The 56825-nt window shown below is 72.9% G+C and carries 47 protein-coding genes and 1 riboswitch (2 of these 48 cut by a window edge); of the genes, 18 read left to right on the top strand and 29 right to left on the bottom strand.

Annotated features, from left to right (window positions below):
• From IH00_RS0118010 to IH00_RS0117990, 5 genes are all read right to left on the bottom strand, one after another.
• Nucleotides 1–1917 carry the 5' portion of an acyl-CoA dehydrogenase family protein gene (locus IH00_RS0118010; RefSeq protein ID WP_031074777.1) on the bottom strand. It extends 21 nt beyond the left edge of the window, so the window shows 1917 of its 1938 coding nt (coding positions 1–1917); the start codon lies at nucleotides 1915–1917; its stop codon lies off the left edge, out of view.
• A gap of 282 nt (nucleotides 1918–2199) precedes the next feature.
• Entirely contained in the window at nucleotides 2200–5175 is a 2976-nt protein-coding gene (locus IH00_RS0118005; RefSeq protein WP_031074771.1) for a M48 family metalloprotease, read from the bottom strand.
• A gap of 4 nt (nucleotides 5176–5179) precedes the next feature.
• Nucleotides 5180–5740 carry a hypothetical protein gene (locus IH00_RS38945; RefSeq protein ID WP_052411459.1) on the bottom strand — a complete coding sequence of 187 codons (561 nt, stop codon included), beginning with the start codon at nucleotides 5738–5740 and terminating at the stop codon, nucleotides 5180–5182.
• Nucleotides 5741–5927: 187 nt separating this feature from the next.
• Entirely contained in the window at nucleotides 5928–7370 is a 1443-nt protein-coding gene (locus tag IH00_RS0117995; RefSeq protein WP_031074769.1) for an aldehyde dehydrogenase family protein, read from the bottom strand.
• A 112-nt stretch (nucleotides 7371–7482) separates the two neighbouring features.
• Complete coding sequence (locus IH00_RS0117990; protein WP_031074768.1) at nucleotides 7483–8511, bottom strand: EamA family transporter; 1029 nt, start codon at nucleotides 8509–8511, stop codon at nucleotides 7483–7485.
• A gap of 268 nt (nucleotides 8512–8779) precedes the next feature.
• Between IH00_RS0117990 and IH00_RS42770 the strand changes: the two genes are divergently transcribed.
• Nucleotides 8780–8953 (top strand): hypothetical protein, encoded by a 174-nt coding sequence (locus IH00_RS42770; protein ID WP_158827849.1) that lies wholly within the window; start codon nucleotides 8780–8782, stop codon nucleotides 8951–8953.
• A 4-nt stretch (nucleotides 8954–8957) separates the two neighbouring features.
• Here IH00_RS42770 and IH00_RS0117980 read toward each other — a convergent pair whose 3' ends face one another.
• Nucleotides 8958–10517 (bottom strand): PucR family transcriptional regulator, encoded by a 1560-nt coding sequence (locus IH00_RS0117980; RefSeq protein ID WP_031074767.1) that lies wholly within the window; start codon nucleotides 10515–10517, stop codon nucleotides 8958–8960.
• Nucleotides 10518–10596: 79 nt separating this feature from the next.
• Nucleotides 10597–12657 carry an ATP-binding protein gene (locus IH00_RS0117975; protein ID WP_031074766.1) on the bottom strand — a complete coding sequence of 687 codons (2061 nt, stop codon included), beginning with the start codon at nucleotides 12655–12657 and terminating at the stop codon, nucleotides 10597–10599.
• 378 nt (nucleotides 12658–13035) lie between these two features.
• Here IH00_RS0117975 and gabT point away from each other — a divergent pair, with 378 nt between their 5' ends.
• Both gabT and IH00_RS0117965 read left to right on the top strand, forming a co-directional pair.
• Nucleotides 13036–14370, top strand: coding sequence for a 4-aminobutyrate--2-oxoglutarate transaminase (gabT, locus tag IH00_RS0117970; RefSeq protein WP_031074765.1), 1335 nt, complete (start codon nucleotides 13036–13038; stop codon nucleotides 14368–14370).
• A gap of 384 nt (nucleotides 14371–14754) precedes the next feature.
• Nucleotides 14755–15312, top strand: a complete 558-nt coding sequence (locus IH00_RS0117965) for a phosphatase PAP2 family protein (RefSeq protein ID WP_420710884.1) — start codon at nucleotides 14755–14757, stop codon at nucleotides 15310–15312.
• Here the strand turns inward: IH00_RS0117965 and IH00_RS0117960 are convergent.
• The 8 genes from IH00_RS0117960 to IH00_RS0117925 form a co-directional block, all read right to left on the bottom strand.
• Nucleotides 15248–17053, bottom strand: coding sequence for a chitinase (locus IH00_RS0117960; RefSeq protein ID WP_031074762.1), 1806 nt, complete (start codon nucleotides 17051–17053; stop codon nucleotides 15248–15250). The two genes, IH00_RS0117965 and IH00_RS0117960, sit on opposite strands and share 65 nt — an antisense overlap.
• Before the next feature lie 155 nt (nucleotides 17054–17208).
• On the bottom strand, nucleotides 17209–17673 hold the full coding sequence (locus IH00_RS0117955) for a hypothetical protein (protein WP_031074761.1): 465 nt from the start codon (nucleotides 17671–17673) through the stop codon (nucleotides 17209–17211).
• Nucleotides 17674–17856: 183 nt separating this feature from the next.
• Complete coding sequence (locus IH00_RS0117950; protein WP_031074760.1) at nucleotides 17857–19275, bottom strand: NAD(P)/FAD-dependent oxidoreductase; 1419 nt, start codon at nucleotides 19273–19275, stop codon at nucleotides 17857–17859.
• 22 nt (nucleotides 19276–19297) lie between these two features.
• Nucleotides 19298–20092 (bottom strand): ABC transporter permease, encoded by a 795-nt coding sequence (locus IH00_RS0117945; RefSeq protein ID WP_031074759.1) that lies wholly within the window; start codon nucleotides 20090–20092, stop codon nucleotides 19298–19300.
• A complete protein-coding gene (locus IH00_RS0117940) occupies nucleotides 20092–21021 on the bottom strand; it encodes an ABC transporter permease (protein WP_031074758.1) in 930 nt (309 codons plus the stop codon). Before IH00_RS0117940 ends, IH00_RS0117945 begins: the two co-directional genes overlap by 1 nt.
• Complete coding sequence (locus IH00_RS0117935) at nucleotides 21018–22187, bottom strand: ABC transporter ATP-binding protein (protein WP_031074757.1); 1170 nt, start codon at nucleotides 22185–22187, stop codon at nucleotides 21018–21020. Before IH00_RS0117935 ends, IH00_RS0117940 begins: the two co-directional genes overlap by 4 nt.
• 46 nt (nucleotides 22188–22233) lie before the next feature.
• Nucleotides 22234–23481: a polyamine ABC transporter substrate-binding protein gene (locus tag IH00_RS0117930; RefSeq protein WP_031074756.1), complete on the bottom strand. Its 1248-nt coding sequence runs from the start codon at nucleotides 23479–23481 to the stop codon at nucleotides 22234–22236.
• 59 nt (nucleotides 23482–23540) lie between these two features.
• Nucleotides 23541–25055 (bottom strand): gamma-aminobutyraldehyde dehydrogenase, encoded by a 1515-nt coding sequence (locus IH00_RS0117925; RefSeq protein ID WP_031074755.1) that lies wholly within the window; start codon nucleotides 25053–25055, stop codon nucleotides 23541–23543.
• Between the two features lie 175 nt (nucleotides 25056–25230).
• Here IH00_RS0117925 and IH00_RS0117920 point away from each other — a divergent pair, with 175 nt between their 5' ends.
• Nucleotides 25231–25785 carry an NADAR family protein gene (locus tag IH00_RS0117920; RefSeq protein ID WP_031074754.1) on the top strand — a complete coding sequence of 185 codons (555 nt, stop codon included), beginning with the start codon at nucleotides 25231–25233 and terminating at the stop codon, nucleotides 25783–25785.
• A gap of 52 nt (nucleotides 25786–25837) precedes the next feature.
• Here the strand turns inward: IH00_RS0117920 and IH00_RS0117915 are convergent, their stop codons facing one another.
• Entirely contained in the window at nucleotides 25838–26458 is a 621-nt protein-coding gene (locus tag IH00_RS0117915) for a DUF4190 domain-containing protein (RefSeq protein ID WP_031074753.1), read from the bottom strand.
• Nucleotides 26459–26544: 86 nt separating this feature from the next.
• Between IH00_RS0117915 and IH00_RS0117910 the strand changes: the two genes are divergently transcribed.
• Genes IH00_RS0117910 through IH00_RS0117890 form a run of 5 tightly spaced genes read left to right on the top strand, consistent with a single transcriptional unit; the run spans nucleotide 26545 to nucleotide 31280 of the window.
• Nucleotides 26545–27570, top strand: coding sequence for an adenosine deaminase (locus IH00_RS0117910; RefSeq protein ID WP_031074752.1), 1026 nt, complete (start codon nucleotides 26545–26547; stop codon nucleotides 27568–27570).
• The gene (locus IH00_RS0117905; RefSeq protein ID WP_031074751.1) at nucleotides 27570–28259 is read left to right on the top strand and encodes a glycerophosphodiester phosphodiesterase; all 690 of its coding nucleotides are present in this window, start codon (nucleotides 27570–27572) and stop codon (nucleotides 28257–28259) included. The genes IH00_RS0117910 and IH00_RS0117905 overlap by 1 nt, the downstream gene beginning before the upstream one ends.
• On the top strand, nucleotides 28256–29365 hold the full coding sequence (locus tag IH00_RS0117900; RefSeq protein WP_039947147.1) for a sensor histidine kinase: 1110 nt from the start codon (nucleotides 28256–28258) through the stop codon (nucleotides 29363–29365). Before IH00_RS0117905 ends, IH00_RS0117900 begins: the two co-directional genes overlap by 4 nt.
• Nucleotides 29366–29415: 50 nt before the next feature.
• Nucleotides 29416–30081: a response regulator gene (locus tag IH00_RS0117895; RefSeq protein ID WP_052411467.1), complete on the top strand. Its 666-nt coding sequence runs from the start codon at nucleotides 29416–29418 to the stop codon at nucleotides 30079–30081.
• Nucleotides 30082–30128: 47 nt separating this feature from the next.
• Nucleotides 30129–31280: a serine hydrolase domain-containing protein gene (locus IH00_RS0117890; protein ID WP_031074746.1), complete on the top strand. Its 1152-nt coding sequence runs from the start codon at nucleotides 30129–30131 to the stop codon at nucleotides 31278–31280.
• Here IH00_RS0117890 and IH00_RS0117885 read toward each other — a convergent pair.
• Entirely contained in the window at nucleotides 31252–31785 is a 534-nt protein-coding gene (locus IH00_RS0117885; RefSeq protein ID WP_031074744.1) for a hypothetical protein, read from the bottom strand. The two genes, IH00_RS0117890 and IH00_RS0117885, sit on opposite strands and share 29 nt — an antisense overlap.
• A 105-nt stretch (nucleotides 31786–31890) precedes the next feature.
• Between IH00_RS0117885 and IH00_RS41910 the strand changes: the two genes are divergently transcribed.
• Nucleotides 31891–33795 carry a serine/threonine-protein kinase gene (locus tag IH00_RS41910; protein WP_052411458.1) on the top strand — a complete coding sequence of 635 codons (1905 nt, stop codon included), beginning with the start codon at nucleotides 31891–31893 and terminating at the stop codon, nucleotides 33793–33795.
• A 132-nt stretch (nucleotides 33796–33927) separates the two neighbouring features.
• On the opposite strand, the gene IH00_RS0117875 is transcribed toward IH00_RS41910, so the two are convergent.
• On the bottom strand, nucleotides 33928–34134 hold the full coding sequence (locus IH00_RS0117875; RefSeq protein WP_031074739.1) for a hypothetical protein: 207 nt from the start codon (nucleotides 34132–34134) through the stop codon (nucleotides 33928–33930).
• Nucleotides 34135–34235: 101 nt separating this feature from the next.
• The gene (locus IH00_RS0117870) at nucleotides 34236–35672 is read right to left on the bottom strand and encodes a gamma-aminobutyraldehyde dehydrogenase (RefSeq protein WP_031074737.1); all 1437 of its coding nucleotides are present in this window, start codon (nucleotides 35670–35672) and stop codon (nucleotides 34236–34238) included.
• 188 nt (nucleotides 35673–35860) lie between these two features.
• On the opposite strand from IH00_RS0117870, the gene IH00_RS0117865 reads away from it, so the two are divergent.
• From IH00_RS0117865 to IH00_RS0117840, 6 genes are all read left to right on the top strand, one after another.
• Nucleotides 35861–36367, top strand: coding sequence for an Lrp/AsnC family transcriptional regulator (locus IH00_RS0117865; RefSeq protein ID WP_039947143.1), 507 nt, complete (start codon nucleotides 35861–35863; stop codon nucleotides 36365–36367).
• Nucleotides 36352–37731, top strand: coding sequence for an aspartate aminotransferase family protein (locus IH00_RS0117860; protein ID WP_078887812.1), 1380 nt, complete (start codon nucleotides 36352–36354; stop codon nucleotides 37729–37731). The genes IH00_RS0117865 and IH00_RS0117860 overlap by 16 nt, the downstream gene beginning before the upstream one ends.
• 221 nt (nucleotides 37732–37952) lie before the next feature.
• Nucleotides 37953–38681, top strand: a complete 729-nt coding sequence (locus tag IH00_RS0117855; RefSeq protein ID WP_031074733.1) for an ABC transporter ATP-binding protein — start codon at nucleotides 37953–37955, stop codon at nucleotides 38679–38681.
• Complete coding sequence (locus IH00_RS0117850; RefSeq protein ID WP_031074732.1) at nucleotides 38663–39829, top strand: hypothetical protein; 1167 nt, start codon at nucleotides 38663–38665, stop codon at nucleotides 39827–39829. Before IH00_RS0117855 ends, IH00_RS0117850 begins: the two co-directional genes overlap by 19 nt.
• A gap of 376 nt (nucleotides 39830–40205) precedes the next feature.
• Nucleotides 40206–41369, top strand: a complete 1164-nt coding sequence (locus tag IH00_RS0117845; protein WP_031074731.1) for an alpha/beta hydrolase family protein — start codon at nucleotides 40206–40208, stop codon at nucleotides 41367–41369.
• Between the two features lie 55 nt (nucleotides 41370–41424).
• Nucleotides 41425–42546 (top strand): LOG family protein, encoded by a 1122-nt coding sequence (locus IH00_RS0117840; RefSeq protein WP_031074730.1) that lies wholly within the window; start codon nucleotides 41425–41427, stop codon nucleotides 42544–42546.
• A gap of 31 nt (nucleotides 42547–42577) precedes the next feature.
• Here the strand turns inward: IH00_RS0117840 and IH00_RS0117835 are convergent, their stop codons facing one another.
• Nucleotides 42578–44323: a lysyl oxidase family protein gene (locus tag IH00_RS0117835; protein ID WP_031074728.1), complete on the bottom strand. Its 1746-nt coding sequence runs from the start codon at nucleotides 44321–44323 to the stop codon at nucleotides 42578–42580.
• 340 nt (nucleotides 44324–44663) lie between these two features.
• Here IH00_RS0117835 and IH00_RS0117830 point away from each other — a divergent pair, with 340 nt between their 5' ends.
• Nucleotides 44664–46010, top strand: coding sequence for a sensor histidine kinase (locus IH00_RS0117830; RefSeq protein WP_063835399.1), 1347 nt, complete (start codon nucleotides 44664–44666; stop codon nucleotides 46008–46010).
• Nucleotides 46011–46088: 78 nt separating this feature from the next.
• Here IH00_RS0117830 and IH00_RS0117825 read toward each other — a convergent pair whose 3' ends face one another.
• The 9 genes from IH00_RS0117825 to rpsB form a co-directional block, all read right to left on the bottom strand.
• On the bottom strand, nucleotides 46089–47120 hold the full coding sequence (locus tag IH00_RS0117825) for an ABC transporter ATP-binding protein (protein ID WP_031074724.1): 1032 nt from the start codon (nucleotides 47118–47120) through the stop codon (nucleotides 46089–46091).
• 2 nt (nucleotides 47121–47122) lie between these two features.
• Entirely contained in the window at nucleotides 47123–48739 is a 1617-nt protein-coding gene (locus IH00_RS0117820; RefSeq protein WP_031074723.1) for an ABC transporter permease, read from the bottom strand.
• Nucleotides 48740–48774: 35 nt separating this feature from the next.
• The gene (locus tag IH00_RS0117815) at nucleotides 48775–49869 is read right to left on the bottom strand and encodes a thiamine ABC transporter substrate-binding protein (protein WP_031074721.1); all 1095 of its coding nucleotides are present in this window, start codon (nucleotides 49867–49869) and stop codon (nucleotides 48775–48777) included.
• Nucleotides 49870–49946: 77 nt separating this feature from the next.
• Nucleotides 49947–50054: riboswitch (TPP riboswitch) on the bottom strand.
• Between the two features lie 29 nt (nucleotides 50055–50083).
• Nucleotides 50084–51196, bottom strand: a complete 1113-nt coding sequence (gene rlmN, locus IH00_RS0117810) for a dual-specificity RNA methyltransferase RlmN (protein ID WP_031074719.1) — start codon at nucleotides 51194–51196, stop codon at nucleotides 50084–50086.
• Between the two features lie 189 nt (nucleotides 51197–51385).
• Nucleotides 51386–52537: a phosphatidate cytidylyltransferase gene (locus tag IH00_RS0117805; RefSeq protein ID WP_031074717.1), complete on the bottom strand. Its 1152-nt coding sequence runs from the start codon at nucleotides 52535–52537 to the stop codon at nucleotides 51386–51388.
• The gene (gene frr / locus IH00_RS0117800) at nucleotides 52537–53094 is read right to left on the bottom strand and encodes a ribosome recycling factor (RefSeq protein WP_031074715.1); all 558 of its coding nucleotides are present in this window, start codon (nucleotides 53092–53094) and stop codon (nucleotides 52537–52539) included. Before frr ends, IH00_RS0117805 begins: the two co-directional genes overlap by 1 nt.
• 138 nt (nucleotides 53095–53232) lie before the next feature.
• A complete protein-coding gene (gene pyrH, locus IH00_RS0117795) occupies nucleotides 53233–53997 on the bottom strand; it encodes a UMP kinase (RefSeq protein WP_031074713.1) in 765 nt (254 codons plus the stop codon).
• Between the two features lie 160 nt (nucleotides 53998–54157).
• The gene (gene tsf / locus IH00_RS0117790) at nucleotides 54158–54994 is read right to left on the bottom strand and encodes a translation elongation factor Ts (protein ID WP_031074711.1); all 837 of its coding nucleotides are present in this window, start codon (nucleotides 54992–54994) and stop codon (nucleotides 54158–54160) included.
• A gap of 102 nt (nucleotides 54995–55096) precedes the next feature.
• Complete coding sequence (rpsB, locus tag IH00_RS0117785) at nucleotides 55097–55984, bottom strand: 30S ribosomal protein S2 (protein WP_031074709.1); 888 nt, start codon at nucleotides 55982–55984, stop codon at nucleotides 55097–55099.
• Between the two features lie 244 nt (nucleotides 55985–56228).
• Here rpsB and IH00_RS37435 point away from each other — a divergent pair, with 244 nt between their 5' ends.
• A protein-coding gene (locus IH00_RS37435; RefSeq protein ID WP_063835397.1) for a murein hydrolase activator EnvC family protein crosses the window boundary here: on the top strand, nucleotides 56229–56825 show its 5' portion. 111 nt of this gene lie beyond the right edge of the window; 597 of the gene's 708 nt are visible here — the first part of the coding sequence; it begins with the start codon at nucleotides 56229–56231; its stop codon lies beyond the right edge, outside the window.

The following is a 56825-nucleotide window of genomic DNA, read 5'->3' as shown; positions in this document are numbered from 1 at the left end:
GTTCTCGCGGGTGGAGGGTCCCGGGGTGGCGTCGGCGATCCACGGGCCGTCGCCGCTGGGGTCGAGGATGCCTTCCTCGAGCCAGGTGTACGTGCCCGACAGCACGCCCTTGACGACCGTGCGGTCGAGGTCGTCGGTGTTGTGCCAGAGCCGGCCGAAGAGCTCCTCGACCCGGATGCGGGACTGGCGGCAGAAGGCGTCCGCGAGCTGGTACGCCTCACGGCCGTGGTCGCCGGTGGTGCGCAGCAGCTCCGCCCGTACGCAGGCGGCGCTCATGGCGAAGAGCTCGGCCCCGATGTCGACGATCCGCCCGAGGAAGCCCTGCTTGGTCTCCATGCGGCCCTGCCAGCGCGACATGGCGTAGAACGTGGAGCGGGCCAGCTTGCGCGCCGTGCGTTCGACGTAGCGGAGGTGCGCGGCCAGATCCGGGTGGCCCGCCGGGTGGAACTCGGCGTACGCGCGCGGGAGCTGCCCGGGTCCCGCGACGAGCTTCGGCAGCCAGCGGGCGTAGAAGGCGCCGGCCTGGACGCCCGCCCTGGCCTTGTCGCCGAGCGTCTTGTCGGGGTCGATGATGTCGCCGGCGACGGCCAGGTGCGCGTCGACCGCCTCACGGGCGATGAGCAGGTGCATGATCTCGGTCGAGCCCTCGAAGATCCGGTTGATGCGCAGGTCGCGCAGCATCTGCTCGGCCGGGACGGGCCGCTCCCCGCGGGCGGCGAGGGAGTCGGCGGTCTCGAAGCCGCGGCCGCCGCGGATCTGGACGAGTTCGTCGGCCATGAGCCAGGCCATCTCGGAGCCGTACAGCTTGGCGAGGGCGGCCTCGATGCGGATGTCGTTGCGGTCCTCGTCGGCCATCTGGCTCGCCAGGTCCACGACGGCTTCGAGGGCGAAGGTGGTGGCGGCGATGAAGGAGATCTTCGAGCCGACCGCTTCGTGGTGGGCGACCGGCTTGCCCCACTGCTCGCGCACGCCCGCCCATTCGCGGGCGATCTTCAGGCACCACTTGCCGGCGCCGACGCACATCGCGGGCAGCGACAGGCGCCCGGTGTTGAGGGTGGTCAGGGCGATCTTGAGTCCGGCGCCCTCGGGTCCGATGCGGTTGGCGGCCGGGACGCGGACCTGGTGGAAGCGGGTGACGCCGTTCTCCAGGCCGCGCAGGCCCATGAAGGCGTTGCGGTTCTCCACGGTGATGCCGGGCGACTGGGCCTCGACGACGAATGCGGTGATGCCGCCCTTGTGGCCCTCCATCCGCGGTACGCGGGCCATGACCACGAGCAGGTCCGCGACGACGCCGTTGGTGGTCCACAGCTTCACGCCGTCGAGGATGTACTCGTCGCCGTCGGGCACGGCGGTGGTGGCCAGACGGGCGGGGTCGGAGCCGACGTCCGGCTCGGTCAGGAGGAAGGCGGAGATGTCCGTGCGGGCGAGCCGCGGCAGGAAGGTCTCCTTCTGCTCCGGCGTGCCGAACATCTTCAGCGGCTGCGGTACGCCGATCGACTGATGGGCGGAGAGCAGGGCGCCGACGGCGGGGCTCACGGACCCGACGAGGGCCAGGGCCTTGTTGTAGTACACCTGGGTGAGCCCGAGGCCGCCGTACTTGGGGGCGATCTTCATGCCGAGCGCACCCAGTTCCTTGAGGCCGTCGATCACGGCGTCGGGAATGAGGGCGTCCCGCTCGATCTGCGCGCCGTCGATCTTCGTCTCGCAGAAGTCGCGGAGCTTGGCGAGGAACTCCTCGCCCCGCTGCGCGTCCTCGTCGGGCGGCATCGGGTGCGGGTGGATCAGGTCCAGCCGGAAACGGCCGAGGAACAGCTCCTTGGCGAAGCTGGGCTTGCGCCAGTCCTGCTCGCGGGCGGCCTCGGCGACCTGGCGTGCTTCGCGCTCGGAGACCTTGGGCTTGTGGTGGGGGCCGGACATGTGGGCTCACCTCGCCGCTTCAGTCGGGGGCGGACGGCCGGTGTCGTCCGCCGACCGCTGCTACTCGACCGTATTACCCGATTACGCCGGGTACGAAAAGGCGACCGGGACCGTACGGCGGACTGCCGGTGGCTCCCACGATGCCGGTCATGGCGGGTTTCCGGACGACGGGGAGCAGCCGCCCTGGGCGGGGTCTCCCCGGGGCTGAGCCGGGCGGTTGCCGACCGGGCCGAGCGGCGTGTGTCCGGCCGGCGGAGCCGGTCGTCCGGCGGCCCCCGGCCGTCACCGGCCCGCCGGGGTGGGGAGGCCGTCCACGGCACGGTCGCAGATGGCCCGTGCTCCCTTCACGGGCGGACGGATCGTGCCCCGCAGGCCGCCGTCGCGCAGCATGGTGTCGATGCGGGCGTTGGCCGATGACGCACAGCGGCCGGCCGCGATCAGGTCGCGCAGGGCCGTCAGCAGGCGGGGCTGGTCGCGCGCGTCCAGGGCCTGCGCGCAGAGCCGGCCGCCGCGTCCGGCCCGGACGGCCATCGCGTGCCAGTCGGCCTGGGCGCCGCTGTCGGGCACCCGGAACCAGACCACTTCGAGTCTCTCGGCTCCGCTCCAGCGGGTGCAGACCGGCCGTAACCGCTCGTCCAGCCGGTCCCAGGAGAGGGCGGGCCGGGCGTCCTTGGCCTCGCGGACGACCTCGGTCAGCTGGCCGGTGTACGACACGATCAGCTCCAGGGCGTCGTACCCGCCGAGGTGGTACCAGGCATGGACCTGGTCCAGCCGGGTCCCGGGGGACACGGGTCTGTCGGGAACGCTCGCCATCTGCGTCACCTTGCGCTGGCCGTCGGCCAGGTCGTTCACGAGGCCGAGGACGTGGAACTGGTACACGCCGGTCGCGGCGGAGGCTGCGACGGCCGCCGCGCACAGCAGGCCCACGGCAAGGAGCCGCGTACGGGGGCTCGGGACGAGGGTGCCCCGGCGAGGGCCGGCCCGGCGGCTGCCGGAGGGGCGGGACCGGTGTGGGCGTGCGCGGTGCAGGAGCGTGGCGAGCGCGGCCGCGGCGCCGGCGGTGAGGGTCGCGAGGACGACGGCGTTGTCCAGCAGGAAGACGAACGGGAACAGCGGCTGCCGCCAGGCCGGTCGCCAGGCGCAACTGTCGTGCAGGACGGTGAGAGGACCGGCGCAGCCGTCCACGGACACGAGGACGGTCATGGCGACGAGCCCCAGCAGGGTCGCCGTCTGGGCCGCGATCAGGCTGCCCAGCAGGCGGAAGCGGCCCGTCACCGCACTCGCCACGGCGGCGGCCAGCGCCGAGGGCACGACGAGGGCCAGCAGCACCATGCCCGCGTACCGCAGGGCGTACAGCCCGCCGCGACCGTCCGGTGCCGGCTGCCCGGTGTGGACGTACGCCTGGACGCCCGCGACCGCGAGGCACGCCAGCGCCCCGCCCACGAGGCCGGGCAGCATCACCCGGCGCAGGGGCGCCACCGGGTCGCCGGACGGGGGTGGCGGGGCGGCGGTCCAGCGCACGGTGCCCCGGACCGGACCGGCCGCCCACGCGAGCAGCGGGACCACCCACAGTGCGGCGGCCGAGAGGGCGGACAAGGGCGAGAAGGCGACGCTCTGCAGCAGCGGCAGGACGGTCGTGATGCCCGGCTGCCCGCTCAGGTCTCCCGCCGGGGCCGCGGAGGGCAGCCACTCCAGGACCGACCGGGCCATCCCCTCGGCGCTCACCGTGAACCCGCCGGCCCACACCGTCCCCGACGCCATCCACCACAGGAGCCACGACGCCATCGCGAGGAAGGCCGCGACGAGGCCCAGCAGGAGCGCGGGACGCAGGGTCCGCCCGCGCCAGGTGGAGGCCCACAGGTGGGCGCACCGGGTGGTCCACCACCCGAAGGCAGCCCCGGCGACCACGGGTATCAGCAGCACCTGGGGCCGTACCGGCAGCCATGCCCAGCCCGTTCCGTAGCCGTTGAGGACCGTACCGGCCGCCATGCCGGCTCCCAGCCAGGCGCCTGCCCGGATGCCCGAGGGGACCCGGGTGCCGGTCAGCACGGCGTACACCACCGCCCTCCACAGCGCGGTCCCGGCCACTCCGGCCACCAGGGCGGCGGGAATCAGCACGATGGCCTGGAACACGCTGCTGGTGGCGTCGGCGCGGTACGGCGCCAGCTGGTACATCAGGTGCCACGGGGCCAGCACGGCCATGGTCCCGGTGAGGAAGACCGGCAGAGCCGCGGCCCGGAACAGCGGGGCCGGGTCGGCCAGCGCACCCCGGCGCAGACCCCATCGCGGATGGGTGCGCCACAGTTCGAGGAAGGAGTCGAGGGCACGCCGGGCGGTCCCGTCCGGCCGCGTGGCGGTGGCGGCCCAGGCGTGCGGGTCGGCGCCCCAGCGTGCCGCGGTCAGGTCGGCGTAGATCTCACGGCTGCGCAGCGTGTCGGACCGCGCGAGGTACACCAGCGCGACCATGACGGCGGCGAGCAGCGTCACCCGGTCCAGCGGCGGAAGCATGCCTGCCGCGAGGAAGCCGTACATCCAGTGGCCCTGCCAGATCACGTACGGCAGGAGGACGAGGACCAGGAACACCCGCGACAGGGCGACGGTGGCGTAGGTCAGGGTGACATCGCGGTTGGCGATGTGGGCGAGTTCGTGCAGCAGCACCGTCCAGAAGCGTTCGGGGTCGCTGCGCCGGGTGGCGAGCAGACCGCCGTGCAGGCACACCACCGGGCGGCGCGTGCGGCCGAACACCACCGCTCCGGTCGACAGGGCGGCGGGGTCGACGACCACCCGGGGCGCCGGCGTGACGCCCGTCGCGGCGGTCAGCTCGCCGAGCAGGGCGCGCAGTTCGCCGTCCGGGTCGACCGACTCCAGCGGGACGACCCGGGTGCGGCGGGCCTTCCACAGCGGCAGGAGGTGGAAGAGCAGGCCGGCCGAGACGATCAGCAGGAGGGGCCAGCCGACGACCTGCCACCACGGCGGCGCGGGCGCCCAGTACGACACGCACCAGCGGTAGGCGACGGACTGGCCGGTGATGCTGACCGCCCGCGCCCAGAAGCCGCTGTCGTGGGGATCCACTCCCGCGGCGAGGTCGCAGCCGGCGATGTCCCCGTCGGAGACCCCGCGGTACACGGCCAGCGCCATCGATCCGCCGGCGGTCAGCATGAGGAACAGCAGCGTGGCGAACCGTACGCTCGTCCCCGCGCCCAGCACCCGCTCGTCGATCCGCGGCCCGGGAAGCGGGCCGGGTGGCGGCACCGGCATCCGCCTAGTCCCGAACGGTGCTCGCGTCCGGAGGGGTTCCGTCGCCCGGCCCGGCCGGGGTCTCCTCGGCGGGTGGGCCTTCCCCGCCGGACAGGGCCAGCCGGGCGACCAGCGCATCCGCGATCTCCGCGGCCCTCCTGGGCGACAGGCCCCGCTGCTCCGCGGTGGCGAGGACGAGCGCCCGCACCTCGGCGAGCTGCTCGCGGGTCAGCGGCGGGACCTCGACCGGGGCGGCGGGCCGCCGGAAGATCCGCCGCAGCGTGCCGGTCGCCCCCTGCGCGACGCGGTCCGCCGTCGCCGCCGCCATCCGCTGGGCCACCCCGTCGAGCACCAGCCACACCACCGGTGTCACCAGCATCGCGATCTCGCCGGCGCCGAACCCCAGGGGCTCGCGGTGCCCGTGCCGGCCGCTCAGACGCCGCACCACCGTCGCGTCGTCGAAGCGCCGGAGCCCGTCCACGAGCGGCAGTTCCTCCGGCGCCAGAACGGCGACGACCGAACGCACCAGATCGCGTACCGGCTCGTTCGGCCGGCCGATGCCGGGCACGTCAGTTCCAGAACCCATTCGTCCCCCAGACGCCGTGAGCCTCCCCGCACCGGGCAGGCCGCGGGACCACCACTCTGGCAGGGGAAGTGACGGTCCGACATACCGCCGCGGCACGCCGAGCACCGCGCGAGGTTGCAGGAAGGCGGCCGGAGCCCCCGCACAGTGGGCTCCGGCCGCCGGTCTGGGCCGTCCGAGTGACGGGTTGTTACAGGGCCAGGCCCGTGAGGACCAGCACCCGCTCGTACGTGTAGTCGTCCATCGCGTAGCGCACGCCCTCGCGGCCGACGCCCGACTGCTTGACTCCGCCGTACGGCATCTGGTCGGCGCGGTAGGAGGGGACGTCACCGATGATCACGCCGCCGACCTCCAGGGCGCGGTGGGCGCGGAAGGCGGTCTGGAGGTCGCGGGTGAAGACGCCGGTCTGCAGGCCGAACTTGGAGTTGTTGACCTCGGCGAAGACCGCGGCCTCGCCGTCGGCCCGGTGCAGGGTCAGGACCGGGCCGAAGACCTCCTCGCAGGCGAGGGTGGTGTCGGCGGGCAGGTCCGCGAGCACGGTCGGGGCGTACGTCGCGCCCTCGCGCTTGCCGCCGGTGAGCAGCGTGGCGCCGGCCTTGACGGCCTCGTCCACCCAGGACTCGACGCGCTTGGCGGCGTCCTCGCTGACCAGCGGGCCGACGTCGGTGGTGTCGTCGGACGGGTCACCGGTGCCCTGGGCCTCGACCGCGGCGACGACCTTGGGGACGAGCCGGTCGTAGACGGAGGCGTCGGCGATCACGCGCTGCACGGAGATGCAGGACTGACCGCCCTGGTAGTTGGAGAAGGTGGCGATACGGGTCGCCGCCCAGTCCAGGTCCTCGTCGGAGGCCCAGTCGGCGAGGACGACGGCCGCGGCGTTGCCGCCGAGTTCCAGGGTGCAGTGCTTGTGCGGCACCGACTCCTGGATGGCGTAGCCGACCTTGTCCGAGCCGGTGAAGGAGATCACGGGCAGGCGCTCGTCCTTGACCAGGGCGGGCATGCGGTCGTTGGTGACCGGCAGGATCGACCAGGAGCCGGCCGGCAGGTCCGTCTCGGCGAGCAGCTCGCCGAGGATCAGTCCGGAGAGCGGGGTGGCCGGGGCGGGCTTGAGGATGATGGGCGCGCCGACGGCGATGGCCGGGGCGACCTTGTGGGCGCACAGGTTCAGCGGGAAGTTGAACGGCGCGATGCCGAGGACGACGCCCTTGGGGAAGCGGCGGGTCAGGGCGAGACGGCCCTGGCCGCCGGCGTCGGTGTCGAGGCGCTGGGCCTCGCCACCGTTGAAGCGGCGGGCCTCCTCGGCGGCGAAGCGGAAGACGGAGACCGCGCGGCCGACCTCGCCGCGGGCCCACTTGATCGGCTTGCCGTTCTCCGCGGAGATCAGCTGGGCGATCTCCTCGGTGCGCTCGGCGAGCCGCTTCGACACGTGGTCGAGGGCGGCGGCGCGGGCGTGGGCCGGGGTGGCGGCGAACTCGTCGACGACCGCGTGGGCGGCGGCCACGGCCTCCTCGACCTGGGCCTCCGTGGGCACGCTGACCTGGCCGACGAGGCGGCCGTCCCAGGGGGAGGTGACGTCGAAGGTGGTCTCGCCGGTGGCCTGGCGGCCGGCGAGCCAGAAGGCGGTGGCAGTCATTGCGATCCCGGCCCTTTCGAAGCTGTGCGGAGGTGGGTTCTGATGTCTTCCGCTCACACGGTAGGGCCGGGCGGCCGGACGGTGGTTTGTCCGGGGTGGAGTGGTGCGGGCGTCAGTTTCGCCGTTCCGTACGTTCCGGGCGGCGTTCCGTGCTGACGATGAGGCAGACCCCCGCCACGACGACCGCTCCACCGAGGGCGATGGGCCAGGTCAGGGCCTCGTCGAGGAGCAGCGCGCCGAGGGCGACCGCGACGACGGGGTTGACGTACGCGTAGGTGGCGACGAGCGAGAGCGGCGCGCTCTGCAGGAGCCAGGCGTACGCCGTGAACGCGATCAGCGAACCGAACAGGACGAGGTAGGCGAACGCGGTCCAGGAGCGGGCGGAGAAGGCACCGGGGTCGAGGCCCCGCTGTTCGCCGCGGACCAGCCCGAGGGCGAGGCAGCCGAGGCCGCCGGCGACCATCTCGTACGCGCTGGCGGTGAAGGGGTTCTTCGGCATGGGGATGCGGGAGGACGAGAACGAGCCGGCCGACCACATGACGGTGGCGGCGATCACGGTGAGCACGCCGCCGATGCGCACGTCGCCGCTGAGGCCCGGCAGGGTCAGCACGGCGAGCCCGGCGAGGCCGAGGAGCACTCCGGTGTACGCGCCGAGGCCGGGGCGCTCGCCGGCCGCGGTGCGCAGGAGGACCACCCAGGCGGGGACGACCGCGACGAGCAGCGCGGCGAGCCCGGAGGGCACGGAGGTCTCGGCGAGGACGACCAGGCCGTTGCCGCCGAGGAGCAGCAGCAGACCGACGAGGGCGGCGGAGGCGAGCTGCGGGCGGGTCACCTTCAGCACGGCGGGGCCGTGCCGCCAGGCGAGCAGCGCGGCGAGGACCACCCCGGCGACGACGAACCGCGCGCCGGCGGAGAGGAAGGGCGGCATGGTCTCGACGACGACCCGGATGCCGAGGTAGGTGGAACCCCAGACGACGTACACGATGGCGAGCGCGAACCAGACGGCCCCGCTGATGCGGCGGCGGGTCGCGGGCCCGGGTGCCGGGGCGGGCGTCCCGGGGAGGGGCGCCGGGGAGCGCCCGGCGGGGGGTGTGGGGACGTCGGGGACGGGGGCTGCCGGGTCGGCGGCGGGGGTTGTCATGCACCGGAGATTATGGAGCCAGGAGTCGGAATGCCAAGAATTTTGCCCGAAACCGGGCAGGATCAGCGGTCGGCGAGCGGAGTGCCGCCCTGATCGCGGGGCGCGGCGCCGGGCCGGAACCGCAGGCCGCCGCGCGGAAGTCATGAGGTCGTACGCAGCGCGGCCGCGCGACCACCGGCCGCCCCCGATCACCGGAAAGCCTTGATGACCGCCTCCTGCAGTGAGCAGCTCCCCGCCCTCGCCCGGCCGAACCTCGCCTGACGAGACCATGCGGTCGCCGGCCCGGTCGTACTTCGAGCGGACCGGGCTCCAGGTGTGGCACTACGGGCAGCCGGACTTCCTCAGCGGCGTGCGGAGCCTGTACGAGGTGCGCGTGTACTTCGCGCCGGACGGCACCATCACGGAGGTCACCCCCGGGACGGTGATGGGCGCATCCGGGTGACGCCCTACCGCGGCGGCGCCCCGCCCGTGGCCTTGAGCGCCAGCCAGAGCTCCATCCGGGCGTCGGGGTCGTCCAGGGAGCGGCCCAGGATCTCCTCCACGCGGCGCATGCGGTAGCGCAGGGTGTGGCGGTGGACGCCCAGGTCGGCCGCCGCCGCGTCCCACTGGCCGTGGCGGGAGAGCCAGGCGCGCAGGGAGGCCACGAGGTCGCCGCGGCCGGTGGCGTCGTGCTCGTACAGGGCGCGCAGCATGCCGTCCGCGAAGGCGCGCACGGCGTCGTCGGCGAGGAGCGGCAGGACCGAGCCGGCCGCCAGTTCCTCGTGCTCGACGAGGGCGCGGCCGCGGCGGCGGGCCACGGAGAGCGCCTGCTCGGCCTGCTTGTAGGCGGAGGCGGCCGCGATGGGGCCGGTCGGCGCGGACAGGCCGACCACGACGCCCGCCTCCTCGGCCTCCTTCTCGGCGTACGCGTCGCACGCCGAGACCACCGCTCCCCCGTCGCCCGCCAGCACCACGAGCCGGTCGTCGCCCTCCGGCACGGCGAGCAGGGCCTCGCCGGTGCGGGCGGCCGCCGTCTCCAGGGCGTCGGTGAGGGCCGTGAGAGGCGGCTCCGCGCCCGGGTCGCGCTCGCCGGCCGGTTCGGCGATCAGCAGCCTGAAGGGGGCGTCGAGCAGTCCGCCGTACAGGTCCCCGGCGGCCGCCCGCGCGTGGTCCGGCTCCCCGGACAGCATCATCCGCAGCACCGCCGCGCCGAGCCGCTGCTCGGCGGCCTGCAGGGAGCGCGAGCGTTCGGTGGTGAGGGTGAGCAGGGCGATGGCCGAGTGGACGGCGTAACGTTCCGCCGTTCCGAGCGGCGCCCCGGTGCCGACGGCGAGCGCGCCGCGCACGCGGCGCCCGGAGCCGAGCGACTGGAGCTCGACCCGGTCGTCGGTGCCGCCGACGACCGCGCTGGCCGGGGCGGAGCGCTCGCGCAGCCGCTCCACGTCGGCGGTCAGCCGCGCCGCCCGCCGCGCCGCCCACTCGGGGGCCGCCGCCACCACCGCGCCGGAGGCGTCGTACAGCGCCGCCCAGCCGTCCACATGCGCGGCCAGCCGGGCCACCACGGCCGCCGGGCCCTCGGTGAGCGCCGCCCGCGTCATCTCGCGCTGGGCCTCGAAGCCGGCCGTCACCGCCCGGTACTGGTCCGCCGCGATGGCCGCCGACACCGCCTTGGAAATGGCCAGGAACGGCGTGCGCCGTGGCACCTCCAGCAGGGGCAGACCCTCGTCGCGGGCCGCGTCCAGCAGCGCCTGCGGGGTCGCGTCGTAGTTGACGCCCACCGCGAAGCCGAGCCCGACGACCCCGGCGCCGGCCAGCCGCTTCACGTAGCGGCGCATGGCCTCGGGGTTGCCGGCGTCCAGGGTCATGGCGGTCGTCAGCAGGAGTTCGCCGCCCTCCATATAGGGGACGGGGTCGGCCAGCTCGCTGACGTGGGCCCAGCGGACAGGTGTGTCGAGGCGCTCCTCCCCGGCGCGGACGGTGAGTTTCAGCGCCGAGTGCTGGACGAGCGAGGCGAGCGTGGGCGGCATGGCTGGACCGTCGGACTTTCGGGAGGGGGATTTCGCCGTCCCGTATGAACGGCTCCCTCAATTCTGCCAGGTTGTCATGTCACGTCCGCAGGTCGACCAGAAGCGGAGGGGTGTGCTCCCCCCGGACGCCCGTCAGGGACAGTACGGCATGCCCCGGCGGCACGGCGTGCGCCAGGTCGGAGGCGGACCAGCGCTGCCGCTCGACCTCGCGGACCGTGACCGCTTCCGCGGTGGCCGCCTTGCCGGTCACCAGACGGCGCATGAAGTGCATCGCCTTGGTCAGCGGCTCGTCCGAGATGATCTGCCGGTTGGTCACGTCCCGGGTCTGCACCCACTCGGTGCCCCAGGTCTCCGCGAACCGCCCGCCGTCCCACGGCGCCAGCCCCGCGAACGCCATCCGGCACCCGACCGCGCCGAGCAGCGGCCCCCGCAGCGCCTCCGGTACGTCCTCCAGGGTGCGCAGTGCCAGTACGACACCCGCATGAGCCGAGCGCAGCCGCTGGACGGCTCGCACGGAGTCGGCGGTGACGGTGTACGTGGCGTCGTCCAGCACCAGGCAGGCGAACAGCGACCGGTCGGTGCGCGCGGGGGCCGCCTCGGTGAACTGGGCGAGGAGCAGCCGGGTCACGATCCGGGACGCCTCGGCGTGCCCGCGCTCGGGCAGGTCGACGCGGACCCGCAGCGGGTGCTCGATCGCCCGCATCGAGAACCGCCGGCCCTCGCCGTCGGGGCGGAAGAACCGCGCGAACGCCGGGCGGTCCAGGAACGCGATCCGCTCGGCGAGCAGCACGCCGATGTCGTCGCCCCGCTCCGCCTGGCGGGCCCGGGCGTCCAGCTCGCGCAGCTGGGCCGGGTCGCCCGCGACGGCCGCGCGCAGCGCGGACAACGCCTGCGGGGCCCCGCCGAGCAGCTCGCGCAGCTCCGGTACGGCCGGGTAGTGGCCGTGTGCGGCGCGGTACGGGCCGATGAGCTGGGCGAGCGCGGTGGCGGCGCGGCGGCTGTCCGGCACGAGGTCGCCGACGAGCGCCTCGGCGAGCATGCGGGCGGCCTCGTCGGGGTCGTCGGCGCCGCCGTACAGGTCGAGGTCGTGCGTGGAGTCGGGGCGGCCGACGCGGACGACGAGGTCGAAGGCCTCGTCCGGGGCGAGCGCGGTGCCCTGCGCGGTGACCGCGACGACCGCCGCGCGGTTCGCGAGCGCCTGGAGGCACAGCGACTCGGTGACCGGGCGGACCAGCCGGACCGTCTTGCCCGACCCGGCGGGCCCGACCGCCAGCAGGGACGTGCCGAGCACGTCCGGCTCCAGGGCGACGCCCGTGGTGCGGCGGGCGTACGGGTTGCGGGGGTGGTCGGCCGCCGTCCCGATCCGCACCTGGGCGGTGGCCAGGTCGTGCACCGCGGTGCGCACCGGCAGGTCGCGGACGCCGGAGGGGTGGGCACAGGCGGCGGGCCCCTGCGCGCGAACGGCGTCGGTGAACGCGGTGAGCCGCTCCGGATGCGTCCGCACGCCCTGCCAGGCGCGGCGGATGCGGGCGTAGTCGACGTCGCCGAGCGCGCCGGACCGGGTGGCCTCGGCGAGCCGCCCGGCGGCCTCGGTGAGCCCGGCCTCGCGCAGCTCGGGCCAGTCGGCGGGGTCGGCGTCCGGGGGCGGGGGCGGCGGCGGGACGTCCTTCTTCCTCGCGTAGCGGCGCCAGATCTCGGGGACGTGGCCCAGCCGGGCGAAGAAGACCAGCAGGCCGCCGCCGACGAGGGCGTAGTACACGTAGCTGGCGGTGGCCCAGGTGCCCGGCTCGCTGCGCCACTCGTCCGGGGTGAGGACGAGCAGGGGCCACAGCCAGTAGTGGCCGAGGTAGCCGTTCCAGAGCAGGGACCACAGCAGCCAGCCGCTGAGCAGCGCGATCAGCGCACCGGCGAAGAGCCGGCGGGCCGGCACCGCCTCCGGCTCCTCCTGGGGCCGCGGCCGGTGCCCGAACCGCCACACTCCGGGCTCGGCGGCCGGCCGCGGTGTCCGCAGCCAGGCGACGGTGCCGCCGCCGGCGGCCCCGGGCGCCTGCGCGGGCCGCGGCGGCACGGCCGGCGGCCGCGCGGGTGGCGGCACGGCGGCGTGGGTGCCACGTGCGTCGTACGTACCGTCGGTGTCCATGAACCCCTGCCCCCTGACCAGCCGGGTCGCGCGCGTCTGTGCACCCGTCAATCTAGTGCGATCCCGGGCCGGTTGCCCCGGCGGACCGCTCCCCCGGCCCGCCCTTTCCCGGATCCGGGGGCGGCCCCCGTTCGCCGTCGCCTCCCGGCCCCTCCCGCGGGGCGGCCCCGCGGTGACGCGAACAGGGCAGGCGCCTCCCCCGCCGCCCGGCGCGGCGCTCCGGCGGTGCGGCGGCGCCGATGAGGCGGCTCTATGTCCGCCGCGGACAACGACGCGCCACCACCACTCCCGAACGGAGCATGCCTGCACCCCTCCCCCGCGCCTAGCCTGCGGAAGAAAGAGAAGCAGCGTCCGAAAGACACCCCCCAGGAGCCCCGCATGACCGAAATCCCGCAGGAGCGCCGCGTCGTCACCGCCATCCCCGGCCCGAAGTCGCAGGAGCTTCAGGCCCGCCGTCTGTCCGCGGTCGCGGGTGGCGTGGGCTCCGTGCTGCCGGTGTTCACCACGCGCGCCGGTGGCGGCGTCATCGAGGACGTCGACGGCAACCGTCTGATCGACTTCGGTTCCGGCATCGCGGTGACGTCCGTGGGCGCGTCCGCCGAGGCGGTCGTGCGCCGGGCGAGCGCCCAGCTGGAGCAGTTCACCCACACCTGTTTCATGGTCACGCCGTACGAGGGGTACGTCGAGGTCTGCGAGGCGCTCGCCGAGCTGACGCCGGGCGACCACGCGAAGAAGTCCGCGCTCTTCAACAGCGGTGCCGAGGCCGTCGAGAACGCGGTCAAGATCGCCCGTTCGTACACCAAGCGCCAGGCCGTCGTCGTCTTCGACCACGGCTACCACGGCCGCACGAACCTCACGATGGCGCTGACCGCCAAGAACATGCCGTACAAGCACGGCTTCGGCCCGTTCGCGCCCGAGGTCTACCGCGTCCCGGTGGCGTACGGCTACCGCTGGCCGACCGGTCCCGACAACTGCGGCCCCGAGGCCGCCGCGCAGGCGATCGACCAGATCAGCAAGCAGATCGGCGCCGAGAACGTCGCCGCGATCATCATCGAGCCGGTGCTCGGCGAGGGCGGCTTCATCGAGCCGGCCAAGGGCTTCCTGCCGGAGATCGTGAAGTTCGCCAACGACAACGGCATCGTGTTCGTCGCGGACGAGATCCAGTCCGGCTTCTGCCGCACCGGCCAGTGGTTCGCCTGCGAGGACGAGGGCATCGTCCCCGACCTGATCACCACCGCCAAGGGCATCGCCGGCGGTCTGCCGCTCGCCGCCGTGACCGGCCGCGCCGAGATCATGGACGCCGTGCACGGCGGTGGCCTGGGCGGCACCTACGGCGGCAACCCGGTGGCCTGCGCCGGTGCGCTCGGTGCCATCGAGACGATGAAGGAGCTCGACCTCAACGGCAAGGCCAAGCGCATCGAGGAGCTCATGAAGGGCCGCCTCGCCGCCATGCAGGAGAAGTACGAGATCATCGGCGACATCCGTGGCCGCGGTGCCATGATCGCGATCGAGCTGGTGAAGGACCCGGCGACCAAGGAGCCGAACCCGGAGGCCGCCGGCGCGCTGGCGAAGGCCTGCCACGCCGAGGGCGTGCTGCTGCTGACCTGCGGCACCTACGGCAACGTGCTGCGCTTCCTGCCGCCGCTGGTCATCGGCGAGGACCTCCTCAACGAGGGCCTGGACATCATCGAGGGCGCCTTCGCGCGGATCTGACGGGTCCGACACTCCGGCGGATCCGACCACGGATCGGACCGTGTGAAGAGGTTGTGGGGGGCCGATGGCGGGATGGAGATCCGGCTGTCGGTCCCCCCTTCCTCTGCCGTACGGTTTCTGCAGATGAGAGAAACACCTCGCCCGCAGGCGACTGCGGGCGGATCCAGGGCGGAGCCTCCCCAGCGTCGTCCTGGCCGTGCCCTCGCGCACACGGACGGAGCTTCCGGCTCCGGATCTCCTCACCGATCGGACCGTCGCCCGCCCCATACCCCCCGGGGCGTGCGGCACACCGGTCCTGGCGGCCGCCCCGGAACAACCCCCCCTGTTCCGGGGCGGCCGGCTTCTCACGCGTCGTCCTCGGCGGCGTTCCTCCTCCTCTTCGCGGTGGTGACCTGGCAGGTCGTCGCCGGTGGGCCCCTCGCCCGGCTCGACGCGCGCATCAGCCGCGCCCTCGCCGGCCGCGGCCCCGTCCCGCTCACCGAGCTCCTGGCCGACCTGGGCAGCGTCCCGGTCGCCGCCCCCGTCCTCGTCGCCGCGATGGCGTACGCCGTGTGGCGCGGACGCCGCGGGCAGGCGCTCCGCGCGGGGCTGGCCCTGGCCCTCGTACCGGCCCTGGTCCTCCCCCTCAAACTCCTCGTCGGCCGGGCCGGTCCGCTGACCGCCGAAACCGGCTACTACCCGTCCGGGCACACGGCGACGGCCCTGGTGGCGTACGGCGGCGCCGCCCTGCTGCTGGGCAGGCGCTGGGCGGTGCCCGTCGCCGTCCTGCTGACGACGGCGACGGGCACCGGGCTCGTCCTGCGCGGGTACCACTGGCCGCTGGACGTGGTGGGCAGCGTGTGCCTGTTCGGGTGGCTCTACGCCGCCGGCCTCCTCGTCAGCTCCATCGGTAGGCGTCGAAGTTCTTCGAGAACTCCCAGCCGCCGAACCGGTCCCAGTTGACCGACCAGGTCATCAGACCGCGCAGGGCGGGCCAGGTGCCGTGGGTTCGGTACGAGCCGCAGTTCACCCGGCGCGTCAGGCAGTCGAGCGCCTGGTGCACCTCGGCGGGGGCGGTGTGGCCGTTGCCGGCGTGCGGCGAGGCGGGGAGGCCGATGGCGACCTGCTCGGGGCGCAGGGCGGGGAAGAACCGGGAGGCGTCCCCCGCCACCGGGAAGCCGGTCAGCAGCATGTCCGTCATCGCGATGTGGAAGTCGGCCGTGCCCATGGAGTGGTACCGGCCGTCGAGGCCCATGATCGGGCCCGAGTTGTAGTCCTGGACGTGCAGCAGGGTCAGGTCGTCGCGCAGGGCGTGGATGACGGGCAGGTACGCCCCGGCGCGCGGGTCCTGGCCGCCCCACGGGCCGGAGCCGTAGTACTGGTGGCCGAGCTGCACGAAGAACGTCTCCGGGGCCATGGTCAGGACGAAGCCGGGGCCGTACTTCGCCTTGAGGGTCTTCAGGGCGGAGACGAGGTGGACGATGACGGGGGTCGTCGGGTTGCGGAAGTCGGTGTCGCCGGCGGCGAGCGACAGCGAGTGGCCCTCGAAGTCGATGTCGAGGCCGTCGAGGCCGTACTCGTCGATGATCCTCGAGACGGAGGCGACGAAGGTGTCGCGGGCGGCGGGGGTGGCCAGCTGCACTTGGCCGTTCTGGCCCCCGATGGAGATCAGGACCTTCTTGCCGGCCGCCTGCTTCGCCTTGATCGCGGCCTTGAAGTCGGCGGCGGATTCGACGCCCGGGCACTCCGTCGCCGGGCAGAGGGAGAAGCGGATGTCGCCGGAGGTGACGGAGGTCGGTTCGCCGAACGCCAGGTTGATGACGTCCCAGGTGTCCGGTACGTCGGCCATGCGGGTGTAGCCGGAACCGTTGGCGAAGCTCGCGTGCAGGTAGCCGACCAGGGCGTGCGCAGGCAGCCCCTGACCCGGGGGCGGGTCGGCGGGGCCGGGGGCCGTGGTCGCGGTGACGGCGGCGGACTTCGGGGACTCCCCGGCCTCGTTCACCGCCGTGACCTGGAAGGTGTGGGCGGTCGCGGGCACGAGGCCGGTGACGGTGGCCGTGGTGCCGGTGACCGTGAGGGCCCGCGCCGTGCCGCGGTAGACGTGGTACGAGGTGGCGCCGGCGGCCGGCGTCCAGCTCAGCGGCACGGTGGTGGAACCGGCGGTCCCGGCGGTCAGGCCCGTCGGGGCGGCCGGGACCTGGACGGGGTCGCCGCCCGGGCCGGTCAGCGACAGGTCGTCGGCGTGGTAGGCGCCGGTGCCGTACCAGCCGTGCACGTGGACGGTGACGGTCCGCGTGGCGGGGCCGGTGCGGAAGGTGGTCGTCAGCCGCTGCCAGTCGGGGGCGGACTGCGTCCAGGTGGAGACGTCGGTGGTACCGGTGCCGGAGGCGCCGAGGTGCACGTAGCTGCCGCGCACCCACCCGCTGAGCGTGTAGGCGGAGTCGGGCCGCACGGTGACGGTCTGGGTGCACCGGGCGTTGTCGCCGCCGGCCGGGGTGGCCTGGAGGGCCTTGGCCCCGCCGTGCACGGGCGCGGGGACGACCGCTCCGCTCCCGGCCGTGCAGCTCCAGCCGTCCAGGCCGGCCTCGAATCCGCCGTTGCGTGCCAGTTCGGCGCCGGCGACCCGTGCGGTGGTGGTGAGGCCGCCGAGCACGAGCACGGCGGCCAGGGCGACGACGAGGGATCCGAGGGGTGTGCGGTCCACAACTGCCTCCGGGTGTGGGGGTGTCGGGGTGCGGCGCCGCACAACTTGGTCCAGACCAATCGAGTTGTCAATCCTTCCCGCACCACCCGAGGCGCCACCTCTCCCCGGCCATCCGCGTGGTGGATCCCTCCCGCACCACCGGGCCCGCTCCCCCGCTACCGCACCCCCCTGGCCAGTTGAGCCGCGGCCTCGTGCAGCGCCAGCTCCAGCAGCACGGGGTCGGTCAGCGCCCCCGACCCGTCCGGGGTCACCAGCCACCGCGTCCCCCCGGTCACCCGGCCCGGACCGGGGTACGGCACGACGATCCACGTGCCGTGGCCGGCCGCCCGCATCCCCGTGCCGACCCAGCGCGCCGCCGTGCCCGGCGGGACGAAGTAGCCCATGCGGGCGTCGCCGAAGTCCGCGAGCACCGGGCCGGGCCGGTCGACGAGCCGGGCCAGCACGTCCAGGGTCGGATAGCCCAGCACGGCCGGCACGATCAGCACGTCCCAGCGCCTGCCCGCCGGGAGCAGGGCGATCCCCGAGGGGTTCCGCTCCCACTCCCAGCGGCAGGCGCCGGGATCCGGTGCGACCGACACCAGCCACTCCACCGCGCCACCTCTGGCCCCCGAACCGGTCATCGCCCACGACCTCCACGTCCGTCCCTGTCACTGCCCCGCTGAGCAGTGCCTTCACACCGGGAGAGAGGGGTGCAGGGGGATCATGACGCGGCTCGGAACTTCGTACGGTGGTGAAAGGTGCACAGGAGCGCACGACCAGCGCACGAAGGGCGCACTCGGCGCACGTCTGGTTCGGCGGGTGCTTCAGCTGTCGAAGCCCAGGCCCAGCCGGTCCATGGTCCGCAGCCACAGATTGCGCCGGCCGCCGTTCGCGTCGGCCCTGGCCAGTGACCACTTGGTCAGCCCGATGCCCGCCCAGGCGATCGGCTCGGGCGGGAACGGCAGCGGCTTGGAGCGCACCATCCGCAGCTGTGTGCGCTCGGTCCGCTCGCCCGACAGCAGGTCGAGCATCACATCGGCCCCGAACCGGGTGGCGCCCACGCCCAGCCCGGTGTACCCCGCCGCGTACGCGACGCGGCCGCCGTGCGCGGTGCCGAAGAAGGCGGAGAAGCGTGAGCAGGTGTCGATGGCGCCGCCCCACGCGTGGCTGAAGCGGACCCCCTCCAGCTGCGGGAAGCAGCGGAAGAAGTGCTCGGCCAGCGTCAGGTACGTCTCCGGGCGCTGGTCGAGTTCGGCGCGCACCCGCCCGCCGAAGGGGTAGATGGCGTCGTAACCGCCCCACAGGATGCGGTTGTCGGCGCTGAGCCGGAAGTAGTGGAACTGGTTGGCGCTGTCACCGAGCCCCTGGCGGTTCTTCCAGCCGATGGACTCCAGCTGGTCACCGGTCAGCGGCTCGGTCATCAGGGCGTAGTCGTACACCGGGACGGTGTAGTGGCGCAGCCGCTTGACCAGGGACGGGAAGACGTTGGTGCCGAGGACCACCTGCCGGGCCAGGACCCGGCCGTACGGGGTGCGGACGGCCATGCCGCCGCCCGCGCGGGCCAGGTCCAGGCCGCGGGTGTTCTCGTAGACGCGTACGCCCAGCTCGGCGCAGGCCCGCTTGAGGCCCCACGCCAGCCTGGCCGGGTTCAGCATGGCGACGCCCCGCCGGTCCCACAGGCCGCCGAGGAAGGTCGGGGAGTTCACCTGGGCCCGGACGGCGTCCCGGTCGAGCAGTTCGAGGCCGTCCGCGAGACCGAGCCGGGCGGCCGCCTCGTACATCCCGGCCAGCTCCGCCATCTGGTGCGGTTCGGTGGCGACGTCGATCTCACCGCTGCGCTCGAAGTCGCAGTCGATGCCGTACGCGGCGACGGCCGCCTCGATCGCGTCGAGGTTCCGCTCGCCCAGTTCCTCGAGGGTGGCCAGCTCCTCGGGCCAGCGGGCGAGCCCGTTGCCGAACCCGTGGGTGAGGGAGGCGGCGCAGAAGCCGCCGTTGCGGCCGGAGGCGGCCCAGCCCGCCTCCCGGCCCTCGATGAGGACGACGTCCCGCGCGGGGTCGCGCTCCTTGGCGAGGAGCGCGGTCCACAGGCCGCTGTAGCCGCCTCCGACGACGAGCAGGTCGCAGTGTTCCGTGCGGGTGAGCGCGGGCAGCGCGGCCGGCTTGCCGGGGTCTTCCAGCCAGAAGGGGACGGGCTGGGCGTCCGAGAGTGATTGTGCAGCAGTACGCATGGCAGCTGGGGCCATGGTTTCCAACTCCCTCAGGAACTCATTGGATCGTAGTGCGCTTGCGCCGGGCGGCAGCGACCTGCCCGGCGACGACCACCAGCACGGCGATGACGAACATGGCCGTACCGATGACGTTGATCTGTACGGGCGTGCCGCGCTGCGCCGAGCCCCACACGAACATGGGGAAGGTGACGGTCGAGCCCGCGTTGAAGTTGGTGATGATGAAGTCGTCGAACGACAGCGCGAAGGCGAGCAGCGCGCCCGCCGCGATGCCGGGGGCGGCGATGGGCAGGGTGACCCGCAGGAAGGTCTGCACGGGACCGGCGTACAGGTCCCTGGCGGCCTCCTCCAGGCGTGGGTCCATGGACATCACGCGCGCCTTGACCGCCACCACGACGAAGCTCAGGCAGAACATGATGTGGGCGATGAGGACCGTCCAGAAGCCCAGCTCGGCGCCCATGTTGAGGAACAGCGTGAGCAGCGAGGCGGCCATGACGACCTCGGGCATGGACATCGGCAGGAAGATCAGCGAGTTGATCGCGCCGCGGGCCCGGAAGCGGTAGCGGACGAGCGCGAAGGCGATCATCGTGCCGAGCAGGGTGGCGCCGAGCGTCGCCCAGGCGGCGATCTGGAGCGACAGCGCGAGCGAGCCGCACAGGTCGGCGACGCCGCACGGGTCGCGCCAGGCGTCGGTGGAGAACTCCCGCCAGGAGTAGTTGAAGCGCCCCGCCGGCTTGTTGAACGAGAACACCATCACGACGACGTTCGGCAGGATCAGGTACGCGAGGGTCAGCAGACCCGCGATGACGACGAGGTTCTTGCGGAGCCAGCGCATCAGACCAGGTCCTCCGTTCCGGCCCGGCGGATGTAGACGGTGACCATGATCAGCACGATGGCCATCAGGATGAACGACAGCGCGGCGGCCGTCGGGTAGTCGAGCACCCGCAGGAACTGCGACTGGATGACGTTGCCGACCATCTTGGTGTCGGTCGAGCCGAGCAGCTCGGCGTTGACGTAGTCGCCGCTCGCCGGGATGAAGGTGAGGAGCGTGCCCGACACGACGCCCGGCATCGACAGCGGGAAGGTCACCTTGCGGAAGGTGGTGGCGGGCGACGCGTACAGGTCCTTCGCAGCCTCGTGCAGGCGGCCGTCGATCCGCTCCAGCGAGGTGTAGAGCGGAAGGATCATGAACGGCAGGAAGTTGTACGTCAGACCGCACACCACCGCCATGGGGGTGGCGAGGACGCGGTCGCCCTGGGTCCAGCCCAGCCAGCCGGTGACATCGAGGACGTGCAGCGCGTCCAGCGCCCCGACGACGGCGCCGCCGTCCGCGAGGATCGTCTTCCAGGCCAGCGTGCGGATGAGGAAGCTGGTGAAGAACGGGGCGATGACGAGGACGAGCAGCAGGTTGCGCCAGCGGCCCGCCTTGAAGGCGATGAGGTACGCGAGCGGGTAGCCGAGCAGCAGGCACAGGACGGTCGCGGTGCCGGCGTACAGCAGGGACCGGACGAACTGGGGCCAGTACTCGGTGAAGGCCTCCCAGTAGGTCGCGAAGTGCCAGGTGACCTCGAAGCCCTTCTCCAGGGAGCCGGTCTGCACGGAGGTCGACGCCTGGTAGACCATCGGCAGCGCGAAGAAGACGAGCAGCCAGAGGATGCCGGGCAGGAGCAGCCAGTACGGGACGAGCCGCTTGCGGGTGGCAGTCTTCCGAACGGCCGGCCGGTCCGGCGCGTGCGGTGCGGGTGGTGCTTCGGTGATCGTCACGCGGCGTCCTCCACCGTTTCCGCGCCCGCGTCGCCCACTGTCCCCGCCAGCATGGACTGAGCCGCGTCCAGGCCGAAGGTGTGGGCCGGGTTCCAGTGGAGGACCACCTCGGCGCCGGGGGCGAGCCGGGAGTCGCGCTCGATGTTCTGCTCGTACACCTGGAGGCCGGTGCCGGCGGGGCTGTCGACGAGGTACTGGGTGGAGACGCCGATGAAGGAGGTGTCGACGATCCGGCCGGTGACCCTGTTGCGCCCGTCGGCGATCGCGCCCGCGTCGTCGGCGTGCGCGAGCGTGATCTTCTCCGGGCGGATGCCGACGAGCAGCTTGCCGCCGCCGCGGGTGTCGGCGGAGCACCGGTCCGCGGGCAGCCGCAGCTTGCCGCCGCCTGCCGTGACGGTGACGTCCGAGCCCGCTTCCACCACTTCGGCCTCGATGAGGTTGGACGTGCCCAGGAAGTTGGCGACGAAGGTGGTGCGGGGGTTCTCGTAGAGGTCGGCCGGCGCACCCAGCTGCTCGACCCGGCCGCCGTTCATCACCGCGACCGTGTCGGCCATGGTCATGGCCTCCTCCTGGTCGTGGGTGACGTGGACGAAGGTGATGCCGACCTCGGTCTGGATGCGCTTGAGCTCCAGCTGCATCTGGCGGCGCAGCTTGAGGTCGAGGGCGCCGAGGGGCTCGTCGAGGAGCAGCACCTGGGGGTGGTTGATGAGCGCCCGGGCGACGGCGACGCGCTGCTGCTGGCCGCCGGAGAGCTGGTGCGGCTTGTGGCCCGCCTTGTCGCCCAGCTGGACGAGGTCGAGCATGTCGCCGACCTGCTTCCTGACCGACTTGATGCCCCGGCGGCGCAGGCCGAACGCGACGTTCTCGTAGATGTTCAGGTGCGGGAAGAGGGCGTACGACTGGAAGACCGTGTTGACGGGCCGCTTGTACGGGGGAAGGTCGGTGACGTCCCGGTCGCCGAGGAAGACCGTGCCGGTGGTGGGCTCCTCCAGGCCGGCGATCATGCGCAGCGTGGTGGTCTTGCCGCAGCCGGAGGCGCCGAGGAGGGCGAAGAAGGAGCCCTGCGGGACGGTCAGGTCGAGGGGGTGGACGGCGGTGAAGGAGCCGTAGGTCTTGCTGATCCCGGAGAGGCGGACGTCGCCACCGGAGTTCGTGCTGTCAGTCATGGGTCGCGATCCCAGGGGGTGTCGGGGGCGGGCGATGGTGGCGGGCTCAGGCACCGATGAGCTTGGCGAACTTCTCCTCGTACGCCGTCTCCTCCGTGCTGCTGAGGGAGCGGAAGGCACGGGACTTCGCGGCCATCGCCTTGTCGGGAAGGATCAGGGTGTTCGCCGCCAGCGCGGGGTCGATCTTCGCGAGTTCGCCGCCCACGCCCTCGACCGGGCAGACGTAGTTGATGTACGCGGCGAGCCGGGCGGCGTTGGGGAGCTCGTAGTAGTAGTCGATGAGCTTCTCGGCGTTGGTCTTGTGCCGGGCGCCGGCGGGGACGAGCAGGTTGTCGCTGGAGGTGATGTAGCCGGCGTTCGGGATCGCGAACGCGATGTCGGGGTTGTCGGCCTGGAGCTGGATGACGTCACCGGCCCAGGCGAGGCAGGCGGCGATGTCTCCCTTGTTGAGGTCGCCGGTGTAGTCGTTGCCGGTGAAGCGGCGGATCTGCTGGGTGTCGACGCCCTTCTGGAGGCGGCCGAGGGCCGCGTCGAAGTCGGCGTCGGTGAACGTGCCCGGGTCCTTGCCCATGTCGATCAGCGTCATGCCGATCGAGTCGCGCATCTCCGAGAGGAACGCGACCCGCCCCTTGAGCCTGGGGTCGTCGAGGAGCTGGGTGACCGAGTCGACCTTCCGGCCGCCGGTGGCCTTCTTGTTGTAGGCGATGACCGTCGAGATGCCGGTCCAGGGGTACGAGTGGGCACGGCCGGGGTCCCAGTCGGGGCGGCGGAACTGGGGGGAGAGGTTCGCGTACGCGTGGGGGAGGTTGGCCGGGTCGAGCTTCTGCGCCCAGCCGAGCCGGATGATGCGGGCGGCGAGCCAGTCGGTGACGCAGATGAGGTCGCGGCCGGTGTCCTGGCCGGCGGCGAGCTGCGGTTTGATCTTGCCGAAGAACTCGACGTTGTCGTTGATGTCCTCGGTGTACTTGACCGCGATGCCGGTGCGCCGGGTGAAGGCCTCCAGCGAGGGCCGGTGCTTCTCGTCGTCGCTGATGTCGATGTACTGCGTCCAGTTGGAGAAGCTGAGCCGCTTTTCCTTCGCCGAGTGGTCGGTGGAGGCGGGACCGTCGCCCTCCCGCTCGGCGGGCGGGATACCGCAGGCGCTCAGGCCGGCGAGACCGCCGAGCGTGAGCGCTCCGGCGCCCGAGGCACGCAGCATGGAACGGCGGGTGAGGGCTCCCCGGCCGTTCGCCATGCTGCGCCGCATCGCGGCGACCTGTGCCGCGGAGAGGCTGTCGGGCTCGTACTGCTCCATGCGCTGTGCCTTTCGGGTGGTGTGGCGGCGGCCGCTGGTCGGGCGGGCCGCGGGCGTGGCTATCGGTCCCCGAAGATCGTCCGGTGCCAGTCCTTCCTGGCGACCGCCGTGTTGTCGTACATCACGTGCTTGACCTGCGTGTACTCCTCGAAGGAGTAGGTTGACATGTCCTTTCCGAAGCCTGATGCCTTGTATCCGCCGTGCGGCATCTCGCTGATGATCGGGATGTGGTCGTTGACCCAGACGCAGCCCGCCTTGATGTCCCGGGTGGCGCGGCCGGCCCGGTAGACGTCACGGGTCCAGGCCGATGCGGCGAGGCCGTACGGGGTGTCGTTGGCCAGCCGGATGCCCTCGTCGTCGGTGTCGAAGGGCAGCACCACGAGGACCGGGCCGAAGATCTCGGCCTGGACGATCTCGCTGTCCTGCGGGGCGCCGGTGATCAGGGTCGGCCGGTAGAAGGCGCCGTCGTCGTGCGGGGCGGCCCCGCCGGTGACGACGGTGGCGTAGGCGCGGGCCCGGTCGACGAAGCCGGCGACGCGGTCGCGCTGGGCGTGGCTGATGAGCGGGCCGAGGTCGGTGTCCTCCTGGAAGGGGTCGCCGAGGCGCACGGAGGCCATCAGGTCGGCGACCTGCTCCACGAAGGCGTCGTACAGCGGGCGCTGGACGTAGGCACGGGTGGCGGCGGTGCAGTCCTGGCCGGTGTTGATCAGCGCGCCGGCGACCGCGCCGTGCGCGGCGGCCTCCGGGTCGGCGTCGTCGAAGACGACGAAGGGGGCCTTGCCCCCCAGTTCGAGGTGGAGGCGCTTGACGGTGGCGGTGGCGATCCCGGCGACGCGCTTGCCGACGGCGGTGGAGCCGGTGAACGACGTCATCGCCACGTCCGGGTGCCCGACGAGGTGCTCCCCCGCCTCCCTGCCGGCCCCGGTGACGATGTTGACGACGCCGTCGGGGATGCCCGCGTCGGTGGCCGCCTGCGCGAACATCAGGGAGGTGAGCGGCGTGAGTTCGGCGGGCTTGAGGACGACGGTGTTGCCGGCGGCGATGGCGGGGAGCACCTTCCAGGCGGCCATCTGCAGCGGGTAGTTCCAGGGCGCGATGGAGCCGACGACACCGATGGGCTCGCGGCGTACGTAGGAGGTGTGGTCCCCGCTGTACTCCCCGGCCGACTGGCCCTGGAGGTGGCGGGCAGCCCCCGCGAAGAACGCGGTGTTGTCCACCGTGCCCGGCACGTCGAACTCGCGCGTGAGCTTGATGGGCTTGCCGCACTGGAGGGACTCGGTCCGCGCGAACTCCTCGGCCCGTTCGGCGAGCCGCCCGGCGAAGCGGTGCATCGCGTCGGACCGCTCGCCCGGTGTCGCGCCGGCCCAGCCGGGCAGCGCGTCGCGGGCCGCCGCGACGGCCGCGTCCACGTCGGCGGTCCCGGCGAGCTCGTAGGTGAGGACGTCCTCGCCGGTGGCGGGGTCCACGACGGTGTGCGTACGGCCCGACGTGCCGGGCCGCGCGCGCCCGCCGATGTACTGCGCGCCCGCGGCGAAGCGGTCGCGCGCGTCCTTCACCTGGAAGCGGTTGCCCATGACGCTCTCCGTTGTCCCGGCTCGAATTGAGTGCCGATCCTGACAGAGGGATGCCTACCCAACAAGGGATTCCGTTGTTGCCTTTTGGTTACGCGACGGAATCGGTCGACCATGTGTCGGGTGCGGGCGGAAAACCCGGTACGGAGTGTCCGTGGCGGCTGCCACACTCGCGTGCATGGAGACGATCGAGGACCTGTTGGAGCAGGTCAACCGGGGCGCGCGCATGAAGTACCTGCACTTCTGGGGCCACCGGCCGAGGCCCGACGGAAGGATCGGCGCGAGCTGCCTGAGCCAGTGGTGGCCGGCGCCGTTCACGGTCGACGGCGTGAGGTACGCGACCGCCGAGCACTGGATGATGGCGTCGAAGGCCCGGCTCTTCGGCGACGCGGACGCCGAGCGGCAGGCCGTCGAGGCGTCGAGCCCGGCCGCCGCGAAGAAGGCGGGGCGGTTGGTGCGCGGCTTCGACGAGGCGATATGGGCGCGGGAGCGGTTCGGCATCGTGGTGGCGGGCAGCGAGCACAAGTTCGGGCAGCACCCGCAGCTGCGGGACTTCCTGCTGTCGACGGGCGGCCGCGTGCTGGTGGAGGCGAGCCCGATGGACCGCGTCTGGGGCATCGGGCTCGCCGCGACCGACCCCCGCGCCGGGAACCCCGCCCAGTGGCGCGGCCTGAACCTCCTGGGCTTCGCCCTGATGACCGCGCGGACCCGGCTGCGCGCGTCCGGAGCCTGAGCCCGGGAGCCCGGGCCCGGGCTCCTATGCCCCGGCCACCCAGGGGGTGGCGTCAGTCCCGGGTGATGACCAGGGACGTCGCGAAGGGGTCGCTGTCGTCCTCGGAGGAGTCGCGGTTGTTCTCGCTCTGCACGATCGCCCAGACGACGAAGGCCAGGAACGCCGCGCTCACGACCGTGCCGATCGCGCCCAGGATGATTCCCGCGGTGGCCATGCCGCCGTTGTTGGCCTCGCCGCGCTGGACGCGCTTGCGGCCGACGATGCCGAAGATCAGGGCGAGGATGCCCAGGATGATGCCGAGCCCGTACATGCAGAAACCGGCGGTGGCGATGATGCCGAGGACCATCGAGGTGATGCCCATGCCGTTGGCGGGCCCGGCCTGCCAGCCGGCGTGGCCGTAGGCGGAGTAGCCGGGATACCCCGGGTACCCGTACCCGTTGGTGGCCGGCGGCGGCGCGGCGGGCACCCCGGGAGCCGGGTAGCCGTACGGGCCCGGCGCCGGCTGGGCGGGCCCTCCGGGGGCTATCGGAGGCGGCGGTACCTCCCCCGCGGCCGGCATGGACGTCACCGTGGGCTGGTCGTGCACCGGCGGCCTGTTCGGTACGGCCGCGTCCTGGGGAGACCTGCTCTCCGGCGGAGCCCAGGGATCGTTCGGCTCGCTGTTGTCTGGCATGGGCCCTCCCCCATCGTGTCCCGTCATGCTAACGGCCGCCCTACGATGATCCCTGACCAGCCCGGCCCTGCCCACAGGAGGCCCCGATGACCGATCTGCACCCCTTCATCGCGGGGCTGCCCAAGGCGGAGCTCCATGTCCACCACGTCGGCTCCGCGTCCCCGCGCATCGTCTCCGAACTGGCTGCCCGCCACCCGGACTCCAAGGTGCCCACCGACCCCGAGGCGCTCGTCGACTACTTCACCTTCACCGACTTCGCGCACTTCATCGAGGTGTACCTGTCGGTGGTGGACCTGATCCGCACCCCGGAGGACGTGCGGCTGCTGACCTACGAGGTCGCCCGCGACATGGCCCGGCAGAACATCCGGTACGCCGAGCTGACCGTCACGCCGTTCAGCTCCACCCGGCGCGGCATCGACGAGAAGGCGTTCATGGCGGCGATAGAGGACGCCCGCCTCGCGGCCGAGACCGAGCTCGGCGTCATCCTGCGCTGGTGCTTCGACATCCCCGGCGAGGCCGGGCTGGAGGCCGCCGAGGAGACCACCCGGCTCGCCGTCGACCTGCGCCCCGAGGGCCTGGTCTCGTTCGGGCTGGGCGGCCCCGAGATCGGCGTGCCGCGCCCGCAGTTCAAGCCGTACTTCGACCGGGCCGTCGCCGCCGGCCTGCACTCGGTGCCGCACGCGGGCGAGACGACCGGGCCCGGGACGATCTGGGACGCCCTCAGGGAGCTGCGCGCCGAGCGCATCGGCCACGGCACCAGCGCGCCGCAGGACCCCGAGCTGCTGGCCCACCTCGCCGAGCACCGCATCGCGCTGGAGGTGTGCCCCACCTCCAACATCGCCACGCGGGCGGTCCTCGACATCGAGGAGCACCCGATCAGGGAGATGGTGCGCGCGGGCGTCCTAGTGACCGTCAACTCCGACGACCCGCCGATGTTCGGCACCGACCTCAACAACGAGTACGGCGTCGCCGCCCGGCTGCTGGACCTGGACGAGCGCGGGATCGCCGAGCTGGCCAAGAACGCCGTGGAGGCGTCCTTCCTGGACCCGGCGGGCAAGGCCCGGATCGCCGCCGAGATCGACAGCTACACCACCGAGTGGCTCACCCGCTGATGCGTCCCGTCACGGTGGTGGCGCACCGGGGCGACCCGTACCGCGTCCGGGAGAACACGCTCGCGTCGGTCCGCTCGGCGCTCGCGCGCGGCGCGGACGCGGTGGAGATCGACGTGCGGCTCACCCGGGACGGCGTCCCGGTCCTCCTCCACGACGACTCGCTGAAGCGGCTGTGGGGCATCGACCGGCCGCTGGCCCGGCTGTCCCTGGCCGAGCTGCGCGGGCTGACCGGCGAGGAGGGTGTGCCGACCCTGGGCGACGCGCTCGGCGCGGCCGGTCCGCACCGGGTGATGATCGACCTGCCGGGCGCCACGGAGGCGTCGGTGCGCGCGGTCGTCGGCACCGTCCACGAGTGCGGCGCGGCCGACCGCGTGTACTACTGCTCCAGCGCGGCCGCGATGCTGCTGGTGCGGGCCTCCGATCCGGCCGCCGAGATCGCGCTGACGTGGACGACGCTCGCCCCGCCCCGGCCCGTCCTGCTCGACGCGGTGGCGCCGCGCTGGCTGAACTACCGCTTCGGGCTGGTCGGCCGGGCGCTGACCGAGCGGGTCCACCGGGACGGGCTGCTGGTCTCGGCGTGGACGGCCGACACGCGCCGGACCATGCGCCGGCTGGTCGCGTGCGGGGTGGACTCGATCACCACCAACCGGGTGGACACCCTCGCCTCGGTGCTCGCGGGCCGCGGATGAGGGGCCTGCGGGGGAAGCCGTGGGCGACCGACATCGGCCTCGCACTGCTGGTGCAGGCCGCGATGACCATGCCGTTCGTCGTGCCGCGCGCTCCGGACCTGCCGCCGGCGACCTGGACGGCGTACGGGCTGACGACGCTGACGGTGGTGCCGCTCGTGTGGCGCCGCCGGGCGCCGATCGCCGTGCTGGTGGCGGTCCTGGCGACCAGCGCCCTGTACGAGCTGGCGGTCGACGGACCGGGCCAGCCGCTGCCGTACACCGGGCTGGTCCTCGTCCACACGATCGCGTCCCTGTCGCCGCGCCGCACCCGGCTGGCCGTGCTGGCGTTGCTGCCGGCGCTGATCACCGTGTCGGTGTGGCTCAACACCCGCTCGGCACGGGAGCTGTCGTTCTCGCTGTTCGTGTTCGGCGCGGCGTACGCGCTGGGGCGGCTGTCGGACACGCGGCAGCGGTACGTCGCGGAGATGGCCGCCGCCCGCGAACGGGCCCGGATCGCACGGGAGATGCACGACATCCTGTCGCACGCGGTGAGTCTGATGGTGGTGCAGGCGGAGGCGGGCCCGGTCGCGGTGCGTGCGGCTCCCGAGCGGGCGGAGGCCGCGTTCGAGGCGATCTCCGGGACCGGCCGGGAGGCGATGGTCCAGCTGCGGCGCATGCTCGGGGTGCTGCGCGAGGAGGACGACGCCCCGCGGGTGCCGCAGCCGGGCCCGGCGGACGTCCCGGCGCTGCTGGAGCGTGTCAGCCGCAGCGGCCTCGACGTCTCGTACGACGTGACCGGCACCGCCCGCGCGCTGCCGCCGGACCTCGGGACGACGGTGTACCGCGTGGTGCAGGAGGCGCTGACGAACACGGTCAGGCACGCGCGGGCGGGTTCCGCGGCGGTGCGTCTGGCGTACGGGGAGGGCGAGGTGGAGATCACGGTGACGGACGACGGGCGCGGACCGGCCGGCGGGAGGACCCGCGAACCGGCCGGCGGCCACGGGCTGGCGGGGATACGGGAACGGGCGGCCGCGCACGGCGGGACGGCCGCGCACGGCCCGGGCCCCGGGGGCCGTGGGTTCCAGGTCGCGGTGACGCTGCCGCTGGCCCGGGAGGTGACGGTGTGATCCGCGTGGTGGTGGCGGACGACCAGGAGCTGGTGCGCAGCGGATTCGCCATGATCCTGGACGCCCAGCCGGACATCGAGGTGGTCGCCGAGGCGGTCGACGGTGCGCGGGCCGTCGACGCGGTCCGGCTGCACGCGCCCGACGTGGCGCTGCTGGACGTCCGGATGCCGGTGATGGACGGCATCGAGGCGTGCCGCGCGATCACCGCCGCGGACGGCGGCTGCCGCGCGGTGATGCTGACGACGTTCGACTCCGACGAGTACGTGTACGAGGCGCTGCACGCGGGCGCGAGCGGTTTCCTGCTGAAGGACGTGCGCCGCGACGACCTGGTGCACGCGGTGCGGGTGGTCGCGCGGGGCGACGCGCTCCTGGCCCCGTCGGTGGCGCGCCGCCTGATCGAGGAGTACACCTCCCGCGGGGTGCGGCGCGCCGACGGCGGCCGGCTGGAGGTGCTGACCGCCCGGGAGCGGGAGACGCTGCTCCTGCTCGGGCGGGGGCTGTCGAACGCGGAGATCGCCGCCGAGCTGGTGGTCAGCGAGCACACCGTGAAGACGCACGTCGGGAACGTGCTGGCCAAGCTGGGCCTGCGCGACCGGATCCAGGCGGTCATCTGCGCGTACGAGACGGGCCTGATCGCCGCCGGGGATCCCCCGCGCGAGGGAGGCGGGGCCGCGCGATACCGCTCGCTCCGGCGATCCGCGCGGCGGCCCGCCTGACCAGGATGGGAGGCGCCGACAAGGGCTCGATCACCTGGAGTTGAACCATGCACGCACGTACGCGCGCGCTCGTCGCGGCCGCTCTCGTCCTCGGTGTGACCGCGGGGCCGCTCGCCGTTCCCGCGGGCGCCACGCCGCCCGTCGTCCGCACCCAGGACGGCCCGGACGCCGGTGCGCTGGGCGCCGCCCTCGCCGGGCTGCCCGACGCCGGTACGACGGCCGCGCTCGTCCGGGTCGGCGGCACCGGCGGCACCTGGCGCGGCAGCGCGGGCGTCCACGACCTGGCGACCGGCCGGCCCGCCGACCCGGACGCGCGCTTCCGCGCCGGTTCGGTGACGAAGGTGTTCACCGCGGCGGTGGTCCTGCAGCTGGCGGGCGAGGGCAGGCTGGGCCTGGACGACCGGGTCCGCGACCACCTGCCGGAGCTGATCCCGGCGGCGTACGGCGGGGTCACCGTGCGCCAGTTGCTGAACCACACGCACGGCCTGCCGGACGGCGACTTCCCGGGGAAGAACCTGGAGGAGTGGTACGCCCACCGCTTCGACGTGCACGACCCGAGGGCGATCGTGGCCTCCGCCACCGCCAAGGAGCGCGTGGCCCCGCCCGGGGAGGTGCAGCGCTACAGCAACATCGGCTACACCGTGGCGGGCCTGCTCGTCGAGCGGGTCACCGGTGACGCGTACGCGGACCAGGTCACCCGCCGCATCCTGCGCCCGCTCGGACTGCACGGCACGTACTTCCCGGGTGCCTCGCCGGTGATCCGCGGTCCGCACAACCACGGCTACCAGGTCTTCCCCCTGCCCGGCGGGTCCACCGAGCTGCGGGACGTGACCGAGTGGGGCGTCACGGACGGCTGGGCTGCGGGCGACCTGGTCTCCACCACCGCCGACCTGGAGCGTTTCCTGGTGGCGCTGTTCCGGGGCCGGGTGGTGCGCGGACCGCTGCTGCGGGAGATGTTCACCGTCCCGGCCGGCGTGCCCGGTGCGACGATGAGCGCGGGGCTCCAGCGGTACCGGGCGGACGACGGCCGGGTGCTGTGGCTGAAGACGGGCGGCCGCTGGGGCTACAACACGGTGATCGCGGCGACCGGGGACCTCTCCCGCACCCTGGTGTACTCGGTCAACTCGACCGACGCGAAGGGCGAGGGGATGAACCCGGTGGCCGAGCGGATCATGCGGGCAGCATTCGGACGGCGCTGACGGGCTCGGTCAGGGCCGCCAGGCGCTTGATCATGCGGTGGACGATCAGCAGCGGGATCACTCCGAAGACCCCGAAGGACATGTCGATCACCGTCCACCAGAAGGGGATGCCCCGCAGGGGACCGCAGATCAGCGCGAGCGGGATGATCCCGGCGCACGCGATCATGCCGAACTCGACGACCCAGATGTTGCGGACCGGGTCGCGGTAGGGGCCGTAGAAGGCCACCGCGATGACCAGGTGCGCGAAGGCGAGCCAGTCGGTCCCGTAGAGGACGAACGGGTGGTCGCGGTCGGCGGTGTCGAGTCCGGTGCGTACGCGCCCGATCCACTCGTGGAGGCCGGGGAGGGCATCGGCGACGGGCGATGCCCAGCCGTTCAGCGCGCCGTCGGCGAGGCGCAGTTCGGTGACGAGCGGAAAGGCCGTCAGGCCGCTCAGCACCAGACAGACGATGAAAACCGCCAACCACACTCGGATGCGCCGCAGAAGGGCGCGGGTCTCGCTCATGTCGGCAGCGTACGCCGGGGTTTACGCGCCTTTTACCGGGGTCCCGGTAATACGCCCGCGGCCCTCCGCGCCGGTGCGCACCGGCCGTTGTGCGAAGATCCGACGGTGGAACCGATCAGCGCCGAAGACCCCGCCTGGATAGGTCCGTACCGCCTCCTCGGCCTGCTGGGCGAAGGAGGCATGGGCCGTGTCTACCTCGCACGCAGCGAGGGCGGCCGGACCGTCGCCGTGAAGTTGATCCTCCGTCAGCTGGCGCTGGACGGCGAGTTCCGGCAGCGGTTCGCGCAGGAGGTGTCGGCGGCGCGGCGGGTCGGCGGCCGGTGGACGGCGCCGGTGCTGGACGCGGACACCGGGGCGGCGGTGCCGTGGGTGGCGACCGGTTACATCCCGGGGCCTTCGCTGGCGGAGGTCGTCGGCGACCACGGGCCGCTGCCCGGGACCTCGGTACGCGCCCTGGCGAGCGGGCTGTCCCAGGCGCTGGAGGCGATCCATTCCACGGGGCTGGTGCACCGCGACCTGAAGCCGTCCAACATCCTGGTCACGGTGGACGGTCCACGGGTGATCGACTTCGGTATCGCCCGGGCGCTGGACGCGCAGAGCGCCGCCGGTGACGTCAGGACCCGTACCGGCGCGGTCGTCGGCTCGCCCGGGTTCATGTCGCCGGAGCAGGTGCTCGGCCGGAGCGTCACCCCCGCGTCGGACGTGTTCTGCCTGGGTGCGGTCCTCGCGTACGCGGCGACGGGGCGGACGCCGTTCGGCGGCGCCGAGAGCGGTGTCCACAGCCTGCTGTACCGGATCGTGCAGGAGGACCCGGACCTGGAGGGGGTGCCGCCGAAGCTGGCCGGCCTCGTCCGGGCGTGCCTGATCAAGGAGCCGTCGGGCCGGCCCTCGGTGGCGGAGCTGATCGAGGCGACACGCGACGCCGAGCCCGCCGGGGCGTGGCTGCCGGGCGCGCTGCTCGCGGACCTCGGTCAGCGGGCGGCGCGGCTGCTGGACGCGGAGTTGCCCGCCCCGGCCCACGGCGCGGTGCCGCACCGGCCGCAGGCGCAGCCCGTCGGGCTGCCGTACGGGCCGACGGCGTTCCAGACTCCGCCGCCGGTGCCCTCGCCCCAGCACCCTTACGGGTACGCGCCGCCGGTGCACCCGACCGGCCCGTTCCCCCCGGCCCCGGCACCCCCGGCCAACCGGTCCGGAAGCGGTGGGCGGACCGCGGCGATCGTGCTGAGCATCGTGGTGGGGCTGCCCGTGATGCTGATCGTGCTGCTCATGCTGATCGGCTGGCTCGCGGGGGACGACAAGAAGACGCCCGAGGTCAGGGAGATCGAGGGCGCGGTGCCGGACGCCTACCTGGGGGCGTGGGAGGGCACGGTCAAGGCAGGACCGGACGGCGAGTTCCAGGGGCGATTCGACATCGTCCAGGGCGAGAAGCAGGAGATGGTCGCCACCGTCACCTACACCCTGCCGTACGCGGTCTGCCGTAACCGCGCCCCGCTGGTCTCCGCCGACGACGAGAAGGTCGTCCTGGGCACGGGCAGCAGGACGAGCAGCGTGCCGGCCGACGCGGCGGGCTGTGCCAAGCCGTCACCGGAGCAGACGTTCACGGCCCAGCCGGACGGCACGCTCCTGTGGGAGTCGAGAGGGGTGTCGACGACGCTGAGGCCCGCCGAGACGAGCAGGGCGCCCGTGCACCCGAAGTTCCTCGGCACCTGGAGCCTGCCCACGGAGCCCGCGGCCAACAGCCTGCGGCTGACGATCAACCAGAACGGCATCGGCGACGACGTCGTCACCGCGACCGGCGCGGGCCCGTTCAAGGAGTGCCGGTGGAAGGGCGTCCTCGCGGGCGCGCACACCGACCGGCTCGTCCTGGGGCCGCTCGTCCCGGCGAAGACCGGCTGCCCGGTGCGCAGTTCGATGGTGCTCACCCCGGCGGGCGAGGGACGGCTGTACGTCGACCGGGTGGACCGCCCGCAGGACGTCCACCGGGAGGAGCTGAACCGCGTCACCCCCTGACACTCGCCGGGGAGGGCGCGGCGACGCATCCGGCCGGTGCGGGGCCGGCTTTCCGGGCGCCGCGGACAGGTGCCCCGCTCCCGTGCGGGGCGCCCGTGCGCGGCGCGGCCGTGTGCGCCGGGGAGTGGTGCGTCACCGACCGTGTGCGTCGTCCTCGTCGGCCTGTACCCCCTTGAGCGGTTCGCCGCCTTCGGTGCCTTCTCCGGGGCGGTAGCCCTCCGCGGCGCTCGCCGTGCCGGGGACGGTACGGCGGCCGGCCTGGCGCTCGGCGCCCGAGTGCGCTCCGGGCTCTTCCTCGGCGCGTTCGCGGGCGCGTTCCTGTGGTGTCTTGTCGTTCATGGCGCCCGGGTACCCGGGGCGGCGGGCGCGATGCGTCCGGAACGCGGCGGGCGGGCCGGGGGAGGAACCCCCGGCCCGCCCGTGCGGTGCTGCGGAAACGGTCAGCCGAGCGAGGTCATCACGTGCTTGATGCGCGTGTAGTCCTCGAAGCCGTACGCCGACAGGTCCTTGCCGTAGCCGGACTTCTTGAAGCCGCCGTGCGGCATCTCCGCGACCAGCGGGATGTGCGTGTTGATCCAGACGCAGCCGAAGTCCAGCGCCTTGGACATGCGCATGGCGCGGGCGTGGTCCTTGGTCCAGACGGAGGAGGCGAGGGCGTACTCGACGCCGTTCGCGTAGGCGACGGCCTGCTCCTCGTCGGTGAAGGACTGGACGGTGATGACGGGGCCGAAGACCTCGTTCTGGACGATCTCGTCGTCCTGCTTGAGGCCGGAGACGACGGTCGGGGCGTAGAAGTAGCCCTTGTCGCCGACCCGGTGGCCGCCCGCCTCGACCTTGGCGTGGGCGGGCAGGCGGTCGATGAAGCCGCTGACCTGCTTGAGCTGGTTGGCGTTGTTGAGCGGGCCGTACAGCACGTCCTCGTCGTCCGGCTGGCCCGTCTTCGTCTCGGCGGCGGCCTTGGCGAGCGCGGCGACGAACTCGTCGTGGATGGACTCGTGGACGAGCACACGGGTGGCGGCCGTACAGTCCTGGCCGGCGTTGAAGAAGCCCGCGACCGAGATGTCCTCGACGGCCTTGGCGATGTCGGTGTCCTCGAAGACGACGACGGGGGCCTTGCCGCCCAGCTCCAGGTGGACGCGCTTGACGTCCTTGGCGGCGGACTCGGCGACCTGCATGCCGGCGCGCACGGAGCCGGTGATGGAGGCCATGGCGGGGACCGGGTGCTCGACCATGGCACGGCCGGTCTCACGGTCGCCGCAGATGACGTTGAAGACGCCCTTGGGGACGATCGAGCCGATGATCTCGGCGATCAGCACGGTGGACGCGGGGGTCGTGTCCGACGGCTTGAGGACCACGGTGTTGCCCGCGGCGAGCGCCGGGGCGAACTTCCACACCGCCATCATCATCGGGTAGTTCCAGGGCGCGACCTGGGCGCAGACGCCGACCGGCTCGCGCCGGATGATCGAGGTCATGCCCTCCATGTACTCGCCCGCCGACCTGCCCTCCAGCAGCCGGGCCGCGCCCGCGAAGAAGCGGATCTGGTCCACCATCGGCGGTACCTCCTCGCTCCGGGTGAGCGCGAGGGGCTTGCCGGTGTTCTCCGACTCGGCGGCGATCAGGTCCTCGGCGCGCTCCTCGAAGGCGTCCGCGATCTTGAGCAGGACCTTCTGGCGCTCGGCCGGCGTGGTGTCCCTCCAGGCGGGGAAGGCGGCGGCGGCCGCCTCCATGGCGGCGTCGACGTCGGCCTGCCCGGAGAGCGGAGAAGTGGCGTACACCTCGCCGGTGGCCGGGTTGACCACGTCGATGGTCCGTCCGTCGGCGGCGTCCCGGAACTCCCCGTTGATGTAGTTGCGCAGACGACGCAGCTCGGTGGTCACTTGCCACCCCTCCTGTCGGTCTCGTGGTGCTCGGTGACTCAGGTGTCCACGTGGTGGACAGGGCCCACCCTAATCGGTGGGGCGACGATTCCGACAGGGCCGACGCTCGCCAACTTCGGATTCAGTGGTTCTGAAACACCAGAACAACGGATTTCCTCGATCTGGGCTTGCGCGACTGACGAGACTCGGTGCAGAGTGAAGACGTGGCCAGTCGAAGCGCAGAGTCCAGGACCGGAAACGGATCGTCCCCCGCGATCGATGCCGTGTCCCTGGCGATCATCGAACAGCTCCAGGAGGACGGACGCCGTCCGTACGCCGCCATCGGCAAGGCCGTCGGCCTGTCGGAAGCGGCCGTGCGCCAGCGCGTCCAGAAACTCCTCGATCAGGGCGTGATGCAGATCGTCGCCGTCACCGACCCGCTCACCGTCGGGTTCCGGCGGCAGGCGATGGTCGGCATCAACGTCGAGGGCGACGTGGAGCAGGTGGCGGACGCCGTGACGGCCATGGCCGAGTGCGAGTACGTCGTGATGACCGCGGGCTCCTTCGACCTGATGGTGGAGATCGTCTGCGAGGACGACGACCACCTGCTGGATGTGATCAACAAGCGCATCCGCACCCTCCCCGGCGTGCGCTCCACCGAGAGCTTCGTCTACCTCAAGCTCAAGAAGCAGACCTATATGTGGGGAACCCGATAGCCGTGAGCAAGGACCTCTCCAAGACCGCCTACGACCACCTGTGGATGCACTTCACCCGCATGTCGTCGTACGAGAACAGCCCCGTGCCGACCATCGTCCGCGGTGAGGGCACGTACATCTACGACGACAAGGGCAAGCGCTACCTCGACGGCCTCGCCGGCCTGTTCGTGGTCCAGGCGGGGCACGGCCGGACCGAACTCGCCGAGACGGCTTACAAGCAGGCCCAGGAGCTCGCCTTCTTCCCGGTGTGGTCCTACGCCCACCCGAAGGCCGTCGAGCTGGCCGAGCGCCTCGCGCACCACGCCCCCGGCGACCTGAACAAGGTCTTCTTCACCACCGGCGGCGGCGAGGCGGTCGAGACCGCCTGGAAGCTGGCGAAGCAGTACTTCAAGCTGGTGGGCAAGCCGACCAAGCACAAGGTCATCTCCCGCGCGGTCGCGTACCACGGCACGCCGCAGGGCGCCCTGTCCATCACCGGCCTGCCCGGCCTGAAGGCCCCCTTCGAGCCGCTGGTCCCCGGCGCGCACAAGGTGCCGAACACCAACATCTACCGCGCCCCGATCTTCGGCGACGACCCCGAGGCCTTCGGCCGCTGGGCCGCCGACCAGATCGAGCAGCAGATCCTCTTCGAGGGCCCGGACACCGTCGCCGCGGTCTTCCTGGAGCCGGTGCAGAACGCCGGCGGCTGCTTCCCCCCGCCGCCCGGGTACTTCCGGCGCGTGCGCGAGATCTGCGACCAGTACGACGTGCTGCTCGTCTCCGACGAGGTCATCTGCGCCTTCGGCCGCCTCGGCACGATGTTCGCGTGCGACAAGTTCGACTACGTGCCGGACATGATCACCTGCGCCAAGGGCATGACCTCGGGCTACTCCCCGATCGGCGCCTGCATCATCTCCGACCGCCTGGCGGAGCCGTTCTACAAGGGCGACAACACCTTCCTGCACGGCTACACCTTCGGCGGCCACCCGGTCTCCGCGGCCGTGGGCCTCGCCAACCTCGACATCTTCGAGCGCGAGAACCTCAACCAGCACGTCCTCGACAACGAGGGTGCCTTCCGGTCCACCCTGGAGAAGCTGCACGACCTGCCGATCGTCGGCGACGTCCGCGGCAACGGGTACTTCTACGGCATCGAGCTCGTCAAGGACAAGGTCACCAAGGAGTCGTTCAACGACGACGAGACCGAGCGCGTCCTGTACGGCTTCCTCTCCAAGGCGCTCTTCGACAACGGCCTCTACTGCCGTGCCGACGACCGCGGCGACCCGGTCGTCCAGCTGGCGCCGCCGCTGGTTTCCGACCAGTCCACGTTCGACGAGATCGAGCAGATCCTCCGGGCCACCCTCACCGAGGCCTGGACGAAGCTCTGATCGAGGAAACGTTCCGGGACCGCCCTCACGGTCCTTGATCGTCCGATCGTAGGCTGAACGCGGCCCGGGTCATGCCCCATCCGAGTGATGTGGGCGACCCGGGCCGCGTGCTATGAGTACACCCGGTCATGTATCCCTACGGTGCGCAGTGACCGATCGGCCTGACCTTCGTTCCCCCGTACGGGGGACCCCGATACCGAGCTGAGACCGAGGTGTACCCCATGGTGGCCCCGCCGGACAACGACGTGCTCTGGGCGCGTTCCCTCCACCACGCCCACAACGGCTCCCCCGCCCTCAACGGTGTCTCCCTCGGCGTGCGCGAGGGCGAGATCCTGGCCGTGTGCGGCCCGCGCGGAAGCGGTAAAACGACTCTGCTGCACTGTTTGTCCGGTCAGCTCGTCCCCAAGGACGGCGAGGTCTGGTTCAACAGCGCCCCCGTCCACACGCTGAACGCCGTCCAGCGCGAGCGGCTGCGACGCGACCGGTTCGGCTGGGTCGGCCCCGAGCCCTGCCTGGTTCCCGAGCTCAGCGCCTGGGAGAACGCCGCGCTGCCCCTGCTCCTGCGCGGCTCCTCGCGCCGCGCCGCCAAGGCCGCAGCCATGGAGTGGCTGGAGCGCCTCGACATCGGCGACTGCGCCCGCCGGCGCCCCTCCGCCCTGCTCCAGGCCCAGCGCCAGCGCGTCGCGGTCGCCCGCGCCCTGGCGCCCATGCCGCTCGTGCTCTTCGCCGACGAGCCGACCGCCCCGCTGCACCGCGTCGACCGGGCGCACGTCCTGCGAACGCTGACCGCCGCCGCCCGCTCGCACCGCATCACCGTCGTCCTCGCCACGCACGACCCCGACGTCGCCGCCGTGGCCGACCGCACGATCCACCTGCTCGACGGGCGGCGGGTCAACTCCGTACAGCAGCACGAAGCGGAGGGGCGCGACGCGTGCTCGCTCTCCGTCTGACCCTGGGCACCCACCCGCTGGTCCTGCTGCGCCGGCTGGGGGTCGCGGCCGCCTCGGCCGGGGCCGGCTTCCTGCTGCTGTGCGCGCTGGGGTACGCAGTGGGCCACCCCGGCGAGTCGCAGGCGGCGCTGCGGCGGCTGCTGTGGTGCGTGCTGCCGCTGGCGGCGACCGTGCACTTCGCGGTCGCCGTCGCCCGCACTGACCCGAGCACGCGCCCGCGGACCGGGCTGTCCGCGCTGGGGCTCGGCCCGGCGCGGCTGGCCGCGCTCGCCGCCGCGTCCACCGCCGTGTCCTGCACGCTCGGCTCCGCCGTCGCGCTGCTGGTCTTCCTGCACCTGCGGGGCGACCTCACGGGCCTGCCGTTCGACGGGGCGGCCGCCGAGCTGCTGGCGTCCGGGCAGCCCCTGCCGCCCGCCGCCACGGTGACCCTGCTCGCGGTCGTCCCGTTCGCGGCGTCCGTCGCCGCCGGGCTGACCCTGCGCCCGCGGCGCAAGCCGCTCCCGGAGAAGGGGGCTGCCCCGGCCGTCGAGGACCGGGCCGCCCCGCCACGCCGTACGCCCGCCGCGCCGGGCGGCCTGCCGTGGGGCGTGGCCCTGATCGCGGTGGGCCTGGCCATCGAGACGTACGCCGCCAAGGGCACCTCCGGCGCGGCGGTGACGCTGCCCCGCGAGGTCCTGGCGGGATGGGTTCTGGCCTCCCTCGGCCTCGCCCTCGCCGGCCCCGGCATCACCCACCTGTGCGGGCGGCTGCTGCAGGCGCTGCGCCCGGGAGCGACCCGGCTGCTGGCCGGCCGCGCCCTGATGGAGGAGGCATCGCGCATCGGGCGGCCCCTCGGCGTGGCCAGCGCGGTGGCGGCCGCGACCCTCACCGCCACCACGCTGTACGCGGACGGGGGCGAGAGGCCCTACGGACCGCTGACCGGGCTCGGTGCGGGGCTGGTCCTCGGGTGCACCGCGGCGACGCTGCTCATGGCGGCGCTGGAGTCCCGCCAGACCCGGGCCGACACCAAGGAGGCCCTGCTGCGGCTGGGCGCCTCCCGTGCGCTCCTGCGGACGGCCGCGGGCGTGCGGGCGCTGGCGCTGCTGGTGGTCTTCGCCCCCCTGACGTGGGCGGTCGCGGCACTGGCGGTGCTTCCCCTGCGCGGCTGAGGCGCCCGCCTCGCCGTCGGGCGTCTCGCCGTCGCGGGTGGCCGCCGCCTGGTTGTTGCCGGGCCGCCGCCACGCCCTCGCGGGAGGGGCGCCGCCTGACCCTTGCCGGGAGGGGCGCCGCCTGACCCTTGCCGGGAGGGGCGCCGCCTGGTGTTGCTGGGCCGCGGCCTCGCCGTCCCAGGGGACCAGCCCCGCCCTTGCGGGAGGGTCGCCACCTCGCCGTCGCGGGGTGCCGCCCGGTCCAGGCCGGCACCCCGGTCGGAGGGCGCCGTCGGTCCGCAGGCGGATCCCCGGGGCGCCGGTCCGTCCCGGGGCGGACCGAGGACCGACCTGGCAGCGGACGTGTCCGGGGGCCCGGCTCCCTAGCCTCTTGGGCATGCATCGACTGACCCGCGGCGCCGCCGCCGCACTGATCGGACTGTCCCTCGCCGTCACCGGATCCGGCGCGGCCCAGGCGTTACCCGCGCCGGCCGCCGCGTCCGCCACCGCCGGGAACGGCGACCACGTGCGCCTCGCCCTGCCGCGCCCCACCGGTCCCATGGCAGTGGGCCGCGACACCCTGCACCTGGTCGACACCGGCCGTCCCGACCCGTGGGTCCCGGAGGCCGGGGCGCGGGAACTGATGGTGTCGCTGTACTACCCCGCCCGCAGCGCGCGCGGCCGGACCGCCCCGTACATGACCACCGAGGAGGCCCGCGCCTTCCTGGAGGACCGCGACCTGGCCGGCACGGTGCCCGCCGCCACGCTCAGCGGTACCCGCACCCACGCCCGCCCCGGCGCGGCCCCGGCCCGCGGCACCTACCCGCTGGCGGTGCTCTCGCCCGGGTTCACCGTCAACCGGGCGACGCTCACCCTGCTCGCCGAGGACCTCGCCAGCCGGGGGTACGTCGTCGCCGCCGTCGACCACGCCTACGAGTCGGTGGGCACCGCCTTCCCGGGCGGCCGTCTGCTCACGTGCGCGGCCTGCGACCCGGCGAGGGAGCGCGGGTACGCGACGGTGGCCCGCGGCCGCGCCCAGGACGTCTCCTTCCTGCTCGACCGCCTGACCGCCCGGCACCCGGCCTGGCGGCACGCCCGCATGATCGACCGTACGAGGATCGGCATGGCGGGCCACTCCATCGGCGGCGCCTCCGCCGCCACCACCATGGCGGCCGACGAGCGGGTGCGTGCCGGGGCCGATCTCGACGGCTCGTTCGCGGAGCCCGTGCCCGCCGGCGGCCTCGGCGGCCGCCCCTTCCTGATGATGGGCACCGAGGAGCCGCAGAACTCCTGGGTGCGGGACTGGCCCCTCCTCGACGGCTGGAAGCGCTGGCTGACGGTGACCGGCTCGGGCCACTTCACCTTCACCGACGTACCCGTCCTCGCCGACCAACTGGGCCTGCTGCCCCCGGAGGAGCCCCTGTCGGGAGAGGTGTCCCAGCGGATCACGCGGCGCTACACGGCGGCCTTCTTCGACCTCCACCTCAAGGGCATCGCCCAGCCCCTGCTGGACGGTCCGTCGGCGGAGCACCCCGAGGTCGTCTTCCAGCGGTCCGGCTGAGCCGGGTCGCGGGGGGCCGTGCCGGGCCGTCGTCGGGGCGGCTTATCGTGGCGGCATGGCGCACACCCCTCGGCACGGCCACGACCGCGAGATCGAGACGCTCCAGGAGTTCGACGAGGTCGTCGCGCGCGGCAGCCTCGTCGGACACCGGGTGCAGTCCGTCGACCTGACGGACCGTACGTTCGCGCTGCTCGGCGTGGAGACGACCGGTGCGATATTCCTGGGATGCCCGATGGAACCCGACGCCGCCGCGAAGGTGCGCGCGGACGGCGCACTGGTCTTCCCGCCCGTACCGGACCTGCCGTTCGACCCGTACCGGGGGCGCCTGTACTCCCCCGACGAGCTGTACGCGGGCCTCGGGGAGAACAGCTCCGGATACGCGGGGACGCCCGACGCCCGCGCGTACGCGTGGTTCCAGCGGACCAAGGCGGACGGTGACGTCTTCGCGTCGATGCTGCGCGCCGTGCACGACGACGCCGTCTCCGACGCGCTCGACGAACATCTGCGCGGGGCGCGGGTGGTGGGCGTGATGGGCGGTCACGCCATGCACCGGGGCACGGACGCGTACGCCGGCGCCGCCCGCCTCGGCCGCAGTCTCACCCGCGCCGGGCTGACCGTCGCGACCGGTGGCGGGCCGGGCGCCATGGAGGCGGCCAACCTGGGCGCGTACGCCGCGCCGCACGACGACGCGATGCTGGACGAGGCCCTGCTGCTGCTCGGCAAGGAGCCGTCGTACGGCGCGTCGGTGGGCGACTGGGCGCGGGCCGCGTTCGAGGTGCGGTCGCGCTGGCCGGGGGGCGGCGACTCGGTCGGCATCCCGACCTGGTTCTACGGGCACGAACCGCCGAACGCGTTCGCCGCGCACATCGCCAAGTACTTCTCCAACGCCACCCGTGAGGACGGGCTGCTGGCCCGCTGCACCGCGGGCGTCGTCTTCCTGCCGGGCGCGGCGGGGACGGTCCAGGAGGTCTTCGACAACACCACGCCCAACTACTACGGGTCGCGCGGCGAGCCGACCCCGATGGTCCTGGTGAACCGCACCCACTGGACGGAGCACCTCCCCGCCTGGCCGCTGCTGCGGGCCCTGGCCGCGGGGCGCTCGATGGAGGCCCGGATCGCGCTCGTCGACACCGTGGAGGAGGCGCCGGAGGCGCTGCTGCGGCTCGCGGCCGAGTAGCGCCTCCGGGCTTCCGCCCGCCGCAGACGGGTCAGTTGGCGTCGACCAGGTCGTGCGGGGGCACGGTCACGGTCCGGGCGCCGGGCTTGCCGCCCAGCACGATCTTGCGGAGCGCGCTGTTGTTGTTCAGGTTGGTCTCCTTCAGGCGCTTCTCCGGGTTCGCCAGCACCTGGATGTAGTAGGTGCCGTTCGGCACGCCGGTGATGTCGAAGGACTGGCCGGGCAGGTCCTGCGTGTACGTGTCACCGGAGCCGACGTCGAGAACCTCGCGGACGGAGATGGAGTTCTCCACACCGCACGCGGTGGACAGGTCGGTGTTGTACGGGTGCCAGTTGGCGTTCTTCACCGTGTAGTCGACGGCGTCGGTGTTGGCCAGGCAGAAGGCTTCCTTGCCGCTGCGCACGGCCTCCTTCTTGTCGGCCTTCAGCAGCCGGTAGCTGGCGAAGTCGGTGAAGTGCCAGTGCTCGTGGCCCGGCCGCGGGTCCCACTCCATGGTGCCGGTCGGCGTGTAGCCGACCTGCTTGCCCTTGGCGTCGTAGAAGTACTGGTAGGCGTCCATCAGCTCCTTGCCGGGCGAGCGGAAGCCGTCGACCACGAGCTGGGCGGGCCCGGCGTTCCACACGTTGGCGCTGAACGCCAGGTAGTCCTTGCCCGCGACCTCGTCGGGTCCGTCGCTGATGGTGATGCCGTAGGCGGGCAGGGACCGCAGGTCGGGCTTGGGCACGTCCGGCACGGCCGGCTTGCCCGTCGGGCGCTTCGGTGCGGCCTTGAGCGCGGGCGCCTTGCGGGAGCCGTCGGTCCGGCCGGCGCCGTCACCGGCGGCCTGCGCGGCCTTCATCTGCGCCCTCTTCAGCGCCCAGGGCAGCGCGGGCGGCGCGGGCGGGTAGGGGCCGTGGCCCACGTTGTACGAGGGGCCCGCGCCGCTCGTCGGGGCGGCCAGGTCGGCCGCGGGGGCGCGCTTGGCGGCGTGACCCGCGTGACCCGACGGCCCGGCGTGGGCACCGGGTGCGGCGTGCCCGGCGTGGGCACCCGCCTTCGGGGCCTGCTTGGAGGCGGCCACGCCCCGGCCTTCCTCGGTGCTGACCTCCTTGACGGTCACCTTGACCGCCCGGGGCTTGTCCTCGATGCCGAACACGTCGCGGTAGCGCTTGTCGACGGACACCTTGGCGGTGTAGGTGCCGGGCTTCAGCACCACCGGCTCGGAGTCGTAACCGGAGAAGGTGTTGGACGCCCAGCCCTTCTCGACTCCCCACACGGAGCCGAGCGTGAACGGGTTGACCGGGCAGCTCTCGGGATACTTGGAGGTGGCGGGAGCGTCCGGGCGGACCCGGCCCGAGGCGTTGTTGGGGCAGAAGTCCTCGGTCCTGGTCAGCACGGTCTTGCCGGTCGCGTCGGTGACGGTGATCCGGGTGAAGCCCGGCAGGCCCTTGAAGTCCTTCACCAGGCCCTTGGGGAGGGCCTTGGTCCGGGTCGTCTTCCCGTCGCGGACGATCTGCTGGGTGACGACCTGCTCCTTGTAGGAGGCGCGCTTCACCTGGAGCTCGAAGGCGGCCTTCTCGGCCGTCAGGTACGTACCCAGGTCCAGGTAGACACCGGGCTGCTCCTTCGAGGAGTAGAGGGTCACCGACGCGGACGCGGCGATCAGGCTGAGCTTGGGAGAGAGTGGTGCCTTCGGTGCTTCGGGCGCGGCGGCCACCACTCCGGCGATCACGGCGGTCGCCGCGGCGACGGCGATCCCCGAGCGCCAGAGGGTGCCCCGGTGAAGTCTGGTCATCATTCCTCGTCTTCCACGTTCCTGGTGGGCCGGGAACGCACGGCCGGCGCGGGGGAATCCGGTCGGCGGCTGAGGCGCGACGGGCTCACGGGCACCGGAGTGCTTCCCTGTCCGTGGAGAGCGACCGGCGGGAGCGCGGGTTGTCCGCACCGTGCCGGGCCGTGGATGTTTGGCCGAAACCACACCATTGAGCAGGGATCAGGTCGTTGTACGGGCGTTCCGCCGTCCCCGCGGCGTCGGTTGTGGTAGCGCCCGCTTCCGCGCACCTTGCCCCGCATCGGCCGCAGGGCGCCCGGCAGCCGCCCCGGAGGCGCCTCGTACACTCCCGGCAGGGAGATGAGACATGGGGCTACGGCTCAAGATAGGTGCCACGATCACCGCCACCGCCGCGCTGGCCGCCCTCGTGACGGGCGTGCAGGTGCCGCGGCTGATGGAGGACCGGGGCCGGGACCAGGCCATGGAACGGCTCCTGGTCGCCGAGCGCATGTACGAGCAGTTCGGCCGGCCCCGCTTCGGGCTCAGGATCGACCCGCCGAACATCCCCGACGAGTTGCGCCGCGAGGCCCTCGCCGGGCGCCGCGCCACCTATGTGCAGGTCGACGGGGACAGCCGGCAGATCTGGGCCGCCACCTCGGTGGACGGTCACGTCCTGGCGCTCAAGCAGCACGAGGACCCGCTGTCCGGTGAGCTCCAGACCGGAATGTTCATGGCCGGGCTCATCGGTACGGCGGTGGCCACGCTCATCGGGCTGCTGCTGGCGACCCGTCTGGGCCGGCGGCTGCGGCTCTCCGCGCGGCGCGCCGCGCAGATCACCGGCGGCGACCTCGACGCCCGGCTCCCGGACTCGGGCCGGGACGAGATCGCCACCCTCACCCGGGCGGTGAACACCATGGCGCAGGCGCTGGGCGACCGGCTGCGTGCGGAGCGCGAGGTGACGGCGAACATCGCGCACGAGCTGCGCACCCCGGTCGCGGGGCTGGTCGCCGCCGCCGGGCTGCTGCCGGACGGCCGGGCCGAGTCGATGGTCAAGGAGCGGGTCGCGCGGATGCGGGACCTGATGGAGGACGTCCTGGAGGTCGCCCGGCTGGACAACGGCGGCGAGCGGGCCGACCTGCGGACGGCCGAGCTCGGCACGCTGGCCCGCCGGGCGGTGCGGGCCGTGGAACCGTCGGCCGGGGTACGGCTCGACATCGTTGCCGACGCGTTCGTGGAGACCGACGGGCGGCGCGTGGAGCGCGTCCTGACCAACCTGGTCAGCAACGCCCTGCGGCACGGCAGGACACCGGTGGTGGTCGAGGTCGAGCACGGGGTGGTGCGCGTGCGGGACCGGGGCGACGGTTTTCCCCCGCACCTCCTGGCGCACGGGCCGCGGCGCTTCCACACCAGCGCGGTGGGCAAGGGACTGGGCCTCGGCCTGACGATCGCCGACGGCCAGGCACGGGTGCTCGGCGCCGGGCTGTCCTTCACCAACCCGGACGACGGCGGCGCCTGCGCCGTACTGGACCTGACGGCATCCGTGCGCGACGACGTACGCGACGACATGCGCGACGGGGTGACGCAGGACGCGCCGGGAGACGGGCGCGCGGCGGACCAGCAGGCGGAGAAGGGGCACGCGGCGGACCGGCCGGCGCAGGCGCGTGACGGGGGCGTGCCCGGCGGCGGGACGCACGACGGACCGGCCGCGGGCTGACGGCCGGCGTCAGGGCCGCGCCCCCACGGGCGCACCCGGTACGGACACGGCAGCCGCGCGGCCGGTGCCGAGCCGGCCTCAGTCCAGGACGACGACCTCGTCGGCGGCGAAGGTCACCCCGACCACCGCGCCCTCCACCGGCGCGTCACGCAGGGGGCACTCCGCCTCCAGCGGCGGTGCCGCGCCGGCCGCGGTCGCCTCCGGGGCGAGGCGGAGCGCGACGTGGTGGCCGCGGAAGGTGCGGGCTTCGACGGTGCAGCGCAGCCCCTCGGCCGCGTCGCCGAGACGGACGCCGACGGGCCGCACCAGCAGGTGCGCGGGCCCCCGGGGCGTGCCGGCGGGCACCGGGATCCTGCCCCAGGGGGTCTCGGCGGTCCCGCCGCCGACCGTGGCGGCGACCACGTTGTCGAAACCCAGGAAGCGGGCGACGAAGGCGGAGGCCGGGCGCTGCCAGACCTCCAGGGGCGTACCGCTCTGCTCGATGCGCCCGTCCCGCATGACGACGACCCGGTCGGCCAGCGCGAACGCCTCGCCCTGGTCGTGGGTGACGGCGAGCACCGTCGTCCCGAGCCGCCCGAACAGGTGCCGCAGCTCCACCACGAGCCGCTCGCGCAGCCCCCGGTCGAGCTGGCCCAGCGGCTCGTCCAGCATCAGCAGCCGGGGGCTCGGGGCCAGCGCCCTGGCCAGCGCGACGCGCTGCTGCTCACCGCCGGACAGCGCGGCGACAGCCCGCCGGCCGGCGCCGGGGAGCCCGACGAGCTCCAGCAACTCCCGCACCCTCTCGGCCTGTTCGCGCTTCGAGGCGCCCCGCATGCGCAGACCGAAGGCGACGTTCCCGGCGACGTCCCGCTGCGGGAACAGCTGGTGGTCCTGGAACATCAGGCCCACGCCGCGCCGGTGCACGGGCACCCCGGTCTGGTCGGCGCCGTCCAGCAGGACGCGGCCCTCGTCCGGGGCCAGGAGGCCGGCGACGACCCGCAGCAGGGTCGACTTGCCGCTGCCGCTGGGGCCGAGCACACAGACGATCTCGTGGTCGGCGACCGCGAGGTCCACCGCGTCGAGGGCGGCGCGGGCCCCGAAGCGTACGGTCACGCCGTCAAGTCGCAGCATGGTCAGAACTCTCCGGAGCGTTCGGTGATGCGGATCCGTTCGAGCAGCAGCAGCGCCACCGCGCACACCGCCATCAGGATGGTGGACAGGGCCATGGCCTGGCCGTAGTTGAGCTCCCCGGGCCGCCCGAGGAGCCGCGCCACGGCCACCGGCAGCGTCGGGTTGTCGGGCCGGGCGATGAACACGGTGGCGCCGAACTCGCCCAGCGACACGGCGAACGCGAACCCCGCCGCCACCAGCAGCGCGCGCCGCACCAGCGGCAGGTCGACCTCGCGCCACGCCCGCAGCGGCGACGCCCCGAGCACGGCCGCGGCCTCCCGCAGCCGCTCGTCCACGGCGCGCAGCACCGGCAGCATGGTCCGTACGACGAAGGGCACACCGACCAGGGCCTGGGCGAGCGGCACCAGGATCCACGACGAGCGCAGATCGAGCGGCGGCTCGTCGAGGGTGATGAGGAAGCCGAAGCCGACGGTGACGGCGGACACGCCGAGCGGCAGCATGAGCAGCGCGTCGAAGCCGCGGACCAGCCGCCCGGCCCGCCGGGTGAGCGCCGCGGCGGCGAGCCCGCCGACCACCAGCGCGACGGCGGTGGCGGCGAGCGCGTACTGCAGCGAGTTGCCGATCGCCTCGACGGGCGGCACGAGGAAGGTCCCGCCGCCCGCGTCGGCGTCCTGGAGGGCCCGGTAGTAGCCGAGGCCGCCGGACCCGCCGCCGAACGAACGCTGGACGAGGACCCCGAGCGGCAGCAGGAGCAGCAGCACCACGGTGAGGAGCACACCGCCGAGCAGCGCCCACTGTCCGGCCCCGCGCGGCAGCCGCGCGGTCTGCGCCGGGTCGACCAGTCGCAGCGCCGTCTCCCGCCGGCGGACCGTCCAGGCGTGCACGGCGAGGATCGCGCCCACGGCCGCGAACTGCAGCAGCGTGAGCACGGCCGCCGTCGGCAGGTCCAGCAGCTGCGCCGTCTGCCGGTAGATCTCCGCCTCCAGCGTCCGGTACGCGGGCCCGCCGAGGATCTGGACGATGCCGAAGGAGGTGTACGTGAAGAGGAAGACCATCAGCGCGGCGGCGGCCACGGCGGGCGCGAGCGCCGGCAGCGTCACGCGTCGCCAGGCACCGAACCGGGAGGCGCCCAGGACCCGCGCGGCCTCCTCCTGGCGCGGGTCGAGCTGCGCCCACAGTCCGCCCACCGTGCGGACGACGACGGCGTAGTTGAAGAAGACGTGGGCGAGGAGGATCGCCCACACCGTGGTGTCCAGCCGTACGCCCCACAGCTCGTCGAGGAGTCCGCCCCGACCGACGAGCGCGAGAAACGCGGTCCCCACGACGACGGTCGGCAGCACGAACGGCACGGTCACCACGGCCCGCAGGACCTGCTTGCCGGGGAAGTCCAGCCGGGCGAAGACGTACGCCGCGGGCAGCCCGATCAGCAGGGTGAGCGCGGTGGAGGCGAGCGCCTGCCAGGTGGTGAACCACAGCACGTCGGCGATGTCCGGCCGGCCGAGCACCTCGCCGAGCCGCCCGAGCTGCCAGCCGCCGTCGTCCGCCCGCAGCCCGCGGCCGACGATCGCGGCGACGGGGTAGGCGAAGAAGACGGCGAAGAACGCCACGGGCAGGACCATGAGTCCCGCCCGCAGCGCGCTGCGCCGGAGAGAGGTCACTTCAGGACGAGCGAGGCCCACGACCGGATCCACTGGTCGCGCTTCTCGGCGATCTTCGCGGGTGCCACGGTGTGCGGCTTGTCGATGGTCGCGCCGTGCGCGGTGAACAGCTCCGGCAGCTCGGCGTCCTTGATCACCGGATTCACGAACATCTGGAGCGGCATGTCCTCCTGGAACTTCTTGCCGATCATGAAGTCGATGAGGGCCTTGCCGCCGTCGGGGTTCTTCGCGCCGGTCAGCAGGCCGGCGAACTCGATCTGGCGGAAGCAGGTGCCGGTGGAGACCCCGGTGGGCGCCTCGGCCGGCTTCGGCTCGGCGTAGAGCACCTCGACGGGCGGGCTGGAGGCGTACGAGACGACGAGCGGCCGGTCCGCCTTGGCCTCCTTGCCGCCGGCGGAGCCGGAGAACTCCTGGTTGTAGGCCAGCTCCCAGCTGTCGACCACCTTGACGCCGTTGGCCTTGAGCTTCTTCCAGTAGTCCTGCCACCCCTCGTCGCCGTAGCGGGCGGCCGTGCCCAGCAGGAAGCCGAGGCCCGGGGACGACCGCTCGGGGTTCTCGACGACGAGGAGGTCCTTGTACTGCGGCTTGGCGAGGTCGTCGAAGGTCTGCGGCGGCGCGAGCTTCTTGTCGGCGAAGTACTTCTTGTCGTAGTTGACGCAGATGTCGCCGCTGTCGACGGGCGTGACCCGGTGTTTGTCCCCGTCGAGCCGAAGGGCGCCCGGGACCTGGTCCAGGCCCTTGGCCTCGTACGGCTCGAAGAGCCCGTTGTCGAGGGCGCGGGAGAGCAGGGTGTTGTCGACGCCGAAGAAGACGTCGCCCTGGGGGGCGCCCTTGGTGAGGATGGCCTTGTTGACGGCCTCGCCGGCGTCGCCGCTCTTGAGGACCTTCACCGTGTAGCCGGTCCGCCGGGTGAACTCCTTCAGGACGGCCGGGGAGGCGTTGAAGGAGTCGTGGCTGACGAGCGTCACGGTCTTCGACGCCGTACCGCCGCCCTCGGACTTCTTGTCCGCGTCGCCGCCGCAGGCGGTGAGCGTCGTGACGCCCAGCGCGGCGGCGAGGGCGCCGGCCGCGATCTTCGTGGTGGTGCTCACTGAGATTCCTCCTGGGTGTGACCAGGAAGAGACGCGGCCCTGCCCACCGGAACCGTCCGGCGGGCAGGGCGCAACAGCTCGAGTAACGACCGAACTTCCTACCCAGAATGACCTGGGCGAGGTTCAGAGGGTCTGCGGCCCGGTGACCGCACTCTCAGCGCTGTGGCGCTCCCCTGTCGGAATGTGCAGGTGTGTTCGAGCTCAGACTACAAGGTCAGCGTTCTGCCGCCGCCAGCTGTCCACAGGCGCCGTCGATCTCCTGGCCGCGGGTGTCCCGCACGGTGACGGGGACGCCGTGTGCGGCGATCGCCTCGACGAACGCCTTCTCGTCCTCGGGGCGGGAGGCGGTCCACTTCGACCCGGGCGTCGGGTTGAGCGGGATCAGGTTGACGTGGACCCTCTTGCCCTTGAGCAGCCGGCCCAGCAGATCGCCGCGCCACGCCTGGTCGTTGATGTCGCGGATGAGCGCGTACTCGATGGAGACGCGGCGGCCGGACTTCTCGGCGTACTCCCAGGCGGCGTCCAGCACCTCCCGGACCTTCCAGCGCGTGTTGACGGGGACGAGGGTGTCGCGCAGCTCGTCGTCGGGGGCGTGCAGCGAGACGGCGAGGCGGCACTTGAAGCCCTCGTCGGCGAAGCGCAGCATGGCGGGCACCAGGCCCACGGTGGAGACGGTGATGCCGCGCTGCGACAGGCCGAGGCCGTCGGGCTCGGGGTCGGTGAGGCGGCGGATGGCGCCGACGACCCGGTTGTAGTTGGCGAGCGGCTCGCCCATGCCCATGAAGACGATGTTGGACAGGCGGGCCGGGCCGCCGGGGACCTCGCCGTCGCGCAGGGCGCGCATGCCGTCGACGATCTGGTGCACGATCTCGGCCGTCGACAGGTTCCGGTCGAGGCCGGCCTGGCCGGTGGCGCAGAACGGGCAGTTCATGCCGCAGCCCGCCTGCGACGAGATGCACATGGTCACGCGGTCCGGGTAGCGCATGAGGACCGACTCGACGAGGGTGCCGTCGTGGAGCCGCCACAGGGTCTTGCGGGTGGTGTCGTCGTCGCACGAGATGTGGCGGACGACCGACATCAGGTCCGGCAGCAGCTCCGCGGCGAGCTTCTCCCGGGACGCGGCGGGGATGTCCGTCCACTCGGCCGGGTCGTGCGCGTACCGCGCGAAGTAGTGCTGCGAGAGCTGCCTGGCGCGGAACGGCTTCTCGCCGATCGCGGCGACGGCTTCCTTGCGCTCGGCGGGCGAGAGGTCGGCGAGGTGCCGCGGCGGCTTCTTCGCGCCGCGGGGCGCGACGAAGGTGAGTTCTCCCGGGGCGGGGCGTGCCATGACCTGGTACTCCTCAGTAGGACGAGGCCGCGGTACGTGAGCCGGGTGACCTCACCGGATGATCCCCGCGGTGCGCGGGGCCGAAAGGGCCCGCCGCGTCGACGCGACGAGCCCTTCCAGGGTAACCGGATGCCGCTGCGGCCTGTTCCCGGCGGCGCACCGGCGCCACCGGGCGGCCACCGGGGACCGTCAGCCCGCCCCGACGAAGATCACCAGCAGCAGCCACACCACCGGCGCCGTCGGCAGCAGCGAGTCCAGGCGGTCCATGATGCCGCCGTGCCCGGGGAGCAGCGTGCCCATGTCCTTGATGCCCAGGTCCCGCTTGATCATCGACTCGCCCAGGTCGCCGAGCGTGGCGCTCACCGCGACCGCGAGGCCCAGCAGCAGGCCCTGCCACCACGTACCGCCGTCGATGGCGAACTCCATGCACAGCGCGCCCGCCGCCATCGCGAACGCCACCGCTCCGGCGAGTCCCTCGCGGGTCTTGCCGGGGCTGATGCGCGGCGCGAGCTTGTGGGTGCCGAAGCGCCAGCCGACCGCGTACGCGCCGGTGTCGCTGACCACGGTCAGCAGCAGGAAGGTGAACACCCGCAGGGGGCCGTCGTCCGCGGTGAGCATCATCGCCACGAACGTCGCGAGGAACGGAACGTAGAAGGCGGCGAACAGACCAGCCGTGACGTCCTTGAGGTAGCCCTCGGGGGGGTCGGTCATCCGCCACACGAGGACCGCGAGCGCGGTGAGCGCCATCGCCACCCAGGCGCCTTCGGCTCCGCGTGCGTAACCGGCCACGACCATCGCCACGCCGCCGACCGCGAGCGGCACGAGCGGGGCCTTGATGGCCTTGCGCTCCTGGAGGCGCGAGGTCAGCTCCCACAGCCCGACCACGACGGCGACCGCGACGACACCGACGAAGACGGCCTTGACGATGAAGAGCGAGGCGATGATCACCGAGCCGAGGCCGACCCCGACTCCTATCGCGGCCCGCAGGTCCCGGCCGGCCCGCTTCTTCTGGTTCTGGGGCGGCCCCGGCTGCTCCGGCTGTCCCGGGGGCTGCGGCGCTCCCGACGGCGGGGTCATGGGCTCCTGCGGCATCTCGTCACGGAACAGGGGACCGCTCGGCCGAGCGGTCCCCCGGTCACGGGTGTCGTCCTGGTGTCCGCTTCCGTATCCCGAGGGGGGAACGTCGGCGGGTACGAGGGGCATGGGCCGCGTCTGCTGCGCGTCCTGCCCATCGTATGCGGGACCCGCCGGGGCTGCCGGGGCGTGGCCCGCGGCGAGCCCCTGGTCGGGCGGACCCCAGTAGCCGCCATTCGGCGGGGCCCCCCAGGAAGAGTCGTTCATCAGACCTCGAGCAGCTCGGCTTCCTTGTGCTTGAGCAGCTCGTCCACCTGCGCGACGTACTTCGCGGTGGTGTCGTCGAGCTCCTTCTCGGCGCGGCGGCCCTCGTCCTCGCCGACCTCGCCGTCCTTGACGAACTTGTCGATGGTCTCCTTGGCCTTGCGGCGGACGGAGCGGATCGAGATCTTGGCGTCCTCGGCCTTGCCCTTGGCCACCTTGATGTAGTCGCGGCGGCGCTCCTCGGTGAGCTCGGGGAACACCACACGGATGATGTTGCCGTCGTTGCTCGGGTTGACGCCGAGGTCCGAGTCGCGGATGGCCTGCTCGATGTTGCGCAGCGCGCTCTTGTCGAACGGGGTCACCACGGCCATGCGCGGCTCCGGCACGGAGAACGACGCCAGCTGGTTGATCGGCGTCAGGGCGCCGTAGTAGTCGGCGACGATCTTGTTGAACATCGCCGGGTGCGCGCGGCCGGTGCGGATCGCGGCGAAGTCCTCCTTGGCGACCACGACGGCCTTCTCCATCTTCTCCTCGGCCTCGAGGAGGGTCTCTTCGATCACCACTTGCTCCTGCGTGTCTTGAGTAGGCGCGTCTTTACGCTCCTGCACGGTGTCCGACCGGCAGGGCTTTGTCCATCCCCGGATCAGGGCACATCGGGGGTGGGACGGGTCGGTTCGGGACGGACCCGGTCGGGCCCGTCAGTTCCTGGTGCCCTGGTCGCTCACGAGCGTCCCGATCTTCTCACCCTTCACCGCGCGGGCGATATTGCCCGCCGCGAGCAGTTCGAAGACGAGGATCGGCAGGTTGTTGTCGCGGCAGAGGGTGATGGCGGTGGCGTCGGCGACCTTGAGGTCCCGGCCGAGCACCTCGCCGTACTCCAGCGCGTCGAACCTCACCGCGTCGGGGTTGACCTTCGGGTCGGAGTCGTAGACGCCGTCCACGCCGTTCTTGCCCATGAGGAGCGCCTCGGCGTCGATCTCCAGGGCGCGCTGAGCGGCGGTGGTGTCGGTGGAGAAGTAGGGCATGCCCATACCGGCGCCGAAGATGACGACGCGGCCCTTCTCCAGGTGGCGCACGGCGCGCAGCGGGATGTAGGGCTCGGCGACCTGGCCCATGGTGATGGCGGTCTGGACCCGGGAGTCGATGCCTTCCTTCTCCAGGAAGTCCTGGAGGGCGAGGCAGTTCATGACGGTGCCGAGCATGCCCATGTAGTCGGAGCGCGCCCGGTCCATGCCGCGCTGCTGCAGCTCTGCGCCGCGGAAGAAGTTGCCACCACCGATCACTACGGCGATCTCCGCGCCGTCGCGTACGACCGCGGCGATCTCGCGTGCGATGGCGTGTACGACGTCGGGGTCGACGCCGAGGCCGCCGCCGCCGGCGAACGCCTCACCGGACAGCTTCAGCATGAAGCGGCCGGACTTTTTGCCGTGGTTGTCGTCGCCCTGTGCGGCGCCCTGATTCATGGGGATCTCCTCGTGCACATACGAAGAAGGCCACTGCCGGGGGTACTGGTGATCCCTAGCGGCAATGGCCTCCTCGTCAGATCTGCGGACGTCCGGTCGCTCACGCGCCGATGTCCACGTGGGAAACCCTAGCGGGCTGCCCGGTCGATCGCGTACCGGCTCAGATGCCGACCTTGATGCGGCTGAAGCGCTTCAGGGTGACACCGGCCTCGTCCAGGATCTGCTGGACGGACTTCTTGTTGTCCAGCGCGTACGGCTGGCCCAGGAGGGTCGCGTCCTTGAAGAAGCCGTTGAGGCGGCCCTCGACGATCTTCGGGAGCGCGGCCTCGGGCTTGCCCTCGGCGCGGGTGGTCTCCTCGGCGACGCGGCGCTCGGCCTCGACGACCTCGGCCGGGACGTCCTCGCGGGAGAGGTACTTCGGCGCGAAGGCGGCGATGTGCTGCGCGACACCCTTGGCGATCTCGGCGTTCTCCTTGTCGAGCTCGACGAGAACACCGATCTGCGGGGGCAGGTCGGGCATGGTGCGGTGCATGTAAGCGGTGACGTAGCCGCCGGAGAACTGCGCGAAGCGGTCCAGGACGATCTTCTCGCCCAGGTTGGCGTTGGCCTCGTCGACGTACGCCTGGACGGTCTTGCCGGGCTCGATCTCGGACGCGAGCAGCGCCTCGATGTCGGCCGGGGAGGTCTTGGCGACGTGCTCGGCCAGGGCCGTGGCGACGCTCTGGAACTTCTCGCCCTTGGCGACGAAGTCCGTCTCGCACTTCAGCTCGACGAGCACACCGGAGGTGTTGTCATCGGCGATGAGGGAGACGACGGCGCCGTTCTCGGCGGAACGGCCCTCGCGCTTGGCGACGCCCTTCTGGCCCTTGATGCGCAGGGCCTCGACGGCCTTGTCGACGTTGCCGTCGGACTCGTCCAGCGCCTTCTTGCAGTCCATCATGCCGGCGCCGGTGAGCTCGCGGAGCTTCTTGACGTCAGCGGCGGTGTAGTTCGCCATGATCTGTGAATCTCTCTCGAAGTCTGGAAGATCTACGAAGATCTAGGGGTGAACGGCGGGGGCTTCGTGGGCCCCCGCCGTCTCCTGCCGAACCTGAAAGGGTCAGGCCTGCTCGGCGTCCGCGGCCGGAGCCTCGGCGGCCGGGGCCTCGGCCGGGGCCTCCGCAGCGGCCTCGGCCGGCTTCTCGGCGGCCTCGTCGGACTCCGCCTTCTTCTCGCCCTCGAGCAGGTCGCGCTCCCACTCGGCCAGCGGCTCGCCGGCGGCCTTGTCGCCCGGCTTCTGGTCGCCGGTGGCGGCGCCGGAGCGGGCGATGAGGCCCTCGGCGACGGCGTCGGCGATCACGCGGGTGAGCAGGGTGACGGAGCGGATCGCGTCGTCGTTGCCCGGGATCTTGTAGTCGACCTCGTCGGGGTCGCAGTTCGTGTCGAGGATCGCGACGACCGGGATGTGGAGCTTGCGCGCCTCACCGACGGCGATGTGCTCCTTCTTGGTGTCGACGATCCAGACGGCGCTGGGCACCTTCTGCATCTCGCGGATACCACCGAGGGTCTTCTCCAGCTTGGCCTTCTCGCGCGAGAGGACCAGGAGCTCCTTCTTGGTGAGACCCGAGGCCGCGACGTCCTCGAAGTCGATCGCCTCGAGCTCCTTCAGACGCTGCAGGCGCTTGTAGACCGTGGAGAAGTTGGTGAGCATGCCGCCCAGCCAGCGCTGGTTGACGTAGGGCATGCCGACGCGGGTCGCCTGCTCGGCGATCGCCTCCTGCGCCTGCTTCTTGGTGCCGACGAACATGATGGAGCCGCCGTGCGCGACGGTCTCCTTGACGAACTCGTAGGCGCGGTCGATGTACGACAGCGACTGGAGCAGGTCGATGATGTAGATGCCGTTGCGCTCGGTGAAGATGAAGCGCTTCATCTTCGGGTTCCAGCGACGGGTCTGGTGACCGAAGTGGACGCCGCTCTCCAGCAGCTCCCGCATCGTGACGACGGCCATGGCCGTATCTCCTTGAATTCTCGGTTGTGTCCTGACGCCCCGACGCGCTGCTGCCACGAAGGACCGAAGAGCGCTGCCACGGCTTGTGAGGGCTGTGGCGGGGCGTGCGAAGTCGACCCGGTGACCCGGGTCGCCAGAAGAAGTGTACGGGACCTCGGCAGCAGCGGGTGACGGCGCTGTCCACAACGCACCGCCCGTCCACAGCCCGCGGCGCCCGCCCGGCGCCCTGCGCCACAGTCGTCCCATGCGCCTGATCACCCTGCTGCTCGCCCTGGCCACCGCGCTCCCCGCCTCCTGGGCGGCGGACCCTGCGGGCCCTGCGGCACCCTCGCGACCCGGCCCCGCCGGGGAAGCCGCCGCCCGGCCCTCGGGCACCGGTACCGGCCCCGCGGCGGAGGACGGGGACGGGAGCGCCGCCGGGGGCGCCGTCGGCCCCGCGAGCGGTACGTGGCCGGTGGGGCCGCCGCGGCCCGTGGTCGTACGGGGCTGGGAGCCGCCCGCGTCGCCGTACGGGCCGGGCCACCGCGGGGTGGACCTCGCCGCCCGGGCCGGTACGCCGGTGCGTGCCGCGGCCGCGGGGCGGGTGTCGTTCGCCGGCCCGGTGGCGGGGCGCGGCGTCGTGACGGTCACCCACCCGGGCCCGGGGCCCGGGCTGCGCACCTCGTACGAGCCGCTCCGGCCTGTGGTGACCGTGGGCACGGAGGTGGCGGCGGGACAGGTGGTGGGCCATCTGACGGCCGAGCTCCCGCACTGTCCCCCGACGTGCCTGCACTGGAGCCTGCGCCGCGGCACCGTCTATCTGAACCCCTTGTCGCTGCTGCCTCCGCACCTGCTGGGGCGC

The organism is Streptomyces sp. NRRL S-118, assembly GCF_000716335.1.
In the GTDB taxonomy this organism is placed as follows: domain Bacteria; phylum Actinomycetota; class Actinomycetes; order Streptomycetales; family Streptomycetaceae; genus Streptomyces.
The sequence above is the reverse complement of the archived record's forward strand: the minus strand, read 5'-3'. Positions and strand labels throughout refer to the sequence as shown.

What these genes read in the sequence shown, in the direction of transcription:
- IH00_RS0118005 (WP_031074771.1), bottom strand. Translation starts at nt 5,175, where the DNA reads ATGCCGGTGCCGCCACCCGGCCCGCTTCCCGGGCCGCGGATCGACGAG.
- IH00_RS38945 (WP_052411459.1), bottom strand. Translation starts at nt 5,740, where the DNA reads ATGGGTTCTGGAACTGACGTGCCCGGCATCGGCCGGCCGAACGAGCCG.
- IH00_RS0117995 (WP_031074769.1), bottom strand. Translation starts at nt 7,370, where the DNA reads ATGACTGCCACCGCCTTCTGGCTCGCCGGCCGCCAGGCCACCGGCGAG.
- IH00_RS0117990 (WP_031074768.1), bottom strand. Translation starts at nt 8,511, where the DNA reads ATGACAACCCCCGCCGCCGACCCGGCAGCCCCCGTCCCCGACGTCCCC.
- IH00_RS42770 (WP_158827849.1), top strand. Translation starts at nt 8,780, where the DNA reads ATGCGGTCGCCGGCCCGGTCGTACTTCGAGCGGACCGGGCTCCAGGTG.
- IH00_RS0117980 (WP_031074767.1), bottom strand. Translation starts at nt 10,517, where the DNA reads ATGCCGCCCACGCTCGCCTCGCTCGTCCAGCACTCGGCGCTGAAACTC.
- IH00_RS0117975 (WP_031074766.1), bottom strand. Translation starts at nt 12,657, where the DNA reads ATGGACACCGACGGTACGTACGACGCACGTGGCACCCACGCCGCCGTG.
- gabT (WP_031074765.1), top strand. Translation starts at nt 13,036, where the DNA reads ATGACCGAAATCCCGCAGGAGCGCCGCGTCGTCACCGCCATCCCCGGC.
- IH00_RS0117955 (WP_031074761.1), bottom strand. Translation starts at nt 17,673, where the DNA reads ATGACCGGTTCGGGGGCCAGAGGTGGCGCGGTGGAGTGGCTGGTGTCG.
- IH00_RS0117950 (WP_031074760.1), bottom strand. Translation starts at nt 19,275, where the DNA reads ATGGCCCCAGCTGCCATGCGTACTGCTGCACAATCACTCTCGGACGCC.
- IH00_RS0117945 (WP_031074759.1), bottom strand. Translation starts at nt 20,092, where the DNA reads ATGCGCTGGCTCCGCAAGAACCTCGTCGTCATCGCGGGTCTGCTGACC.
- IH00_RS0117935 (WP_031074757.1), bottom strand. Translation starts at nt 22,187, where the DNA reads ATGACTGACAGCACGAACTCCGGTGGCGACGTCCGCCTCTCCGGGATC.
- IH00_RS0117930 (WP_031074756.1), bottom strand. Translation starts at nt 23,481, where the DNA reads ATGGAGCAGTACGAGCCCGACAGCCTCTCCGCGGCACAGGTCGCCGCG.
- IH00_RS0117925 (WP_031074755.1), bottom strand. Translation starts at nt 25,055, where the DNA reads ATGGGCAACCGCTTCCAGGTGAAGGACGCGCGCGACCGCTTCGCCGCG.
- IH00_RS0117920 (WP_031074754.1), top strand. Translation starts at nt 25,231, where the DNA reads ATGGAGACGATCGAGGACCTGTTGGAGCAGGTCAACCGGGGCGCGCGC.
- IH00_RS0117915 (WP_031074753.1), bottom strand. Translation starts at nt 26,458, where the DNA reads ATGCCAGACAACAGCGAGCCGAACGATCCCTGGGCTCCGCCGGAGAGC.
- IH00_RS0117910 (WP_031074752.1), top strand. Translation starts at nt 26,545, where the DNA reads ATGACCGATCTGCACCCCTTCATCGCGGGGCTGCCCAAGGCGGAGCTC.
- IH00_RS0117905 (WP_031074751.1), top strand. Translation starts at nt 27,570, where the DNA reads ATGCGTCCCGTCACGGTGGTGGCGCACCGGGGCGACCCGTACCGCGTC.
- IH00_RS0117900 (WP_039947147.1), top strand. Translation starts at nt 28,256, where the DNA reads ATGAGGGGCCTGCGGGGGAAGCCGTGGGCGACCGACATCGGCCTCGCA.
- IH00_RS0117895 (WP_052411467.1), top strand. Translation starts at nt 29,416, where the DNA reads ATGATCCTGGACGCCCAGCCGGACATCGAGGTGGTCGCCGAGGCGGTC.
- IH00_RS0117890 (WP_031074746.1), top strand. Translation starts at nt 30,129, where the DNA reads ATGCACGCACGTACGCGCGCGCTCGTCGCGGCCGCTCTCGTCCTCGGT.
- IH00_RS0117885 (WP_031074744.1), bottom strand. Translation starts at nt 31,785, where the DNA reads ATGAGCGAGACCCGCGCCCTTCTGCGGCGCATCCGAGTGTGGTTGGCG.
- IH00_RS0117875 (WP_031074739.1), bottom strand. Translation starts at nt 34,134, where the DNA reads ATGAACGACAAGACACCACAGGAACGCGCCCGCGAACGCGCCGAGGAA.
- IH00_RS0117855 (WP_031074733.1), top strand. Translation starts at nt 37,953, where the DNA reads ATGGTGGCCCCGCCGGACAACGACGTGCTCTGGGCGCGTTCCCTCCAC.
- IH00_RS0117845 (WP_031074731.1), top strand. Translation starts at nt 40,206, where the DNA reads ATGCATCGACTGACCCGCGGCGCCGCCGCCGCACTGATCGGACTGTCC.
- IH00_RS0117840 (WP_031074730.1), top strand. Translation starts at nt 41,425, where the DNA reads ATGGCGCACACCCCTCGGCACGGCCACGACCGCGAGATCGAGACGCTC.
- IH00_RS0117835 (WP_031074728.1), bottom strand. Translation starts at nt 44,323, where the DNA reads ATGATGACCAGACTTCACCGGGGCACCCTCTGGCGCTCGGGGATCGCC.
- IH00_RS0117830 (WP_063835399.1), top strand. Translation starts at nt 44,664, where the DNA reads ATGGGGCTACGGCTCAAGATAGGTGCCACGATCACCGCCACCGCCGCG.
- IH00_RS0117825 (WP_031074724.1), bottom strand. Translation starts at nt 47,120, where the DNA reads ATGCTGCGACTTGACGGCGTGACCGTACGCTTCGGGGCCCGCGCCGCC.
- IH00_RS0117820 (WP_031074723.1), bottom strand. Translation starts at nt 48,739, where the DNA reads ATGGTCCTGCCCGTGGCGTTCTTCGCCGTCTTCTTCGCCTACCCCGTC.
- rlmN (WP_031074719.1), bottom strand. Translation starts at nt 51,196, where the DNA reads ATGGCACGCCCCGCCCCGGGAGAACTCACCTTCGTCGCGCCCCGCGGC.
- IH00_RS0117805 (WP_031074717.1), bottom strand. Translation starts at nt 52,537, where the DNA reads ATGAACGACTCTTCCTGGGGGGCCCCGCCGAATGGCGGCTACTGGGGT.
- pyrH (WP_031074713.1), bottom strand. Translation starts at nt 53,997, where the DNA reads ATGAATCAGGGCGCCGCACAGGGCGACGACAACCACGGCAAAAAGTCC.
- tsf (WP_031074711.1), bottom strand. Translation starts at nt 54,994, where the DNA reads ATGGCGAACTACACCGCCGCTGACGTCAAGAAGCTCCGCGAGCTCACC.
- rpsB (WP_031074709.1), bottom strand. Translation starts at nt 55,984, where the DNA reads ATGGCCGTCGTCACGATGCGGGAGCTGCTGGAGAGCGGCGTCCACTTC.